At 70.6% G+C, this 56890-nt stretch carries 54 protein-coding genes (1 of these 54 cut by a window edge); 16 read left to right on the forward strand and 38 right to left on the reverse strand.

Going from position 1 to position 56890, the window contains the following annotated elements; genetic code table 11:
- Positions 1-367 precede the first annotated feature (367 nt).
- Positions 368-712, forward strand: a complete 345-nt coding sequence (locus ABZU75_RS12615) for a hypothetical protein (RefSeq protein WP_355552837.1) — start codon at positions 368-370, stop codon at positions 710-712.
- Positions 713-876: 164 nt separating this feature from the next.
- On the opposite strand, the gene ABZU75_RS12620 is transcribed toward ABZU75_RS12615, so the two are convergent.
- The 3 genes from ABZU75_RS12620 to ABZU75_RS12630 form a co-directional block, all read right to left on the reverse strand.
- A complete protein-coding gene (locus ABZU75_RS12620) occupies positions 877-1206 on the reverse strand; it encodes a hypothetical protein (protein ID WP_355552840.1) in 330 nt (109 codons plus the stop codon).
- A 149-nt stretch (positions 1207-1355) separates the two neighbouring features.
- Entirely contained in the window at positions 1356-2012 is a 657-nt protein-coding gene (locus ABZU75_RS12625) for an HNH endonuclease family protein (protein ID WP_355552843.1), read from the reverse strand.
- 231 nt (positions 2013-2243) lie between these two features.
- Positions 2244-3407, reverse strand: a complete 1164-nt coding sequence (locus ABZU75_RS12630; protein WP_355552846.1) for an acyl-CoA dehydrogenase family protein — start codon at positions 3405-3407, stop codon at positions 2244-2246.
- Between the two features lie 163 nt (positions 3408-3570).
- On the opposite strand from ABZU75_RS12630, the gene ABZU75_RS12635 reads away from it, so the two are divergent.
- Positions 3571-4872 carry a UDP-glucose/GDP-mannose dehydrogenase family protein gene (locus ABZU75_RS12635; RefSeq protein WP_350911972.1) on the forward strand — a complete coding sequence of 434 codons (1302 nt, stop codon included), beginning with the start codon at positions 3571-3573 and terminating at the stop codon, positions 4870-4872.
- Positions 4873-5722: 850 nt separating this feature from the next.
- Here the strand turns inward: ABZU75_RS12635 and ABZU75_RS12640 are convergent.
- The 6 genes from ABZU75_RS12640 to ABZU75_RS12665 all read right to left on the reverse strand — a co-directional run bounded on the left by ABZU75_RS12640 (position 5723) and on the right by ABZU75_RS12665 (position 11001).
- Positions 5723-5959: a DUF397 domain-containing protein gene (locus ABZU75_RS12640; RefSeq protein ID WP_350911900.1), complete on the reverse strand. Its 237-nt coding sequence runs from the start codon at positions 5957-5959 to the stop codon at positions 5723-5725.
- Positions 5960-6214: 255 nt separating this feature from the next.
- On the reverse strand, positions 6215-7864 hold the full coding sequence (gene mctP, locus ABZU75_RS12645; RefSeq protein WP_355552850.1) for a monocarboxylate uptake permease MctP: 1650 nt from the start codon (positions 7862-7864) through the stop codon (positions 6215-6217).
- A complete protein-coding gene (locus tag ABZU75_RS12650; protein WP_355552853.1) occupies positions 7861-8154 on the reverse strand; it encodes a DUF3311 domain-containing protein in 294 nt (97 codons plus the stop codon). Before ABZU75_RS12650 ends, mctP begins: the two co-directional genes overlap by 4 nt.
- A 139-nt stretch (positions 8155-8293) precedes the next feature.
- Entirely contained in the window at positions 8294-8479 is a 186-nt protein-coding gene (locus ABZU75_RS12655) for a YbdD/YjiX family protein (protein WP_355552856.1), read from the reverse strand.
- Positions 8476-10653, reverse strand: coding sequence for a carbon starvation CstA family protein (locus ABZU75_RS12660; protein ID WP_355552859.1), 2178 nt, complete (start codon positions 10651-10653; stop codon positions 8476-8478). The genes ABZU75_RS12655 and ABZU75_RS12660 overlap by 4 nt, the downstream gene beginning before the upstream one ends.
- 93 nt (positions 10654-10746) lie before the next feature.
- A complete protein-coding gene (locus tag ABZU75_RS12665; protein WP_355552862.1) occupies positions 10747-11001 on the reverse strand; it encodes a DUF3311 domain-containing protein in 255 nt (84 codons plus the stop codon).
- 151 nt (positions 11002-11152) lie between these two features.
- Here ABZU75_RS12665 and ABZU75_RS12670 point away from each other — a divergent pair, with 151 nt between their 5' ends.
- The 3 genes from ABZU75_RS12670 to ABZU75_RS12680 are packed head-to-tail and all read left to right on the forward strand — an operon-like array spanning position 11153 to position 13610.
- Positions 11153-12697: a sodium:solute symporter gene (locus ABZU75_RS12670; protein WP_355552865.1), complete on the forward strand. Its 1545-nt coding sequence runs from the start codon at positions 11153-11155 to the stop codon at positions 12695-12697.
- Positions 12694-13311 (forward strand): SigE family RNA polymerase sigma factor, encoded by a 618-nt coding sequence (locus ABZU75_RS12675; protein ID WP_355552868.1) that lies wholly within the window; start codon positions 12694-12696, stop codon positions 13309-13311. Before ABZU75_RS12670 ends, ABZU75_RS12675 begins: the two co-directional genes overlap by 4 nt.
- Complete coding sequence (locus ABZU75_RS12680) at positions 13308-13610, forward strand: hypothetical protein (protein WP_355552871.1); 303 nt, start codon at positions 13308-13310, stop codon at positions 13608-13610. The genes ABZU75_RS12675 and ABZU75_RS12680 overlap by 4 nt, the downstream gene beginning before the upstream one ends.
- A gap of 192 nt (positions 13611-13802) precedes the next feature.
- Here ABZU75_RS12680 and ABZU75_RS12685 read toward each other — a convergent pair whose 3' ends face one another.
- The 4 genes from ABZU75_RS12685 to ABZU75_RS12700 form a co-directional block, all read right to left on the reverse strand.
- Positions 13803-13928: a hypothetical protein gene (locus ABZU75_RS12685; protein ID WP_350911882.1), complete on the reverse strand. Its 126-nt coding sequence runs from the start codon at positions 13926-13928 to the stop codon at positions 13803-13805.
- 96 nt (positions 13929-14024) lie between these two features.
- Positions 14025-14528, reverse strand: a complete 504-nt coding sequence (gene purE, locus ABZU75_RS12690) for a 5-(carboxyamino)imidazole ribonucleotide mutase (RefSeq protein WP_350911880.1) — start codon at positions 14526-14528, stop codon at positions 14025-14027.
- A gap of 174 nt (positions 14529-14702) precedes the next feature.
- Complete coding sequence (locus tag ABZU75_RS12695; RefSeq protein ID WP_355552876.1) at positions 14703-15860, reverse strand: 5-(carboxyamino)imidazole ribonucleotide synthase; 1158 nt, start codon at positions 15858-15860, stop codon at positions 14703-14705.
- 192 nt (positions 15861-16052) lie between these two features.
- Positions 16053-16997: a hypothetical protein gene (locus tag ABZU75_RS12700; RefSeq protein WP_355552879.1), complete on the reverse strand. Its 945-nt coding sequence runs from the start codon at positions 16995-16997 to the stop codon at positions 16053-16055.
- Positions 16998-17282: 285 nt separating this feature from the next.
- On the opposite strand from ABZU75_RS12700, the gene ABZU75_RS12705 reads away from it, so the two are divergent.
- Complete coding sequence (locus tag ABZU75_RS12705) at positions 17283-17816, forward strand: GtrA family protein (RefSeq protein WP_355552882.1); 534 nt, start codon at positions 17283-17285, stop codon at positions 17814-17816.
- Between the two features lie 7 nt (positions 17817-17823).
- Here ABZU75_RS12705 and ABZU75_RS12710 read toward each other — a convergent pair whose 3' ends face one another.
- The 9 genes from ABZU75_RS12710 to ABZU75_RS12750 form a co-directional block, all read right to left on the reverse strand.
- On the reverse strand, positions 17824-19101 hold the full coding sequence (locus ABZU75_RS12710) for an ATP-binding protein (RefSeq protein ID WP_355552885.1): 1278 nt from the start codon (positions 19099-19101) through the stop codon (positions 17824-17826).
- A 3-nt stretch (positions 19102-19104) separates the two neighbouring features.
- Positions 19105-19773: a response regulator transcription factor gene (locus tag ABZU75_RS12715; protein ID WP_012888073.1), complete on the reverse strand. Its 669-nt coding sequence runs from the start codon at positions 19771-19773 to the stop codon at positions 19105-19107.
- A 251-nt stretch (positions 19774-20024) separates the two neighbouring features.
- Positions 20025-20507 (reverse strand): bacterioferritin, encoded by a 483-nt coding sequence (gene bfr / locus ABZU75_RS12720; protein WP_350911870.1) that lies wholly within the window; start codon positions 20505-20507, stop codon positions 20025-20027.
- A 15-nt stretch (positions 20508-20522) separates the two neighbouring features.
- The gene (locus tag ABZU75_RS12725) at positions 20523-20744 is read right to left on the reverse strand and encodes a (2Fe-2S)-binding protein (protein ID WP_342666797.1); all 222 of its coding nucleotides are present in this window, start codon (positions 20742-20744) and stop codon (positions 20523-20525) included.
- Between the two features lie 153 nt (positions 20745-20897).
- Positions 20898-21515, reverse strand: coding sequence for an MBL fold metallo-hydrolase (locus ABZU75_RS12730; protein ID WP_355552890.1), 618 nt, complete (start codon positions 21513-21515; stop codon positions 20898-20900).
- Positions 21512-22597, reverse strand: a complete 1086-nt coding sequence (locus ABZU75_RS12735; RefSeq protein ID WP_350911864.1) for an S-(hydroxymethyl)mycothiol dehydrogenase — start codon at positions 22595-22597, stop codon at positions 21512-21514. The genes ABZU75_RS12730 and ABZU75_RS12735 overlap by 4 nt, the downstream gene beginning before the upstream one ends.
- A gap of 83 nt (positions 22598-22680) precedes the next feature.
- A complete protein-coding gene (locus ABZU75_RS12740; protein ID WP_355552893.1) occupies positions 22681-23721 on the reverse strand; it encodes an adenylate/guanylate cyclase domain-containing protein in 1041 nt (346 codons plus the stop codon).
- A gap of 3 nt (positions 23722-23724) precedes the next feature.
- Positions 23725-24243, reverse strand: a complete 519-nt coding sequence (locus ABZU75_RS12745) for a PH domain-containing protein (protein WP_355552896.1) — start codon at positions 24241-24243, stop codon at positions 23725-23727.
- Between the two features lie 33 nt (positions 24244-24276).
- Entirely contained in the window at positions 24277-25101 is an 825-nt protein-coding gene (locus tag ABZU75_RS12750; protein ID WP_355552899.1) for a biotin--[acetyl-CoA-carboxylase] ligase, read from the reverse strand.
- Between the two features lie 153 nt (positions 25102-25254).
- Here ABZU75_RS12750 and fdhD point away from each other — a divergent pair, with 153 nt between their 5' ends.
- On the forward strand, positions 25255-26142 hold the full coding sequence (fdhD, locus tag ABZU75_RS12755) for a formate dehydrogenase accessory sulfurtransferase FdhD (RefSeq protein ID WP_350951695.1): 888 nt from the start codon (positions 25255-25257) through the stop codon (positions 26140-26142).
- 48 nt (positions 26143-26190) lie between these two features.
- Here fdhD and ABZU75_RS12760 read toward each other — a convergent pair whose 3' ends face one another.
- The 3 genes from ABZU75_RS12760 to ABZU75_RS12770 all read right to left on the reverse strand — a co-directional run bounded on the left by ABZU75_RS12760 (position 26191) and on the right by ABZU75_RS12770 (position 31279).
- A complete protein-coding gene (locus ABZU75_RS12760; protein WP_355552903.1) occupies positions 26191-28827 on the reverse strand; it encodes a phosphoenolpyruvate carboxylase in 2637 nt (878 codons plus the stop codon).
- Between the two features lie 65 nt (positions 28828-28892).
- Positions 28893-30521, reverse strand: a complete 1629-nt coding sequence (locus tag ABZU75_RS12765; protein WP_355552906.1) for a hypothetical protein — start codon at positions 30519-30521, stop codon at positions 28893-28895.
- A complete protein-coding gene (locus ABZU75_RS12770) occupies positions 30497-31279 on the reverse strand; it encodes an ABC transporter ATP-binding protein (protein ID WP_355552909.1) in 783 nt (260 codons plus the stop codon). The genes ABZU75_RS12765 and ABZU75_RS12770 overlap by 25 nt, the downstream gene beginning before the upstream one ends.
- A 107-nt stretch (positions 31280-31386) precedes the next feature.
- On the opposite strand from ABZU75_RS12770, the gene ABZU75_RS12775 reads away from it, so the two are divergent.
- The 5 genes from ABZU75_RS12775 to ABZU75_RS12795 all read left to right on the forward strand — a co-directional run bounded on the left by ABZU75_RS12775 (position 31387) and on the right by ABZU75_RS12795 (position 36288).
- Complete coding sequence (locus ABZU75_RS12775) at positions 31387-32991, forward strand: acyl-CoA carboxylase subunit beta (protein ID WP_355552912.1); 1605 nt, start codon at positions 31387-31389, stop codon at positions 32989-32991.
- Positions 32988-33194, forward strand: a complete 207-nt coding sequence (locus tag ABZU75_RS12780; RefSeq protein ID WP_350911848.1) for an acyl-CoA carboxylase subunit epsilon — start codon at positions 32988-32990, stop codon at positions 33192-33194. The genes ABZU75_RS12775 and ABZU75_RS12780 overlap by 4 nt, the downstream gene beginning before the upstream one ends.
- Positions 33195-33295: 101 nt before the next feature.
- On the forward strand, positions 33296-34252 hold the full coding sequence (locus tag ABZU75_RS12785) for an NYN domain-containing protein (protein ID WP_350911846.1): 957 nt from the start codon (positions 33296-33298) through the stop codon (positions 34250-34252).
- A 111-nt stretch (positions 34253-34363) separates the two neighbouring features.
- Entirely contained in the window at positions 34364-35785 is a 1422-nt protein-coding gene (locus ABZU75_RS12790) for an AlkA N-terminal domain-containing protein (RefSeq protein WP_355552917.1), read from the forward strand.
- Positions 35782-36288, forward strand: coding sequence for a methylated-DNA--[protein]-cysteine S-methyltransferase (locus tag ABZU75_RS12795; RefSeq protein ID WP_355552920.1), 507 nt, complete (start codon positions 35782-35784; stop codon positions 36286-36288). Before ABZU75_RS12790 ends, ABZU75_RS12795 begins: the two co-directional genes overlap by 4 nt.
- 176 nt (positions 36289-36464) lie before the next feature.
- On the opposite strand, the gene ABZU75_RS12800 is transcribed toward ABZU75_RS12795, so the two are convergent.
- The 12 genes from ABZU75_RS12800 to ABZU75_RS12855 form a co-directional block, all read right to left on the reverse strand.
- A complete protein-coding gene (locus ABZU75_RS12800) occupies positions 36465-37400 on the reverse strand; it encodes a hypothetical protein (RefSeq protein WP_355552923.1) in 936 nt (311 codons plus the stop codon).
- Positions 37401-37446: 46 nt separating this feature from the next.
- Positions 37447-38127 carry a hypothetical protein gene (locus tag ABZU75_RS12805; protein WP_355552926.1) on the reverse strand — a complete coding sequence of 227 codons (681 nt, stop codon included), beginning with the start codon at positions 38125-38127 and terminating at the stop codon, positions 37447-37449.
- A 182-nt stretch (positions 38128-38309) separates the two neighbouring features.
- The gene (locus ABZU75_RS12810) at positions 38310-41261 is read right to left on the reverse strand and encodes a hypothetical protein (RefSeq protein ID WP_355552929.1); all 2952 of its coding nucleotides are present in this window, start codon (positions 41259-41261) and stop codon (positions 38310-38312) included.
- Between the two features lie 52 nt (positions 41262-41313).
- Positions 41314-41721, reverse strand: coding sequence for a pilus assembly protein TadG-related protein (locus tag ABZU75_RS12815; RefSeq protein ID WP_350951711.1), 408 nt, complete (start codon positions 41719-41721; stop codon positions 41314-41316).
- Between the two features lie 176 nt (positions 41722-41897).
- Complete coding sequence (locus tag ABZU75_RS12820) at positions 41898-42305, reverse strand: TadE/TadG family type IV pilus assembly protein (RefSeq protein ID WP_355552934.1); 408 nt, start codon at positions 42303-42305, stop codon at positions 41898-41900.
- Positions 42302-42682, reverse strand: a complete 381-nt coding sequence (locus tag ABZU75_RS12825) for a TadE family protein (protein ID WP_350911831.1) — start codon at positions 42680-42682, stop codon at positions 42302-42304. Before ABZU75_RS12825 ends, ABZU75_RS12820 begins: the two co-directional genes overlap by 4 nt.
- Positions 42683-42821: 139 nt before the next feature.
- Positions 42822-43070, reverse strand: a complete 249-nt coding sequence (locus tag ABZU75_RS12830) for a hypothetical protein (protein ID WP_350911829.1) — start codon at positions 43068-43070, stop codon at positions 42822-42824.
- Between the two features lie 2 nt (positions 43071-43072).
- Positions 43073-44008 carry a type II secretion system protein gene (locus ABZU75_RS12835; RefSeq protein ID WP_350911827.1) on the reverse strand — a complete coding sequence of 312 codons (936 nt, stop codon included), beginning with the start codon at positions 44006-44008 and terminating at the stop codon, positions 43073-43075.
- Positions 44001-44888, reverse strand: a complete 888-nt coding sequence (locus tag ABZU75_RS12840; RefSeq protein ID WP_355552939.1) for a type II secretion system F family protein — start codon at positions 44886-44888, stop codon at positions 44001-44003. Before ABZU75_RS12840 ends, ABZU75_RS12835 begins: the two co-directional genes overlap by 8 nt.
- Positions 44885-46186, reverse strand: a complete 1302-nt coding sequence (locus tag ABZU75_RS12845) for an ATPase, T2SS/T4P/T4SS family (RefSeq protein ID WP_355552942.1) — start codon at positions 46184-46186, stop codon at positions 44885-44887. Before ABZU75_RS12845 ends, ABZU75_RS12840 begins: the two co-directional genes overlap by 4 nt.
- Positions 46183-46974, reverse strand: coding sequence for a hypothetical protein (locus ABZU75_RS12850; protein ID WP_355552945.1), 792 nt, complete (start codon positions 46972-46974; stop codon positions 46183-46185). Before ABZU75_RS12850 ends, ABZU75_RS12845 begins: the two co-directional genes overlap by 4 nt.
- 1 nt (position 46975) lies before the next feature.
- On the reverse strand, positions 46976-47677 hold the full coding sequence (locus ABZU75_RS12855) for a hypothetical protein (RefSeq protein ID WP_355552948.1): 702 nt from the start codon (positions 47675-47677) through the stop codon (positions 46976-46978).
- Between the two features lie 831 nt (positions 47678-48508).
- Between ABZU75_RS12855 and ABZU75_RS12860 the strand changes: the two genes are divergently transcribed.
- Complete coding sequence (locus tag ABZU75_RS12860) at positions 48509-53074, forward strand: FtsK/SpoIIIE domain-containing protein (protein ID WP_355552951.1); 4566 nt, start codon at positions 48509-48511, stop codon at positions 53072-53074.
- Positions 53075-53121: 47 nt separating this feature from the next.
- On the opposite strand, the gene ABZU75_RS12865 is transcribed toward ABZU75_RS12860, so the two are convergent.
- Positions 53122-53394 carry a WXG100 family type VII secretion target gene (locus tag ABZU75_RS12865; protein ID WP_030907662.1) on the reverse strand — a complete coding sequence of 91 codons (273 nt, stop codon included), beginning with the start codon at positions 53392-53394 and terminating at the stop codon, positions 53122-53124.
- A 173-nt stretch (positions 53395-53567) separates the two neighbouring features.
- On the opposite strand from ABZU75_RS12865, the gene ABZU75_RS12870 reads away from it, so the two are divergent.
- From ABZU75_RS12870 to ABZU75_RS12880, 3 genes are all read left to right on the forward strand, one after another.
- Entirely contained in the window at positions 53568-54290 is a 723-nt protein-coding gene (locus ABZU75_RS12870; protein ID WP_350911817.1) for an SDR family oxidoreductase, read from the forward strand.
- Between the two features lie 90 nt (positions 54291-54380).
- Entirely contained in the window at positions 54381-56135 is a 1755-nt protein-coding gene (locus ABZU75_RS12875) for a biotin carboxylase N-terminal domain-containing protein (RefSeq protein ID WP_355552956.1), read from the forward strand.
- Between the two features lie 288 nt (positions 56136-56423).
- On the forward strand, positions 56424-56890 hold the beginning of the coding sequence (locus ABZU75_RS12880; RefSeq protein ID WP_355552959.1) for a hypothetical protein. 904 nt of this gene lie beyond the right edge of the window; 467 of the gene's 1371 nt are visible here — the first part of the coding sequence; the start codon lies at positions 56424-56426; its stop codon lies beyond the right edge, outside the window.

The following is a 56890-nucleotide window of genomic DNA, read 5'->3' on the forward strand; positions in this document are numbered from 1 at the left end:
TTTGTTGTGTTTGTGGTTTTTTGTGGTGGGCGCTTCGGTTGGGGCCGGGGCGGGGGGTGGGTTTTGGGACATCCCGCCCTTTTCTTTTACTGGGCGGTATGTCACCGCCTCCTCTCGGAACCCCTGCGGAAGGCCTTCAGAAGCCCTTCTGCGGCGCCGAATCCTGACCGTCAGGCAACGCGTGAGGAGGGCACCGCCCAGGTTTTACAGGAGCCCGGGTCTCCACTATCGGCACGGCGTCGACATGGCAGGGTCGATGGGAGATTCGTCGATCGATCACTGCCGATCGGCTGTGGATATGCTGGCCATGTCGGGAAGATCGGCGCCCGATATCCGACAAGCCCTTGCCGTTTACAGGGAGTAACGAATGGCACGCTTGGTGGCCACCGGCTGGACCGGAGCAGTTCTCGCCGCCCTCCTGCTGACCGGTTGCTCCTCGGACCAGTTGGGCGATCGCGGCGGGAAGGAAAACGCGGCGCCTGACAGGGTCGGCGATGTCGATTACATCGAGGTCTTCCGCAACGCCGACAATTTCCCCAACGTCGCCCGGATCTGTGTCGAGGGCCTGGCCTTCGCCGCCACGTCGAGCGGGACACGCGGCGAAAGCGGCGTCGCCAACCCCGCGCTGCTCCGCATACCCGAGTGGGACGCCAAGTGCGCCGAGCACTCGAAAACCCCTCCGTCCCCCAAGGCGACTTCCTCTCCGGGCTGACCCGGGAGCCGTGACTCCCTCGGACGGGATCCCTTTCCCGGCTCGGGCTCGTCGACCAGTCGTGACAGGCACGCTCGCCCGGTCAGGACCCGCTCAGGGGGCGGCCCCCGCCGCTCTCGGCGAGTAAGGACATCCGTGCGGAGTGCCGGCGTTCAAGCGCGGCCCTACGAGGCCTGTTCCTGCCGCTCGTCACCCGTGTCGAAGAAGGTGCTGAGATACTCCTCCGGTTCGAGATCGCTGTCCCGGAGGAGGGAGAAGACCTCCGTGCCCGGCTCGATCACGTCGTCTGGCAGCCGGTACGCCTGCGCCAGCCCCAGATACTCGAACGCGGTACCGGTGGCGTATCTCGCGGCCTCGCGTTCCGCCATGACAATGGCCTCGTCAAACGAACCGGCGCGCCACAGGGTGACCCGTTCCTCGTAGGTGTCGTGTGGCGCCCCCCAGCGGAAAACACATCGAACCGTGTACCAACCGGTGTCAGGCGTCTTGATCACACCGTAATGATGCCGGTTGGCAGTGACCGGAGCACTACCGAGGTGTTCGTGGCCACCGTCTTTCACACACCGCCACTTTCACACACCGCCACGGAAACCAGACGACACTCGCCCTGCTGCCGGGGGCGATTCGTACGCTCCGTGGAGGATCACCGGCAGGTGCGGAGCATGTTGAGCAAGGCCACCTTCTCCTTGCGGGTCACGAAGAGCCGGTAGTGGTGCTTCACGGTGATCCATGAGGTCGCGTACCGGCACCAGTGGGCGCGGCGCTGCGGGCGCCAGCCCTGCGGGCCTCTGCCGCCTTTGGCGATGTTGGCGGAGTGGCTGACGGTGAGCAGTTCGGGGCGGGTCAGGTCGTTGGCGAAGGCGCGCCGCGTGGCCTGGCTCCATCGTTTGGCGCCCGAGCGCCAGGCGTAGGCGAGCGGCACCACGTGGTCGACGTCCACGTACTTCTCGCTCTTCAGCCACTTGCCGTCGTACGGGCTGTACCAGAGCCCCTTGACCGGGTGGCAGGCCGCGTTGCGGCGTACGCTCCGCCCGTCGCGGGCCAGGACCATCTCCCGCGTGCTGCACCTGCCCTTGCGGTGCGCCGATCGGGGCTGGAACCGCTCGCGGCTGTAGCCCCGGATGGACAGGGGCCTGGCGACCTTGAGCTGAGCCAGCATGCGCCGGGCGAGGGTCGCGGCCTCTGCCTGTGATCGCTTGCGCGGTTCGGCCGCCGCCTCCGGGGTGGTGAGGGCGGAGGTGATCGGGATGAGCACGAGGGTGAGTACGGCGACGTGGGTTGCCCGCCTCAGGAAGATCATGACTTTACCTATACCCAACGACAGCCCCGACCCCGGCAGCCGACGCAGCCGTGAGTGGCACCGTCCGGTGGCTCCTCGCCCCGAGCCGGCGGGGCGCCTGCCAGGTCGCCACCGGAAGAGACGGCGGCGATCACGACCGGAGGGGCTCGGCGACTCACGAAACAAGATCTATTAGAGAGACGACAAACCCCACCCCCTCTGCAGGAAGGCGGGGTTCTCGCTGCTCAACGCCTACTTGAGGAGCTGCCGGGCCATCACCAGGCGCTGGATCTGGTTGGTGCCCTCGTAGATCTGGGTGATCTTGGCGTCGCGCATCATGCGCTCGACCGGGTAGTCGCTGGTGTAGCCGTACCCGCCGAGGAGCTGGACCGCGTCGGTGGTGATCTCCATGGCGGCGTCCGAGGCGGCGCACTTGGCCGCGCTGGAGATGAAGGTGAGGTCGGCCTGGGGCTCGCCGTGCATGGCACGCTCGGACTTGGCCGCGGCGACGTAGGTGAGCTGGCGGGCGGCCTCCAGCTTCATGGCCATGTCGGCGACCATGAACTGGACGCCCTGGAAGTCGGCGACGGCCTTGCCGAACTGCTTGCGCTCCTTGATGTAGCCGATCGCGTAGTCCAGCGCGCCCTGGGCGATGCCGAGCGCCTGGGCGGCGATGGTGATGCGGGTGTGGTCCAGGGTGGCCAGGGCGGTCTTGAAGCCGGTGCCGGGGGCGCCGATCATCCGGGAGGCGGGAATCCGCACGTTCTCCAGGATGACCTGGCGGGTCGGGGAGCCCTTGATACCGAGCTTGCGCTCCTTGGCCCCGAAACTGACGCCCTCGTCGGCCTTCTCCACGACGAACGCGGAGATGCCCCTGGCTCCGATGCCCGGCTCGGTGACGGCCATCACCGTGTAGTACTCCGACACCCCGGCGTTGCTGATCCACATCTTGGCGCCGTTGAGCACGTAGTGGTCACCGTCCGCGACCGCGCGGGTCTTCATGGCGGCGGCGTCGCTGCCCGCCTCCGCCTCCGACAGGGCGTACGAGAACATCCCGTCGCCCCGCGCGACCGCCGGAAGATACTGCTGCTTGAGCTCCTCGGAGGCCGACAGCAGCAGCGGGACGGTCCCGAGCTTGTTCACGGCGGGGATCAACGAGGACGAGGCGCAGGCCCGCGCCACCTCCTCGATGACGATGACCGTCGCGAGCGCGTCGGCACCGGCGCCGCCGTACTCCTCGGGAACGTGCACGGCGTGCAGGTCCGCCGCGACGAGCGCCTTGTAGACGTCCGAGGGGAACTCCCCGGTCTCGTCGACCTCCGCGGCACGAGGGGCGATCTTCTCGTTGGCGAGGGCGCGGACCGTCTCGCGGAGCATCTGGTGCTCCTCGGGCAGTGCGTAGAGAGGGTAGCTCATAGGGAAATAGTAGGACGTCCAACAAACACTGGAGCGCTCCACCCCATGTGGTATGTCCTCCCGCGTTTACGCAGGTGGCAAAGTGGAAGTGTCAGATGCCGATACTCTGACGGCAAATAATTGGGCAGAACCGAAAGGAGCACCAGTGGCCTACCGCCTGACGATGGTGGGAACCGGATACCTCGGTGCGACGACGTCCGCCTGCATGGCCGAGCTGGGCTTCGAAGTCCTCAGCCTCGACGTGGACGCGGAGAAGATCGGCCGTCTACAGGCCGGTGACCTGCCCATCTACGAACCGGGCCTGCAAGAGGTGCTGCGGCGCAACCTGGCCAACGGGCGGCTGCGCTTCACCACCTCGTACGAGGAGGCCGCGGCCTTCGGAGACGTGCACTTCCTGTGCCTGGGCACCCCCCAGAAGCCGGGAGAGTACGCGGCGGACGTGTCCTACCTGGACGCCGCGATCGAGTCGCTGGCCCCTCACCTGACGCGCGAGTGCCTGGTCGTCGGCAAGTCCACGGTCCCGGTCGGCACCGCCCAGCGCCTGGCCGACAAGCTGGCGCGGCTGGCCCCCATCGGCGCGGGCGCCGAGCTGGCGTGGAACCCCGAGTTCCTCCGTGAGGGCTTCGCGGTGAAGGACACCCTGCACCCCGACCGGATCGTGCTCGGCGTCGCCTCCGACAGGGCGGAGAAGGTCATGCGGGAGGTGTACGCCTCCATGCTGGAGATGGGCACCCCGATGGTGATCACCGACTACCCCACGGCCGAGCTGGTCAAGGTCGCCGCCAACGCCTTCCTCGCCACGAAGATCTCCTTCATCAACGCGATGGCCGAGGTCTGCGAGGCCGCGCACGCCGACGTCAAGCAACTCTCCCTGGCGCTCTCCTTCGACGACCGCATCGGCGGCAAGTTCCTCAACCCCGGGCTCGGCTTCGGCGGCGGCTGCCTGCCCAAGGACATCCGCGCCTTCATGGCCCGCGCCGGAGAGCTCGGTGCCGACCAGGCGCTGACCTTCCTGCGCGAGGTGGACGCGATCAACATGCGCCGCCGGGCCCGCATGGTCGACCTGGCCCGCGAACTGGCCGGAGGCTCCTTCCACAACTGCACCGTCGCCGTGCTCGGCGCCGCGTTCAAACCCAACTCCGACGACATCCGCGACTCCCCCGCCCTGGACGTCGCCGTCAAGATCAGCGAGCAGGGTGGCCGGGTCACCGTCTACGACCCCGTCGCCCAGGAGAACGCCCGCCGGGCCCACCCCCGGCTCTCCTACGGCGCCTCCGCCCTGGAGGCGGCCAGGGACGCCCATGTGGTGCTGCTGCTGACCGAGTGGCAGGAGTTCATCACCATGGACCCCGAGGAGCTGGGTTCCGTGGTGGCCTCCCGCAAGATCGTCGACGGCCGCAACGCCCTCGACGCCGAGACCTGGCGCGCCTCAGGCTGGCACTACCGCGCCCTCGGCCGCCCCTGACCGCGCCGTTCCTCTTTCAGCCCCTCGCTCGGCCCTCTGGCCGTGACTCGCCGTCACGCCTTCTCCCGCCACGGCCCGCTCCCGCGATGCGCGGAGCGGGTCGTGGCGATGACGGCCGTCTGAATGATCGAACACAACGAGTGCGATCAGCCGGCGAACACCGCGCGAGGCCGGAACGACAGAGGATCTTCGGAGTGGGAGGACGGCACGAACCGTCTTCGAACATGGCGACGGGTTCCCGGTATGTGCCGGAAACCCGTTCGAATGTGCGTTGACCGTTCGGGAGCCTCGTCTATCACCACCAGCCCCAGCGACGCCTGCGCCAGTGGCGGCGACGGAAGCGGCGCCCCCTCCAGCCGAAACCGTATTCGACCCGTCCCCCTACAGGGAAGATCACGTTGAAGCTCATGAGCGCCCCTCTTCATGTCAATCCTCTGAACCTGTCAATAACCATAATATATGCAATATCCACATAAACCCATAAAAACACTTCCAATTTAGTATAAGAATGCTTTTGGCGGACATTGCGTTTTTAAAAACGCGTGACCGATCTCACCTGCGCGACCGGCCCTGCGGACCCGCTTTTCGTGGTCGGGCAGACGTTTCCCCAGGTCACGGTAGGGATTTCGATGACAGGAAGGCGCGGGTCGCATGGCGCCGCGCCCCTCAAGACCGGAAAAAGGAATCGTGCCGGAGGAGCCGGCAGGCTCGACCACACAGACCCAGGAGGCCGGATGGGCCTCCATACGAACATCGGCCGCGCCGGCCAAGAGGAGCACAGCCCCGGCCGCAAGGACCGCCGAACGAAAAGACCCCCGTCTCGGACGGGGGTCTTCCGGGCTTGGCTCCGTCAGTTGTCGAACTCGCCGAGCTTCACACCGCCGACGAAGGCGTCCCACTCCGAACGGGTGAAGAACAGCTTCGGGCCGTCCGGGTTCTTGGAGTCGCGCAGCACGTAGAGGGGACCTGCTCCGGCCTTGTGCCCCTCGTCGAGGTCGTCGATCACGGCCACCTCGACACAGTCTTCACCGGTGTCACCACCCGGAGCCGCCTTGCGCCAGACGGCGTTGCTCAGGTCCGCGTCCATGTGTCCATCACCTTCGTCATGAGGTCGATGCTCGCTCGCGGGGGCGAGGCCTCCGTGCGGAGCTCTTCGAAACGGGTGCAGATCCAGGCGACGTCTCGGGAACGGTCGGTGACATGCCCTTCGACGGCGCGGTCCACATACACAGTATCCGGACCGCCCCGGTAGGTCTCCAGTATCGGCACCGCTCCCAGGTCTCGTACGGAACGGGGCGGCCGGAGGGCCTTCGAACGGGCTGCCGGTGGCCGGGAGTCCTTCTCACCGGATGAGCTCCCGGATGGGTTCGACGCGCGGGTCGTCGATGTCCGCGTGGTAGTCGTCGGCCGAGGTCTGGTCGCGGCCCGCCGGCCGTTTCGCCGCGCGGAACGCGAGAGTGGCGGCCACGCTGACGGCCGCGTTCAGCACGCAGGCGGTCAGGGCGACGTAGCCGAGACGGCCGTCGCCGATGACCGGGATCTCCGCGAGCGATCCGCCGAAGTGCCTGCCGGTTCCGGGGTTGACGATGCCGTACGCGGTGACGGTGCCGTACACCATGCCGAACGCCCAGCCGACGAGCAGCGCTCCGGGGTGGAACCAGCGGGTGTAGAGCCCGACCACGATCGCCGGGAAGGTCTGCAGGATCCAGATTCCGCCGAGGAGCTGGAAGTCCAGCGCGAACTTCCTGTCGAGGAACAGCACGAAGGCCAGCGCTCCGAACTTGACGAGAAGGGAGGCCGCCTTGGAGACGCGCAGCTCGTCCTGGGAACTCGCGTCCGGCCTGATGAACTCGCGATAGACGTTACGGCTGAAGAGGTTGGCGGCGGCGATGGACATGATCGCGGCGGGTACCAGAGCGCTGATGGCTATGGTGGCCAGGGCGATGCCGCTGAACCAGCTCGGGAACAGGTCCACGAAGAGCCGCGGGATCACGAGCTGGGGGTTGGGCTGACCGTCCATGCCGACAGGGCGCGTACCGGCCGCGATCGCGAAGAAGCCGAGCAGCGCGAACAGGCCGAGAACCAGCGTGAAGGCCGGCAGAAGTGCGGCGTTGCGGCGCACGACGTCGCGGCTTCTGGTCGCGAGCACGGTGGTGACCGTGTGCGGATACACCACCAGTGCCATCGCCGACCCAAGAGCCAGCGTGGCGTACGGCCAGAAGCCGCTCGCTCCCGGGATGAAGACCCCGGTGGGTCGCCCCGTCTTCGGATCGGGCGCCGCCATCCTCTCCTGGGCCGAGGCGAAGATCGCCTCAAAGCCGCCCAGCCGCTGGAGCAGGACGACGAACGCGACCGTCACGACGAGGCACAGCAGAAAGGCCTTCAGGATCGCGATGAGCGCGGGTGCCCGGAGCCCGCTGACGTAGGTGAAGGCGGCCAGCACGGTGAAGGCGACGGCGAGAGGCAGGTCGTTGACGAGAGGGTTGCTGCTCCCCAGGCCGAGCACCTCGAACACCGCCTGGATCCCCACCAGCTGCAGCGCGATGTAGGGCAGGGTGGCCAGCAGTCCGGTCAGGGCCACCGCCAGTGCGAGCCCTCTGCTCCGGTAGCGGCCGCGCACGAAGTCGGCGGGAGTGACATAGCCGTGCCGATGGGCCACCGACCACAGACGCGGCATGACAGCGAAGATCAACGGATACACGATGATGGTGTACGGGACGGCGAAGAAGCCGCTGACCGCGCCCGAGGCGAACATCGCCGCCGGTATCGCGATGAACGTGTAGGCCGTGTAGATGTTGCCGCCCAGGAGCAGCCACGAGGAGAGGGTGCCGAAGCCCCGGTCGGCCAGCCCCCACTGGTCCAGCGCGTTCACGGTGCCCGTGATGTGGCGGCCCTTCCTGCCCTGGACCGCGGCGAACCCCATGACCGTGACGATCAGAAAGAAGATCACGAGGATCGTGAGAGCGGTCCAGTCGATGCCGTCTCGGTTCATCGGAGTCCCTCTCCGGGGTCGGCGGGCCGATGCGCGCCGGTCCGCACCGGGCGGGTGGGGGTCGTGTGGAGGTAGGCGCACCAGGTGAGGCCTGAGGACAGGAAAATCCACAGGAACTGGTACCAGTAGAAGAACGGGAGGCCGAACAACCGTGGCTCCGCACCCGCGTAACCTCCGACCCAGAGCAGCGCCGGGAAGGGCATCCACAGCGCCACGGTGCTCAGCTTCGCCCAGGGGCCGGAGGTCCTGGACCTGACCGGCCGGGCCGGCGGTGACGATGGAGCTGCCACGTCGTCTCCTGAAGTGTCGTCGTCTCCCCCGAGGTGAGGACAGGACGCCGGCGCCCTCCCGCCCGCTCGCCTGAGGGTGGTCGGCGAGCGGGCGGAAGGCGCCGGCGGGGATGGCGCGGATACGCTGACGGATCCCGCCTCAGCAGCACCGGATGCCGGGGCTGCTGTCCCGCAGATCGGATCGGCGCCGTTCGAACTCCCGTCGTGAGAGCGGCGGCGAGTGCGGATGGGGTCGGTGCCGGGCCAGGTACCGGTCGTATTCGCCGGAACCGGTGAGTTCGCGGAGGTACCAGCGGGCGAAGCGCAGCAGGGAGGCCGCGGTCATGATCGCTCGCTGTCCGCTCCGCTGTTCCCCGCCCCCACCTCGGCCAGCTCACGCCGCTCCGCCGCGGTGGTGAACAACCCCGCGGGTGCCACGATGCTGGATTCGACATAGGGCGCCTCTGCCATTGGCAGGGGGTTACGGGACAGTATGGCGCGCCGGCATACGACCACGGCGTTGCCGACGACGATGATGACCAGCAGTGCGAACATCGCCGCCAGCACGCCGTCGACGGTGGAGTTGACGACGACCGCCTGCATGTCGCCGAGGTTCTTGGCGGGCGCGATCACCTTCCCCGCGGCCAGTGCGTCGGCGTACCGTTCCCGCTGGGCGAAGAAGCCGATCTTGGGGTCATCGTGGAAGACCTTCTGCCAGCTGGCGGTCATCGTCACCGCCAAGTCCCAGACCAGCGGTATGCCGGTGACCCACGCCCACTTGAGCTTGCCCGACTTGATCAGGATCGTGGTGGCCAGGGTCAGCGCGATGGCGATCAGGAGCTGGTTGGAGAGGCCGAACAGCGGGTAGAGCTGGTTGATGCCGCCCAGCGGGTTGGTGACGCCGGTGTACAGGAAGTAGCCCCAGGCCAGCACGACCGCGGCGCTGGTGCCCCACAGGCCGGGCTTCCAGCTCACCCGCCCGATCGGCTTCCACAGGTTGCCGAGGGAGTCCTGAAGCATGAAGCGGGCGACGCGGGTGCCGGCGTCCACGGTGGTCAGGATGAACAGCGCCTCGAACATGATCGCGAAGTGGTACCAGAACGCCTTGAACGCGGCGCCGCCGAAGATCCCGGACAGGATCTCAGAGATGCCGACGGCGAGGGTGGGGGCACCGCCGGTGCGGGCGATCACGGTCTGCTCCTGGACCGCCGCCGCAGCGGCGCGCAGGTCGTCCGGGGTGATGACGAAGCCCAGCTTCGTGACGGCGGCCGCCGCGCTCTCGGGGGTGGTGCCGAGCAGGGCGACGGGCGAGTTCATCGCGTAGTAGAGGCCGGGTTCGAGCGCGCACGCGGCGATCAGCGCCATGACGGCGACGAACGACTCCATGAGCATCGCACCGTAGCCGACCAGCCGGACCTGCGACTCCTTCTGGATCATCTTCGGGGTGGTGCCGGAGGCGATGAGCGAGTGGAAGCCTGACATCGCGCCGCAGGTGATGGTGATGAACAGGAACGGGAACAGCGACCCGGCGAAGACCGGCCCGGTGCCGCTGAGCGCGAACTTGGTGATCGCCTCGTTCTGCAGGTGCGGCGCCGCGATGACCACGCCGACCGCGAGCAGCCCGATCGTGCCGACCTTCATGAACGTCGACAGGTAGTCGCGCGGCGTCAGCAGCATCCACACCGGCAGGACGGAGGCCAGGAAGCCGTAGACCACCAGGCAGATGACCAGCGTCTGCGGGCTCAGCGTGAAGGCGTCGGCCCAGGCCGAGTTCTGGACCCAGCCGCCGCCCGCGATGGCCAGCAGCAGGAGCACGACCCCGATCACCGTGGTCTCCATGACCCGCCCCGGCCGCAGAACGCGCTGGTAGAAGCCCATGAAAAGGGCGATGGGGATGGTCATCGCGATGGAGAAGGTGCCCCACGGCGAGTGCGCGAGCGCGTTCACCACCACCAGGGAGAGCACCGCGAGCAAGATGATCATGATGGCGAACACCGCGACCAGCGCGGCGGTCCCGCCCACCGGGCCGATCTCCTCGCGCACCATCTGGCCCAGGCTCTTGCCGTCGCGGCGCATCGAGAAGAACAGGGTGACCATGTCCTGGACCGCCCCGGCCACGATGACCCCGACGATGATCCATATGGTCCCCGGCAGGTATCCCATCTGCGCGGCGAGGACCGGGCCCACCAGCGGCCCGGCACCGGCGATGGCGGCGAAGTGGTGGCCGAACAGCACCCGCCGGTCGGTCGGATGGTAGTCGACCCCGTTGTCCAGCCGTTCGGCGGGAGTCGCGCGACGGTCGTCGACGCCGAGCACCCGGCGGGCGATGAACCGGGAGTAGAACCGGTAGGCGATCGCGTACGAACCGAGGGCGGCGGCCACCAGCCAGATCGCCGAGATCTCCTCTCCTTGGGACAGGGCGATGACCCCCCAGGCGACCGCGCCCACCAGGGCGACCGCCGTCCATATGAGGATCTGCTTGGGGGTTGATCTCGATTTCGTGATGCCGTTTTCGGGCATGGCTGATTCTCCTGAACTCAGGGCATGGCAGAACAGCGCGGTACTACGAGGGAAAAGTCGCCCGGAGATCCGAGCGGGGTGACGTGGTCGGTGTTACCGGCGACGCTGGTCGCGGGTGAGATGACGATCGCGAGGCGGGCGTTCCGCGCCACGTCTCAGGACGTAGGCGACGGCCATGAACACCACGCTCCCCGGCACCCAGATGAGCTGGTACCAGAAGAAGAATTTCATTCCGGCCAGATGTGGCGCGTCGTAGGAATACCAGGGCACCCACAGGAGCGCCACGATGGGCAGGGCCAGACAGATACCGGCCGCGAAACGTCGCGCCCGCCGCGTCGGCTTCACCATCGTCGTCCTCCGGAATGTTCCCGCGTTCTTGTTGCAAGGGTTGCTGATGGTTCCGATCTGGTTTACGCAGATTTCGAGGAGATTTCGTGTCAACCAGCCGTGCGGATTACGCAACCTACAAGTACTGCCCGGGCGTAGTGGACGGTGGCCGATGACAGAGCCGATAAGCGCGGTGACGTTCCTCGCCGTGCTCGGCGGCACCTCTCTGCTCGCGGTCGCCGCGCGCTGGTTCCGGCCGTCTCCCGAACTGCCCACCCTGGAGGACTGGGCGCTGGCGCAGCGCCAGTTCGGCACCCCGACGACGTGGTTCCTGCTCGGCGGGACGATATACACGGCCTACACGTTCGCCGCCGTACCGGGCCTGGTGTACGGCACGGGCGCGCTCGGGTTCTTCGCCCTGCAGTACACCGTGATCATGTGCCCGCTGGCGTTCGTGCTGCTCCCCCGGCTCTGGTCGGCGGCGCGCCGGCACGGGTACATCACCCCCGCCGACTTCGTCCGGGGACGCTATGGCTCCCCCGCCCTCGCACTGGTCGTCGCGGCGACCGGCGTGCTGGCGACCATGCCCTACATCGCGCTGCAGCTGGTGGGCATCCGTTCGATCCTGTCCGCCGTCGGGCTGTACCCGAGGGGGGTGCTCGGCGACCTCGCGCTGGTCGCCGTGTTCGCGGTCCTCGCCGTGGCGACCTACCGGCACGGGCTGCGCGCGCCGGCGGTCATCTCGCTGATGAAGGGCGCGGCCGTCTTCTGCTCGATCCTGGCCGTCTCCTTCCTCGTCCTCGACCGGTTCGGCGGGCCCGGGCCGATGTTCGACAGCGCGGAGCGCGCGCTGTCCGGCGGGGAGGCGACCCAGGCGTCGTTGACGCTCGATCCGAGCCAGTTCCCCGTCTACGCCACCCTGGCTCTCGGCTCGGCCCTCGCCCTGCTGATGTATCCCCACGTGCTGACGGCCGCCTTCGCCGCGTCCGGCCCGGACACGCTGCGCCGCGCGGCGGTCGCGCTGCCCCTGTGGACGGCGGTGCTCGGGCTGTTCGCCATGCTCGGCGTCGCGGCGCTCGCGGCCGGCATCCAGCCCCCGTCCACCGGCGCGGAAACCGCCGTCCCCCTGCTCGTCAAGGATCTGATGCCCGCCGCCCTCACCGGTCTGGTCTTCGGTGCTCTCGCCGTGGGCGCGCTCGTACCGGCGGCGGTCATGTCGATCGCGGTGGCGACCTCGTTCGTCCGCAACATCTACGTCGAGTACTTCCATCCGACGGCCACGCCCAAGCACCAGACACGGATCGCCCAGATGGTCTCGCTCAGCACCAAGGTCGGGGCGGTCGTCTTCGTGTTCGGACTGCGCAACCAGGACGCCATCAATCTTCAACTGCTGGGCGGCGTCTGGATCCTGCAGACCTTCCCCGCCGTGGCCCTCGGGGTGTTCACCCGCCGCCTGCATCCCCGGGCGTTACTGGCCGGGTGGATGAGCGGCATGGCCGCGGGCACCCTCCTGGTGGTGCACAGCGGATTCTCGTCGCTGGTACCCCTGGGCGTGGGCGGCCAGGAGGTGCAGGCATACGCCGCGGTGGTCGCCATGACACTGAACCTCGCCGTCGTCGTGACGTTGACCCCGCTCTTCAACCGAGTGGGCAGATCGCACGTTCCGAAGTCGAGCTCTCCGGTCCCCATACCCCCCGAAGCGGAGACGATCACATGACCGGGATCCGGCCACCCGCACCATTACCGACGTTCGTCGAATCCGGCTCCGTATCGGTCGGCACGCCGCCCCCGGCGTGGACGGACGGGCCGTCCGCCGGGGGACCGCCCGCCCCCGGCCCGCCGGACACCGGGCGTGAGGCCGCGCTGACCCAGCTGTTCGAGACGCACTACACCGGCCTGCTCCGGCTGGCCGTGCTGCTCGGCGCCGACGACGCGGAGGACATCGTCGCCGAGGCGTTCTGTCAGCTGCACCGCCGCTGGAACCGGCTGCGCTCGGCCGAGGCCGCCCTGCCGTACCTGCGCTCGGTGGTCTGCAACCTGACCCGCATGAGACTTCGCCACCTGCAGGTCATCCGCAAGCACACGGATTGGACCACGGGCCTGGAACGGTCGGCTGAAAGCGTCGCCCTGCTCCACGACGACCAGAAGGCGCTCACCGAGGCCCTGCAGCGGCTCTCGGCCCGGCAGCGAGAGGCCCTTGTCCTGCGCTACTGGCTCGGTCTACGCGAAAGCGACATAGCCGAGGCCATGAGCATCTCCTGTGGTGCGGTCAAGGCGCACACCAGCCGCGGCATGGCCACTCTCACCAAGATCATGCAGGAGCGACGATGACGACCGGCCCCGCCAGCACCGAGGACCAGCTACGCGAGGTTCTCGACAAACTCGCCAACGGCGTCCAGCCGGCCCCGGACGCCTACCGCCGGGTCCAGGGCGAATGGCGACGGCGCGAGCGCAGACGCCGGCTCATCCTGGTCATCCTCGTGGTGCTCGTCCTCACGATCGCCGACATCGTGGGGCTGTGGGCGCTGAACCAGTACCAGGACCGGTCGCACATCGCCCCCAGGGAGCCCGTCTCGGCCCGATCGCACGCACCGCCCGCCGACGGCCTGCCAGATCTCCCGATACGGTGATCGAAGCCAGGTCCGCGCACTCCCACACGGCCCGGATCCGGGCAGGCGGCGCCTGATGTCCAACCAGGGCGCCCTCCGCCGCGTCCGGCGTGGCGTTCCCCGTCGGCCCATGACACCAAGGGCGGGGAAGGTCACCCCGACGATCTCAGGTTCCCGGCCGGGCGCTCGCGATCCTCGTTGCGGGACGGAGTGCTAATGCGCGGATACGGAGCTGACGCCGGAGTCGGCGGGCCGATGGCTCTCACCGGCGCCGAAGCTGCCGAACACCGCCAGTACGGCCGTCGTGATCCCGAGGAGGGCGCGGATCGCGTTCCTCATGATTCTCAACCTCCAAAGTCTCTGTCGGCCTCCCCCTTCCCGATGAGTCCTCGTATATCCGTGATGTCACCAAGCCATCGGTCAAAGATGGCGATATCAGGCACCGAGCTGGGCGGCCTCGGCGCGGAGCCTGGCACCCTTGGCGTGAGCCTGTTCCTTGAGAGCGAGCTGGAACGCCTCCATCTTCGCCCGTAGTCCCTCGTCGGCGGCGGCGAGGATCCGGACGGCCAGCAGGCCCGCGTTGCGGGCACCGCCGACGGCGACCGTCGCGACCGGGACCCCGGCGGGCATCTGGACTATCGAGAGCAGGGAGTCCATGCCGTCGAGGTATTTCAGCGGGACCGGGACACCGATCACCGGCAGCGGGGTCACCGAGGCGAGCATGCCCGGCAGGTGGGCGGCTCCCCCGGCACCCGCGATGATCACCTTCAGCCCGCGCCCGGCCGCCTGCGCGCCATAGGCGATCATCTCCTCGGGCATCCGGTGCGCGGAGACCACGTCGGCCTCGAACTCCACCCCGAACTCGGCCAGCGCCTCGGCGGCGAGCCTCATCACCGGCCAGTCGGAGTCGCTGCCCATGACGATGCCGACGGTGGTCATGCTCTCTCCTTGCCTCACGGCCCGGGGCCGCGCGCGTTCACTGTGGTTGCGTGGCCCCCGCGGGTGCGGTGGCGCTCCGTGCTGTCGGGGCCGTGACGGTGCGGCGGTGCCCCGGACGGGTGGGCGACCGGCCTGCGGGCTCGGACGCGTTTCCCCCGATGAGGCCCGCTGGGCTCAGGTGTATCTTCCCTCGGTGAGGTAGACGGCGGCGTGCCGGGCGCGCGCACGTACCTCTTCCAGGTCGGTGCCGAGCGCGGTGACATGGCCGATCTTGCGCCCCGGTCGCACCTCCTTGCCGTAGAAGTGAATCTTGATCCCCGGGTCGTGCGCCATCACGTGCTCGTACCGGGAGAAGATGTCGGAGTCGTCACCGCCCAGGAGGTTGGCCATCACCACGACGGGGGCGGCCGGCGCGGGTGAGCCGAGCGGGAGGTCGAGGACCGCGCGCAGGTGCTGCTCGTACTGGGAGGTGCGGGCCCCCTCGATCGTCCAGTGGCCGCTGTTGTGCGGGCGCATGGCCAGCTCGTTGACCACCAGGCCCGAGGAGGTGGCGAACATCTCCACGGCCAGCAGCCCGGTCACGCCCAGTTCCTTGGCGATGTTCAGGGCGATCCGCTGGGCCACCGCGGCCTGCTCGGGATCGAGGCCGGGTGCGGGGGCGAGGACCTCGACGCAGATGCCGTCACGCTGGACGGTCTCCACCACCGGGTAGCTGACGCCCTGGCCGTGCGGCGACCTGGCGACCAGCACGGCGAGCTCCCGCTCGAACGGCACGAACCCCTCGGCCATCAGCGGCACCCCGGAGGCCAGGGGCTCGGCCGCGTCATCCGCGGAGCGGCAGATCCAGACGCCACGCCCGTCGTAACCGCCCCTGATCGCCTTGAGCACCACCGGCCAGCCGTTCTCCGCGGCGAACTCCTCGATGTCGGCGGCCGTCTCGACCCGTCGCCACGGCGGGCACGGGGCGCCGATCCCGGTCAGCCGCTCGCGCATCACCGCCTTGTCCTGGGCGTGTACGAGCGCGTCGGCGCCGGGGTGCACGGCGAAGCCGTCCTCGACCAGGGCACGGATGTGCTCGGTGGGCACGTGCTCGTGGTCGAAGGTGACCGCGTCGCACCCCTTGACGAAGTCGCGCAGGTCCGCCAGGGACCGGTAGTCGCCCAGGCGTACGTCGGCGATCACGCGGGCGGCGCTCTCGTCTGACGAGTTGGCCAGGACTCGAAGCTCGACGCCGAGGGCGATGGCCGCCTGCTGGGTCATCCGGGCCAGCTGGCCCGCTCCGATCACGCCGACGACGGGTCCGATGGGACTGGCCAAGGAAGGGCTGCTCACGGGGGTTAAGTTTACCGGCACGCGGTACGGGGGCGGCTGGTGGGAGGCGCCTGGCCGATCCTGACAGCCGCTCCCGGCGAGGCGGCAGGCCGCCGTGCAGGCGGCCCGCCCGCCAGGAGGCCCCCAGCAGGGTCGTACGAGGGAGGCCGCCGAATCCGTCGGGGCCCCGCCCCCGAGCCCGTTCCGGGGCTCTCAGCCCGTCGTGAGGGTGGCGAGGCCGCGGCGGAGGCCGGCCGTGGTGAGTTTGGCACCCGTGCCGGCGATCTCGGTGGCGACGAGCGCGATCTCGGTCCCGGTCAGCTCGGCCGCCCTGGCACGGCCGGTGAAGCCGCGCAGGTCGGCCTTGCCGTAGATCGGGTGGGCCAGGGAGGATCGGCCGGAACGGGCCCGCTGCCGGTATTCGAGCTCCAGGGCGTGGATGACCAGCGCGCCGCCGTCGGGCAGTCGCAGCGCGCGCTGCGGGCCGACGAGCAGACGGACGTCCGCGGTGAGCCGGTCGGGCCGCACCTTCTGCGGGCGCCTGACCAGCTCGTCGAAGAGGTCGCGTACGGGGTCGTCCTTGGGGAAGGTCACTCCGCTCACCCCCGCGGGGTCGGTCAGGTAGGTCAGATAGCGCTGCGGGACGAGACGGGCCCTGACCCCCATGGCGGGGTCGTCGGTGGGCACCGCCCCCTCGGTCGGCTCTCGGACCTCGCCCCGTATCGGGATGGGGCCCGCGCCCAGCCGCCACTCGCCCCCCTCATGGACGAACAGGAAGTAGGCCGGGTCGGGCTCGCGGGCCAGGGCGACGAACCAGCGGTCGCTGTCGGCCGTGCCGGGCAGGTAGAACTCCGCCTCGGTGTAGGACTTCCTGGCGGGGGCTGGGCGGCCGTTCCGGGTCGCCTCACAGGCACGACCGCCCAGCGCATTCTCCGCCCAGGTGGTGAGCCTGCCGACGGCCGCGCAGTCCCGGTCGCGCCAGGCGTCGTCAAGCTTTCTCAGCAGCGTGAAGGCCTGGATCGCCTCCGCGAGCTCCACCCCGGCGGACGTCTCGCGCGACGGTCCGGCCTCGGGGGCGGCGCCTTGCGCGTCTCTCCGCGCGCCACAACCGGTCATCATCGACAGACCGAGGATCAGAGCGAGGAGTCGGCGGCGCAAGGGTTGATCCCCGGGGTAGTGGCCGTCGCGTACGGCAGTCCGTCAGGACCGATCACGGTTCTCCAACGGCATTCCGTGATCTACCGGATTAGCGTAACGTCGGACGAGCCGATTTAACCGGCGTTATGCGATATTTATTGAAATAGCACTTGATAACGGCTATGTGCACCGGCGGAGCGATGCCGCGCGGACCGTGGCCGAGCACCGGTAACCTGGCTCGACAGTGTTCGAGGTCCTCCAACGTGGCGGATCAGTGGCCGACCCCGAAAGGACCGTGCAGGAAACGTGGAGTTTCTCCGACACGCCTACCGGCGGCTCGCCGAACTGGCGCGAGAACTGGCCAAGTTCGGCACGATCGGTGCGGTCGCCTTCGTGATCGACACGGGCGGCACCAACCTGCTCCGGTTCGGCATCGGCTGGGGGCCGCTCACCTCCAAGGTCATCGCCACGATCATCGCGGCCACCTTCGCCTACCTCGGCAACCGCTACTGGACCTTCAGGCACCGGGAGCAGAGCGGCCTGGCCCGCGAGTACACCCTGTTCTTCATACTCAACGCCATCGGCCTGCTGATCTCGCTGCTGGTGATCGGCTTCGTGACCTACACCCTGGGCCTGGAAGACGCCCTGAGCTACAACATCGCCATGCTCACCGGCACCGCCCTGGGGACCCTGTTCAGGTTCTGGTCGTACAAGAAGTGGGTCTTCCTGCCCGGTGCCGACACGAGTCCGCCGGCGGCGTCGAAGAGCCAGGTCAACGGCCACGTGTACCTGCTGAACAAGAGTTCGGAGGAGAACTCGCCGCCGACCCTGCCTCGCTAGAGCAGGCTCAGGCGGGCCCCCGGACGATCCGGTTCCTGCCCGTGTCGCCCACCGGGCGCAGGAAGAACGCGAACGCCGCGGGACGCGGCCGTATCAGCTCCAGGCGCCCCCCGTCGGCGGCGGCCAGCGCCCTCGCGAGGGGCAGGCCGAGACCCGTACCGCCGGCCCCGCTCACGTTCCGCTCGAAGATCCTCGGGGCAAGGTCGTCTGGTATGCCCTTGCCCTGGTCCGCCACCTCGATCACGATGGACCTGTCCTTGGCGCTGGTGGTCACGGTCACCGTGCCGCCGCCGTGCTCCAGCGAGTTCTCCAGCAGGGTGGAGATCACCTGGCTGATGCCGCCGCCGGTGCCCAGCGCCTGGAGCTCACGCGTACCGGCCAGCCTCAGCTGCCGCCCGACCCTGCGGAACGCCGGGCCCCACTCGATGAACTGCTGGTCGAGCAGCGTGTCGAGTTTGACGCTCTCGGCCTGCGCCTGACGCTGTCGTCTGGCGGTGGCCAGCAACTCGTCGATCACCGCGGTGAGCCGCTCGGCCTGCACGATGGCGGCCTCGCCCTCCTCCTTGACGATCCCCGGTTCGTCCGCGGCGGCGACGATCTCCTCAAGCCTCATGGTCAGGCCGGTGAGCGGGGTGCGGAGCTGGTGGGAGGCGTCGGTCGCGAACTCCCGCTCCCTGGCCAGGAGGTCGGAGATGCGGGTCGCGCTACGGTCGAGCACCTCGGCCACCCGGTCGAGTTCCTGGATGCCGTAGCGGTGCTTGCTCGGCCTCGCGTCACCGGAGCCGAGCCGCTCAGCGATCATCGCAAGGTCGCTGAGCGGTAACGTCAGGCGGCGCGACTGCACGATGGCAAGCCCGACCGCGACCGCGAGAGCAGCCGCGGCGAGCCCCAGGATGAGGAAGAGCCATGCGCGGACCTCACGCTCCACCCCCGTCTTGTCCCGGCTGACCGCGACGTACACGCCGTTCTCCGACTGTGCGTCCGCGGTCATCTTCTGGCTCTCGGGGGGCTCGGTGCCCACCGTTATCACCTGGGGAGGCGTGCCTTTTGCATAGATCTGGATGTAGAGCTGGGAATACTTACGCTCCAGCTGCTGCTCGTCGATGGGCTGATCCTGGATCCGGGCGTACTCGACCTCCCCCAGCAGGCTCTTGGCATGGGAGGTGAGCTGCTGGATCGCCTCCTCCTCGATGAGCCTGTTGACCGCCACGGCGAGGGGAATGCCAAGCAGCAGCACCCCGATGACCGCGACGAGGAGGGTTGAGGAGAGCAGGCGTCGGCGCATTTCCTACTCGCGCTCGAACCTGAAGCCGACCCCTCGAACGGTTGTGATGTATCGGGGCTTGGCGGCGTCGTCACCGAGTTTCCGGCGTAGCCACGAGATGTGCATGTCCAGGGTCTTGGTCGAGCCCCACCAGTTGGTGTCCCACACCTCGCGCATGATCTGCTCGCGGGTGACCACCTTTCCGGCGTCGCGGACCAGGACCCTCAGCAGGTCGAACTCCTTGGTGGTCAGATGCAGCTCCTTGTCGCCCATCCACGCCCGACGGGAGTCGGCGTCGATGCGCACGCCTTGGACCACGGGCGTCTCGGACGTGCCGCGCCGCAGCAGGGCGCGGACGCGCGCCAGCAGCTCGGCGAGGCGGAACGGCTTGGTGACGTAGTCGTCGGCCCCGGCGTCGAGGCCCACCACGGTGTCGACCTCGTCGACGCGGGCGGTGAGGATCAACACCGGAGTTCCATGGCCTTCGGCGCGGATGCGCCTGGCCACCTCCAGGCCGTCCATCTCGGGCAGCCCCAGGTCGAGAACGATCAGGTCGATGCCACCCGACAGAGCCCGCTCCAGAGCCTGCGGGCCGTCAGGGCTCACCTCTACTTGATAACCCTCGCGGCGCAGAGCTCGCGCCAGTGGCTCGGAAATCGAGGTGTCATCCTCGGCGAGTAGTACACAGGTCATGTTGCGATCGTAGGACCTTAGAGGATCGTTTCCCGGGTACAGCGCGCGGTTTGACTCGTCGTTGACCTATCCATTGACCTGGGCAAACACTGATAAATCCCGGATAGTCATCCCGCAACGGCCGAGGGTTTCGGAGTAGGTCTCCCACCTTGGAAGTTCCTCGAAAGCACAGGCGCACCAAAGGATTGACCGGCAAAGCAGAACACGCCCTACCAGAGAGGATCCGGTGGGCGTGTTCTACTTAATTCACCTCAAGACGGTGACGGCGGCTCGGCGTAGCGGGCGAGGTAGAGCTGCTCCCCGAGACTCTCCATCAGACCCAGTTCGGTCTCCAGATAGTCGATGTGGTGCTCCTCGTCCTCAAGGATCTCCTCGAAGATGCGGGCCGAGGTGACATCGCCCTTCTCACGCATCAGGATGATGGCGGGCCTCAGCCGGCTGACCACCTCAAGCTCGACGTCCAGGTCTGCGCGGAGCTGCTCCGCGACGGTCTGGCCGATATGCAGGATGCCCAGCTTCTGGTAGTTGGGCAGTCCTTCAAGGAAGAGGATGCGGTCGGTGAGCTTCTCCGCATGCCGCATCTCGTCCATGGACTCTTCGCGAGTGTATTTCGCGAGCTTGGTGTATCCCCAGTTCTCCTGCATCTTGGCATGCAGGAAGTACTGGTTGATCGCGGTCAGCTCCGCGGTCAACTGCTCGTTGAGCAGCTCGATGATTTTCTTGTCGCCCTGCATGGCGGGCTCCTCGTGCTATGCGGTCGGAATCAGATCCTCAGACCGCTTCAGGATCGCACAGATCTTGCGCACGCAAGAAGCGCAGTCGCCACCGGCACCCGTAGCGTCGCGAATCTGGCGCGCGCTCTTCGCCCCTGCCGAGATGCAGTCGTGCACCTCGTTTTCGGTGACCGCGCGGCAGACGCATACATACACGGGGGTGCGACCTCTCAGGAGCGTACCATAGGTTAGGCACACCTAAAGTAACTCATTTGGTTAGCCTTGCCTACGTGAGCTACGACACACACCCCTAATCTACCCGTCATCGCCACGAAGCCTCCATCCCGCACGGCGCCGGACACGCGAACGCGCCCCGGCGCGGGCCGGGGCGCGTCGCGGCGGACTTGCCGGTCAGTGTCCCCTGGCCAGCCATTCCTCCAGGTGACCGGCCTCCTCGCCGATCGAGGTGGAGTCGCCGTGGCCGGTGTACACGGTCGTCTCCGGCGGCAGGGTCAGCAGCCTCCCCTTGATCGACTCGATGATCGTGTCGAAGGAGGAGAAGGACCTCCCGGTCGCGCCGGGACCACCGTGGAACAGGGTGTCGCCGCTGAAGAGCGCGCCGATCTCCGCCCCGTACAGGCAGACCGCGCCCGGAGCGTGACCCGGCGTGTGCAGCACGGTCAGATCCACACCTCCGGCCGAGATCACCTGACCGTCCTTCAGCGGGGTGTACGGCAGGTCGGCGTAGACCATCTCCCACAGCACCTGGTCGGCCGGGTGGAGCAGGATCGGCGCGCCCACCCGCGTGGCGAGGTCGGCCGCCGCGTCGATGTGGTCGTTGTGCGCGTGGGTGCAGACGATGGCCTTCACCTCGCGGTCACCGACCCGCTCGGCGATCGCGGCGGCGTCGTGCGCGGCGTCGATGACGACCACCTCGTCGGCCGAACCGACGATCCAGACGTTGTTGTCGACCTCCCACGTCCCGCCGTCCAGCGAGAAGGTGCCGGAGGTGACCACCTTGTCGATCACAGGACCACCACCGAGCGCAGCACCTCGCCGCGGTGCATCTTCGCGAATGCGTCCTCGACGTCGCCGAGGCCGATCGTCTCGGAGACGAAGCGGTCGAGGTCGAGCCGCCCCTGCAGGTAGAGATCGATGAGCATGGGGAAGTCGCGGCTGGGCAGGCAATCGCCGTACCAGGAGGACTTCAGCGCGCCGCCGCGGCCGAAGACGTCGAGCAGCGGCAGCTCCAGCGTCATCTCCGGGGTCGGCACCCCGACCAGGACCACGGTCCCGGCCAGGTCACGGGCGTAGAAAGCCTGCTTGTAGGTCTCCGGGCGGCCGACCGCCTCGATGACCACGTCCGCGCCGTTGCCGCCGGTGAGCTCCCTGACCGACTCGACCATGTCCGAGGTGCGGGAGTTGACCGTGTGGGTGGCGCCGAACTCCTTGGCCCACTCCAGCTTGCGGTCGTCCACGTCCACCGCGATGATCTTCGAGGCGCCCGCCAGCCTGGCGCCGAGGATGGCCGCGTCACCGACGCCGCCGCACCCGATGACCGCCACGCTGTCGCCGCGGGTCACCCCGCCGGTGTTGATCGCGGCGCCCAGGCCCGCCATCACGCCGCAGCCGAGCAGCCCGGCCACCTGCGCCGGCGCGGACGCGTCGACCTTGGTGCACTGCCCGGCCGCGACCAGGGTCTTCTCGATGAAGGCGCCGATGCCCAGGGCGGGGCTGAGCGGCGTGCCGTCCTCCAGGGTCATCTTCTGGGTGGCGTTGTGCGTGTTGAAGCAGTACCAGGGACGGCCGCGCAGGCACGCCCGGCAGTTGCCGCAGACGGCCCGCCAGTTCAGGATCACGAAGTCACCGGGCGCCACCTCCGTGACGCCCGCGCCGACGGCCTCGACCACTCCGGCGGCCTCGTGACCGAGCAGGAACGGGAATTCGTCGTTGATGCCGCCCTCGCGATAGTGCAGGTCCGTGTGACAGACACCACAGGCCTGCACCGTCACCACGGCCTCGCCCGGCCCCGGATCGGGCACGATAACGGTCTCCAGCGAGACGGGCTCGCCCTTTCCACGCGCGACCACGCCTTGGACGGTGTACGGCATGTCCTGCACCTCATCTGTTGCGAAACTCACCGAGCCCCACGGGACTCGCTTACCGGTTGGACGGCCTTGGAGAAGCCCCCGCCTCAATCATTACCAGCCCGGCGCAGCACGTACGGCTGCACCACCCCCAGACCCCGGGCAGGCCGCCGCCGGATGCGGCCGACCTCGACGCCCGGCGCGCCCTCCAGCGCCTCGGCCAGCTCGCTGTCGACGACGATGGTGCCGGGGCGGGCGATGGCCGTGAGCCTGGCGGCCAGGTTGACCGTGGTCCCGAAGACATCGCCCATGATCGGCAGCACCGGGCCGTACGCCAGCCCGATCCGCGCGTCGAGCCCGTACCGCTGGATGACGCCGACCAGGTCCAGAGCGATCATGGCCGCAGTCCGCGGGTCGGCCGCCGTGAAGAGCACCTCGTCACCGAGTGTCTTGACCAGCCGCCCCCCGTGCTCGGCGACCACGTCGGAGGCCCGTGCCTCGAAGCCCTCGACCAGCTCGGCCAGGCCCCGCTCGTCCAGCTCGCGGGCGACCCGGGTGAAGGCGACCAGGTCGGCGAAGCCCACCGCGAGGGTGAGCCGGGTCGGCACGATCTCGTCGGTGATGTCGGCGATCGCCAGCAGGCGGGTCCCCGCGGCGGCGAGCTGAGCTCGCCAGACGTGGATCAGGACCTGCTCGAAGTCGGGGAGCAGCCGGCGCGCGGTCTCCATGACCCCCGCCAGGTCCTCGTCGGTGGGACGCCGGCCGGGGTCGAGCATGGCACCGATCATGATCTCGGCCTGCCACTGCGCGAGCCTGGCCGTCGTCTGGCCGAGCGCCCTGGCCATCCGGATGACGGTCCGGTCGTCCAGCAGGCCGCTCTCCATCATCATCCGGACCCGCTTGAGCACCGTCACGTCCGCGTCGGTGAAGGCCACCTCGTCATCGGGGAGCGTGGCGAACCCCAGCGCGCGCCAGATCCGCTCGGTGAGCTCCTGCGGGAGCTCGGCGAGGCTCGCCACCTGGATCCGGGTGTAGCTGGGAGAGGTGCCGACGAACAGGTGCTCGATCTGCTCGGCCGTGGGACGTCCCGCGAAGATCTCCTCCTCTCCGCCCGCGCCTTCCCCCCGGCCCAGGGGGTTACGCCCCACCGGTCACCGCCCGCCGTGTTCCGATGGCTCCCCGTCGATCGCGTCGTCGAGCGCGCGGAACACCTCGGCCCGCACATCCTGGATCCGCGGGATGTCCCGCAGCGTGATCCGGCCATGGTCGCCCGCCGACTCGACGACGAGCGTGCCGCAGCCGAGGACCCTCTCCATCAGGGTCTGGTCGGCGCTGACCGTGTTGACCTTCGCCATCGGGATGTCGTCTATGGATTTGTTCAGCACCCCCGTACTGATGGTGAACCGGTGCGAGGTGAGCACGTACGAGGTGTTCTTCCACCTCAGGTACGGCACGAACGACCACACGGTCAGCAGACCGATGGCGACCACGGCCACCGCGATGCGCGCGTAGGAGTCGTATTCGAAGGCGGGCATGAAGAAAATGGCGGCACCGGACCCCGCGATGATCAGAATCAACGCGAGGAACGGGCCGATGAGGCGCTTCCAGTGCGGGTGGAACGACCGGATTCGCCGCTCCCCCTCCGTCATGTGGTGATCGGGTAGACCCATGGGGCAAATCGTGGCACGCCTGCATGCCCCACGTCATGAGCTGTGCGGACGAACATGCACGACGTCTCCCGCGCTGAGCGCGTGTTCCTGCCCCTTGGAGCTGACGAGCAGGTGGCCGGCGCCGTCGATACCGGTGGCCGTGCCGGTGAGCACCCGCTCGCCCGGCAGCTCCACCCGGACCTCCTGGCCGACCGTGGCGCTGATCGCGAGATAGGCGGCCCGCAGGCCGCACGCCTCGGCGTCGCCGTCCGCCTCCGACCACTCCCGGTAGTGGAGCTCGATCTCCCGCAGCGCCGCCCGCAGGATCGGGTCGCGGTCGACGCAGGCGGCCTTCTCGATGGCCAGCGAGGTGGCGGTCTCCACCGGCAGTTCCTCGGCGCGCACGCTCACGTTGAGCCCGACGCCCACGATCACCGCGTTGTCGATCCGCTCGGCGAGCACCCCGGCGACCTTGCGCCCGCCGATCAGCAGGTCGTTGGGCCACTTGAGCCGGACGTCGACCTCGGCGACCTTCCGCACGGCCGACGCGACCGCGAGGGCGACGAGCAGGGACAGCCAGCTCTGCCTGTCCGGGGGCGGGTCGGGGCGCAGGAGCACCGAGAAGGTCAGGCCGGAGCGCGGCGGAACACTCCAGGCCCTGCCGAGCCTGCCGCGCCCGGCGAACTGGGCCTCCGCGACGACGACGGCTCCCTGCCGCGCACCGTCGCGGACGGCCTGCGCGAGGTCGGCGTTGGTCGATCCGGTCCTGGCGACGACGGCGATGTCGGACCAGAGGCCGCCGGGACGGACCAGCGCGCGGGTGAGCGCCGCCTGGGAGAGCGGCGGACGGTCGAGATCAGTGAAGGGCGAGTCGAGCACTTAGCCATCTTGCCTCCCCTAACGACCCCCTGTTACCGAATTAGGGCAATGACCAGGGAATACTATTAACGAAGTCTGGGTGCGCAGGCGAAGCCCAGCTTTCCGAACGGGGATGAAACCGTTCGGACGGCAGCGAAAAGAGAAAATGACCGCATGAGCAGAGACCTTGACCCGCGGGACGGCATCGAGGTGGAGGCCGTGCGGAGGCCGGGGCCCACCACGCGGGCACGGGTCGGGCAGATGCGCTCGGGGACGCTCCACGAGCGCCGGGACGACCTGGCCACCGAGGAGCCGCTGGAGATCCGGATCCAGGCGGGCGAGGAGCGCCGCACCGTCGCGATCACCATGCGCACCCCGGGGCACGACTTCGAACTGGCCGCCGGGTTCCTGTACGGCGAGGGCGTCGCGGCACCCGCCGACGTGGCGTCCATCGCCTACTGCGCGGACGACGACGTGCCGCCCGAGGCCCGCTACAACACGGTGACCGTGCGGCTGCGCGGCGACGCCCTGCCCGATCTGCCGTCGCTCGACCGGCATTTCATGACGTCGAGCGCGTGCGGCGTCTGCGGCACCGCCAGCCTCGACGCCCTGCGTGGCCGCTGCTCACCGCTGCCCGCCGCCGATGACCCGCTGCGCGTCTCCCCCGAGGTCCTGTACGGCCTTCCTGGCCGGCTGAGGCAGGCCCAGGGGGTCTTCGGCAAGACCGGGGGGCTGCACGCGGCCGGGCTGTTCACCGCGGAAGGCGAGCCGCTCGCGGTCCGCGAGGACGTGGGGCGGCACAACGCGGTGGACAAGCTGGTCGGCTGGGCCATGATGACCGGGAGGCTGCCGCTGGGCGGGCACGTGCTCATGGTCAGCGGGCGGACCAGCTACGAGATCATGCAGAAGGCCCTCACCGCGGGCCTGCCCGTCGTCTGCGCGGTCTCCGCGCCCTCCTCCCTGGCCGTCGACCTGGCCAGGGAGTTCGGCATGACGCTGGTCGGCTTCCTGCGCGAGGAGCGCTTCAACCTCTACGCGGGGGCGCACCGCGTCGGCCGGTGAGCGCCGCCCGCCGACCCGGTGCGGGGCCCGCGGGCGGTGGCGAGAAGATCAGCCCGTGTTCTGCAGACCGGCGGCGACGCCGTTGACCGAGAGCAGCAGCAGCGTGGACAGGCGCTCGCGCTCCTCCTCCGACAGCCCCTCGTCCGCGCGGAGCGTGGACAGGGCGCGGAGCTGCAGGTGGGAGAGCGCGTCGACGTACGGGTCGCGGAGCTGCACCGCGCGGGACAGCACCTTGCGGTCCTCCAGCAGGCGGGTGTGGCCGGTGATCTCCAGGACCAGGCGGCGGGTCAGGTCGTACTCGGCCAGGACCTGCTCGACGAAGTCGTCCCTGGCGCCGAGTGCGAGGTAGCGGGCGGCGATGTCGCGGTCGGTCTTGGCCAGCGACATCTCCACGTTGTCCAGCAGCGAGGCGAACAGCGGCCACTCCCGGTAGGCGGCGCGCAGCTCGTCCAGGCCCGCCTCGGAGATGACCGCCTCCAGGCCGCTGCCCAGGCCGTACCAGCCGGGCAGGTTGACCCTGGTCTGAGCCCAGGCGAAGACCCACGGGATGGCCCGCAGGTCGTCCAGGGACCGGGGCGCGCCGAGGCCGCGCCGGGCCGGACGGGAGCCCAGGCGGAGCGAGCCGATCTCCTCCAGCGGGCTGACCAGGGAGAACCACTCGGGGAAGCCGGGCGCCTCGGTCAGCAGCCGGTACGCCTTCTCCGAGGCGGAGGCGACCTGCTCGGCCACCGCCCGGAAGCGTCCCGCGGCCTCGGCCGTGCGCGCCTCGATGGACGGGGTGGAGGCGAGCAGCACCGCGGAGGTGACCTGCTCCATGTGACGGCGGGCGATGGCGTCGTGGCCGTAGCGGGCGAAGATGACCTCGCCCTGCTCGGTGACCTTGAACCTGCCGCCCACCGACCCCGGGGCCTGCGCGAGCACCGCCCGGTTGGCGGGACCGCCGCCCCGGCCCAGGGCGCCGCCCCGGCCGTGGAAGAGCGTCAGCGGCACGTCGTGCTCGGCCGACCAGGCGGCCAGCGCCTCCTGGGCCTCGTACAGCTTCAGCGTCGCCGCGGCCGGGCCGAGTTCCTTGGCGGAGTCGGAGTAGCCGAGCATGACCTCCAGGCGCCGGTCGTCTGCCAGCCTGGCCTGGACCTCGGGGATCTCCAGCATCCCCGACAGCACGCTGGGGGCGGCCGCCAGGTCGGCGCCCGACTCGAAGAGCGGGACCACGTCGAGCCGGGGGGCCCGCTCGCCCAGCGCGTGCGCGGCCAGCGCGTGCACGGCGGCGATGTCGTCGGCCGAGCGGGTGAAGGAGACGACGTAGCGGGAGCAGGCACTCACCCCGAACCGCTCCTGGATCCAGGCGATCGTACGGATCGTGGCCAGGACCTCCTCGGTCCGCTCGGAGACGCGCCCGGCGGCGATCTCCTCCAGTGCGGCGGCGTGGACCTGCGAGTGCTGGCGGACCTCCAGCTCGGCCAGGTGGAAACCGAACGTCTCCACCTGCCAGATGAGGTGCTGCAGCTCCCCGTACGCCTGCCTCCTCGCTCCGGCCGCGACCAGCGACTCCTGGGTGATCCGCAGATCGCCCAGGAGCTCCTCGGGCGAGCGGTAGGCCAGGTCGAGACCGCGCTGCCTGGTGGCCGCGATGCGGGCGGCGACGAACATCAGCCACTGCCGGTGCGGCTCCTGCGGGGAGCGGGTGGCCATCTCCGAGACCAGGTCGGGGTGGTCGTTCACCGCGGCGGACAGCGCGGCCCGCAGCTCGGGCGAGGCGGGGGCGTAGCCGGCGGCGAGGGTCAGCGAGCGGCCGATCCGGCCGGCGGCGGTCTCCAGGGCGATCAGCACGTGCTCGGCCTGGATGAGCACGGCGTCCCTGGTCACCTTGGCCGTGACGTTCGGGTTGCCGTCGCGGTCGCCGCCGATCCAGCTGCCGTACCTGATGAAGGCGCGGGCCCGGGGCTTCTCGGTGCCGCCGCCCCCGCCGAGCGCGGCGTCCAGGGCGCGGTAGACCTGCGGGACCACCCGGAAGAGGGTCTCGTCGAAGGCCGCCATGGCGGTGCGGACCTCGTCTCGCGGGTCGAGCTTGGTGGATCTGAGCTGGGCGGTCCGCCAGAGCAGGTCGATCTCCTCCAGCAGCCGCCGGCGGGTCTCCGCCCGCTCGGCGGCACCCCGCTCGGGGCTGTTGTACAGGGCGAGCTGGCCGCTGATGCGCTGGATCGCGGTGACCACGGCGCGCCTGCGGGCCTCGGTGGGGTGCGCGGTCAGCACCGGGTGCAGGCGCAACTCCTCGACCAGGCCGGCGACCTTCTCGCCACCGAGTTCCTGGACCGCCTGGGCCAGGGACTCCGGCAGCGGCTCCTCGCCGGTGTCGCGGACCCTGAGCGTGCGGATTCTGAAGTGCTCCTCGGCCAGGTTCGCCAGGTGGAAGTAGCACGTGAACGCGCGGGCGATCTGTACCGCGCGATCGACGGGCCACTCGGCCACCATCGCGGTGATCTCGTCGACCGACACCTGCCTGCGGCGGGCACCGATGACTGCCTTGCGCAGCCGTTCGACGTCGGCGAGCAGGTCATCGCCACCATGCTCGGCGATGACCTGCCCCAGAAGCTCGCCGAGCAGTCGCACGTCCGCGCGCAGCTCGTCGGGCATCTCGGTGACAGCGGAGGAACGCTCTACCTGATGAGACACGGTGGCTGGCATGTTCGTCAGCGTACCCAGTCCGTTTTCTCCGGCGGAGACCGGTCTCACCCATTGGACTAGACCATTCAGGCGGCCTTGGAGATCGCCTGCAGCAGCGCTGGATACCTGGCGAAAGCGGCTTTACCCGCGATTCTCCGGCCGCCGGCGGAGAGCAGCAGTCCGTACGGCACCGCCAGCGCGGCGACCCAGGTGAGGCCGAACAGCACCGGCAGCACGATCGGCAGCACGAGCAGGCCGGTGCCGATCAGCGCGCCGAACGAGGCGACGAAGGCGATGCCGCCCTGCCCCGGAGCCGCACCCGTGAAGGCGTTCAGGCGTTCGGGCACGGTGTAGGGCATCTGCACGCTGGTCAGCGCGCCCACCCCGAGCCCGACCCCGAGGACGCCCCAGGCGGTCAGGGTGGCCGGGACCGCCCAGCCGACGTCTCCGGCCAGCAGGGCCGCGACCAGGGAGAGCACCAGCAGCACCGGCACGCCGATCGTCGCCACGGCCAGGTGCCGCCCCGCGATGTCGGTGCGCCAGTCGCGGTCGGTGCCGTAGGCGACGGCGTTCATCCACAGCGAGCGGCCGTCGATGCCGAAGGCGTTGCACCACTGCATGCTGATCAGCGCCGCGCCGATGCAGGCGGGAGCGACCGCCAGGGCGACCCCGGTCGGACCGCCCTGGCCGTTCAGCGAGAAGGCCATGATGCCCGCGACCGCGACGGCGGCGAACCAGCCGACCCTGCCCCGCGGATCACGGCGGGCGTACCTGAACTCCTTGCCCACGACCGCCGCGAGCGGGCCGTCGGGCAGGACCCTGGCCAGCAGGCCCCGGGAGTTGCGCACCGAGGAGCTCTGGGTGGAGGCGTCAGGGGAGACCAGGGCGCGGCGCAGCGCCGCGATCCACAGCCACCCCACCCCGGTGACCAGGGCGGCGAGCACGACGATCGCCAGAAGGGCCGCCGCTCCTCCGTCGGCGACGGCGTGCGCCGCCATACCTGACGGGGTCCAGCGCAGCACCGAGGCGGTACCGCGCAGCATCGCCCCCGGGTCGGCCGACAGACCGCCGTTGAGCAGCAGGTTGGGCAGCTGTGCCGCCAGCACGACGAAGATCACCGAGACGGCCAGCACGTCGCGGCCCCTGCGGGTGCGCAGCACGCCGGAGAGCGCCGTGGTGACCAGCCGGGAGAGGACGACGCAGAGCGCGAAGTGGAGCAGCACCGCCACCGTGCCCAGGAGCACCCCGCCGGCCCCCGTGGCCAGTCCGGCCACGGCCCCGATCATGACGACCAGCGTGGCGGCCGGCCAGACGCCGGTGATCGAGGCGGCGAACATGCCGGTGGCGAGCTGGCCGGTCCGCAGCGGGAAGAGCGCCAGCCGCGACGGGTCGAGCGTGTCGTCCAGCCCGAACGCGAGCAGCGGCACGACCGCCCAGCCCACCAGGAAGGCGGCGAACAGCACGGTGACGACGTCGCCTGCGACCTCGGCGGACGCGAGACGCAGCGTGGTCATGGCGAAAAAGCCCAGGGCGGCGAAGACGATCGCGGCGATCACCGTGAAGACGAACCCCAGCAGGTGCTGGACGCTGCCGCGCAGGTTGCCGGCGACGAGCCGGAGCTTGAGTCGTACGAACACCGAGGGCCCCACCCGCACGGTCCCGGGCACCGCCCGCTGCCGGTTCGGCGCGCTCATGCCGGGGTCGCGCCCAGCCATGACAGGCCCTCCTGCCCGCTCGCACCGTCACCCCGGGCGCCGACCAGCCCCAGGAACGCCTCGTTGAGGCTGCGGCCCGCCCTGACCTCGTCCAGCGGCCCCTGGGCGACGATCAGCCCGCCGTCCATCACCGAGACCCAGTCGCACAGGCGCTCGACGAGCTCCATGACGTGGCTGGAGAAGACGACGGTCGAGCCGGAGTCGGTGTAGCGCCTGAGCACCTCGACGAGCGTGTTGGCGCTGACCGGGTCGACGCCCTCGAACGGCTCGTCGAGAAAGAGCACACCGGGGTTGTGCAGCAGCGCGGCGGCCAGGCCGATCTTCTTGCGCATACCCGTCGAGTAGTCGACGACGAGTTTGTCCGCCGACTCGGTCAGGCCCATGACCTTCAGCAGCCCCTCCGCCCGCTGCTCCACCTCGGCCCTGGGGATGCCTCGGAGCTGGCCGTTGTAGGACAGCAACTCCCTGCCGGAGAGCCGCTCGAACAGGCGCAGCCCCTCGGGGAGCACACCGATGCGGCTCTTGACCGCGACCTGGTCGCGCCAGACGTCGACACCACCGATGTGGATCGAACCCCCGTCGGGACGCAGCAGGCCGGTGACCATGCTGAGCGTGGTGGTCTTTCCCGCCCCGTTGGGACCGACCAGCCCGGCGAAACTGCCGGCGGGCACCACGAGGTCGACGCCTCCCACGGCCACCTGCTGCCCGAATCTCTTGAACAGCCCCTGCGTTCGCACCGCCTCGATGGCGTCCGGCATGTTCCCCCCTTCCGGGATCACGGCTCCGGCGATCAGCCGACTCATCCGGAAAACGAACGGTCGCCCCCGATAGTTCGCACTGTCAGAGGGCGGTTTACCCTGCTGGCATGAGCGAGCCCTTGAGCGCCGAGACCACGGCCGCCGAACCCGATATCCGTACGACGGCCGGGAAACTGGCCGATCTGGAACGCCGTCTGGACGAGGCCGCCCACGCGGGTTCCGCGCGCGCCATCGAGAAACAGCATGCGAAGGGCAAGATGACCGCCAGGGAGCGGGTCCTCGCCTTCCTGGACGAGGGCAGCTTCGTGGAGTTCGACGAACTCGCCAGGCACCGGTCCACGAGCTTCGGCATGGAGCGCGAGCGTCCGTACGGCGACGGGGTCGTGACCGGATACGGCACCGTCGACGACCGCCCCGTGGCGGTGTTCTCCCAGGACTTCACGGTCTTCGGCGGTTCTCTGGGCGAGGTCTTCGGAGAGAAGATCGTCAAGGTCATGGACCACGCGCTGAAGACCGGCTGCCCGGTGATCGGCATCAACGACTCCGGCGGGGCGCGCATCCAGGAGGGCGTCGTCTCGCTGGGCCTGTACGCCGAGATCTTCAAGCGGAACGTCCACTCCTCGGGAGTGATCCCGCAGATCTCGCTGATCATGGGCCCGTGCGCGGGCGGCGCCGTCTACTCGCCGGCCCTCACCGACTTCGTGCTGATGGTGTCGGAGAAGTCGCACATGTTCATCACCGGCCCCGACGTGATCAAGACGGTCACCGGCGAGGAGGTGACGTTCGAGGAGCTCGGCGGCGCGCACACGCACAACTCCCGCTCGGGTGTCGCCCACTACGAGGCCTCCGACGAGGCCGACTGCCTGGAGTTCGCCAGGGCGCTGCTCTCCTACCTGCCGTCCAACAACATGGACGAGACCCCGGTGTTCGACACCGAGGTGGTGCTGGAGACCACCGACTCCGATCGGGAGCTCGACACGCTGGTCCCCGACTCGGCGAACCAGCCCTACGACATGCACACGGTTCTCGAACACGTCCTGGACGACGGCGAATTCCTTGAGGTGCACGCGCAGTTCGCGCCGAACATCCTGGTGGGTTTCGGCCGGGTCGAAGGGCGCTCCGTGGGGATCGTCGCCAACCAGCCGATGAGTTTCGCGGGCACGCTGGACATCGCGGCCTCGGAGAAGGCCGCGAGATTCGTACGTACATGCGATGCCTTTAACATTCCGGTACTGACATTTGTCGATGTCCCCGGATTCCTTCCCGGCACCGACCAGGAATGGAACGGGATCATCCGCCGCGGCGCCAAGTTGCTCTACGCCTACGCCGAGGCGACGGTGCCGCTGGTCACGGTCATCACCCGCAAGGCGTACGGTGGAGCCTACGACGTCATGGGTTCCAAGCACCTGGGCGCCGACATCAACCTGGCCTGGCCGACCGCGCAGATCGCGGTGATGGGAGCGCAGGGCGCGGTCAACGTCCTCTACCGGCGCGAGCTCGCCTCGGCCGCCGATCCGGACGCCCAGCGGGCCCGGTTCATCGCTGAATACGAGGACACGCTCGCCAACCCGTATCTCGCGGCCGAACGTGGGTATGTGGACGCGGTGATCCGCCCCTCCGACACCCGAGTCCAGATCATCAAGGCGCTCAGGACCCTGCGCAACAAGCGCGCGACCCTGCCGCCGAAGAAGCATGGGAACATCCCGCTGTGAGACACCTGAAGATCATTAAAGGGGATGCGACCCCCGAGGAGATCGCCGCGGTGGTGATCGCTATCTCTGCGCACACCGCGGCCGCGACTTCGGGCCCGAAAGCCCTGCAGACGCCAAAATCCTGGAGCAATCACTCACATGGCATGCGAAAACATCTTCCTACCGGACAAGGTGCGTGGAGATCGAGCGCACTGCCGAGATAGATCCTCAGAACGGGGTGTCAACTTGCACGAGAGTTGGGACCATCTAAGAAATGGGCGCATATAGTCAGCCGATCAGCTAATTACGAGGCCTGGAGGACGACATGACCATCCTGGACCTCACGTCACACCCCATCGCCGCGAAGTACGCCGTCCTGGTCGACGTCGGGTACCTGTACGCCGCGGCGGGAGAGGTGCTTCTGAGTGCCAAGGAGCGCAAGGAGTACCGGGTCGCGGCGGACGAACTGATCCAGGCGTTGCAGAAGCACGCGGAGGAGCGAATCCACGGCGAGCTGCTGAGGATCTACTGGTACGACGCCGCCCGCGACCGGGTGCCGACCGTCGACCAGCGGGTCATCGCGCAGCTCCCCTGGGTCAAGGTCCGCCTGGGCAACCTCAACGCGAGGGGCCAGCAGAAGGGCGTGGACGCGCAGATCAGGAGCGACCTGGAGGCGCTGGCCAGGCACCACGCGGTGAGCGACACCATACTGCTGGCCGGGGACGAGGACATGGTCCCCGCCGTCGAGGCCGCCCAGGCCTACGGGGTGCGGATCCACCTGTGGGGGGTGGAGCCGCCGTACGGCACCAACCAGGCCGAGCGCCTGGTCTGGGAGTCCGACACCGTCGAGATCATCAGTGCCGACTTCCTGCGCTCCTTCTTCAGCCGGGCCCCCGCGCCGGTCCCGGTGCCGGCCGCCCCGAGCGCCCCCTCCCCCGCCCAGGTCTTCGCCGGGCGCACCGCCGCCGCCACCGCCACCGCCAAGCCCAAGGCCCCCGCGGGCCAGGTCACCAAGCTGGGCCCGAGCCGCCCGCGCGTCGAGGAGGTCGGTGAGCACGTGGCCCAGAAGTGGATCCTCACCCGCGGCCGCGACAACATCCGCGACCTGCTCCCGGGGCCGATCCTGCCCACGGTCATCGACACCGAGCTGCTCATCGAGGCGGAGAAGGAGCTGGGCCACTCCCTCCGCCCCTACCCCGAGGCACGCGTCTGGCTACGCGACGGATTCTGGGCCCGCGTCTATCGGGAGTTCGAGATCGGGGTCGGCGTCTCCTCCAAGTGACGCGCCCGCGAGGCACGCCTCAGCGGATCACCGTCCTCCCCGCGACGACCGCCACGACCATGTCCGATTCCCGCCAGCCGTACGGGGTGGGCTGCGAGTAGCGTCATCAGCATGTCCGTGAGAGAGCTCGACTTCGACGCCTGTTACCGCGCGGTGGCCGCGAGGGACGCCCGGTTCGACGGGCGCTTCTACACGGCGGTCACCTCCACCCGTATCTACTGCCGGCCGATCTGCCCGGCACGCACCCCTGCCAGCCGCAACGTGCGGTTCTACCGCCACGCGGCCTCCGCCGAGGCGGCCGGGTTCCGGCCGTGCAAGCGGTGCCGGCCCGAGCTGAGCCCCGGCGATCCCGGCTGGGACCACCGGGGCGACCTGGTCGGCAGGGCGCTCCGGCTGATCGACGAGGGTGTGGCGGACGACGGCGGGATGGCCCGGCTGGCCGGGCGGCTGCACATCACCGGGCGGCACCTGCACCGGCTGTTCACCACGGAGATCGGCGTGGGACCGCTGGCCGTGGCCAGGACCAAGCGCCTGCTGCTGGCCAAGCAACTGCTGACCGAGACCGGGCTGCCGATCGTCGACGTGGCGTTCGCGTCGGGTTTCGGCAGCGTCCGGCAGTTCAACGCGACCATGAAGGACAGCTACGGGTTCACCCCGGGCGAGCTGCGGGCGACCACGCGATGCAGCGCCGACGTCTCGGGCGACGCGCTGACCCTGCGGCTACACCGCAGGGAGCCGTACGACGCCGCGGCCCTGATGCGGTTCCTGGCCGCGCGGGCGATCCCCGGTCTGGAGCACGCGGACGGCACGTCCTACCGCCGCGCCGTCCCCGGTGGCACGGTCACCCTGACCCCCGAGGTGGACCACGTCCGGCTGGACGTGAGCGTCGACGACACCAGCCACCTGGCCAGGATCGTCGCCCGCTGCCGCCGCCTCCTCGACCTCGACGCGGACCCCGAGGCCATCTCCGCCGCCCTTGGCGAGACCTCGCTGGAACCGCTCGTCGCCGCCCGTCCCGGGCTGCGGGTGCCCGGCGCGTGGGACGGCTTCGAGGTGGCCGTCCGCGCCGTGATCGGCCAGCAGATCTCCGTCGCGGGTGCCCGCACCATCCTCGGGCGCGTCACCGCCCGAGCCGGGCGCCCGCAGCCCGGAACAAGCGTCGACGAGGGGTTGACCCACCTGTTCCCGACCGCGGCCGAGCTCCACGAGGCTGATCTGGGCGGGCTGGGCCTGACCGGGCGGCGGGTGGCCACGCTGAAGGCGCTCGCCGCCAGGGTGGCGGACGGCGAGATCGACCTGGACGGGGCACAGCAGCCCGCCCAGGCGGTGGCCGGGCTGCTTGAGGTCCCCGGGATCGGGCCGTGGACCTCGGGTTACATCGCGTTGCGGGCGCTGCGCGACCCGGACGCCTGGCCTGGCGGAGACCTCGGCCTACGGCGGGCCATGGCCTGCCTGGGCATCCCGGAAGACCACATCGAGCGGTGGCGTCCATGGCGGGCGTACGCCGCACTGCATCTTTGGAGTTCCGAATGATAGAAGCACAGGTACTCACCACCCCGGCCGGTCCGCTGGCGCTGCTCGCCCGCGAGGGCGTCCTGGTCGCGGCGGGCTTCACCGACACCCCGGACGAGATGTTCGCGCGGCTCTCCCCCGGCCTCCGGTCGGAGGGCCTGGACCTGACCGCCGACCTGGGCCACCCGGCGCGTGCCGTACGCGACTACCTGGACGGCGACCTGAAGGCCCTCGACTCCGTGGCGCTGGAACAGCCGGGCACCCCCAAGCGGCAGCGGCTGCTCACCGCCCTGCGTGAGGTCCCGCCGGGCGTCACGATCAGCTACGCCGAGCTCGCCGAGCGGGCGGGCCTGCCGAGGACGGCGGCCAGGGCGGCCGGGAGCGCGTGCGCGCAGAACCTGATCGCGCCGTTCGTCCCCTGCCACCGCATCCTGCCGTCCACCGGCGGGTTCGGCGGCTACTACTACGGCACGCCGGTCAAGCGGTGGCTGCTCATCCACGAGAAGGCGATCGCCGGCGAGTGACGCCGGCCGTCTTCGACCATGAGGCGCGCCCAGCTCGGTCAGCGGGGCGTCACGGTGCGGCATGAGGGCCTCCGGCGGATGTGAATCCTGGTCGACTCACACCACGTCACGAGGCCCTCGCCCATTTCGAGATCATTCGACCGGGCCGCCATCACCGACGTCCACGGGTGGTACACCTATCCGGTCTTCCTGACGGTGCTCTGCACCTCGCCCACCGGGACGTCGCGGGTGACCCCGACCTCGACCGGGTCGTAGGCGAAGGGCACCACGTCGTCCTCGATCTCGATGGGCCAGACCGAGGTGACCGTCAGCACGTAGGCGTCACGCGGCTGGTCGACCGAGGCCCGCAGGTAGCGCACGCCGCAGGTGAACGCGGCGCCCTTCGCGTACGGCTTGCCGCCGGGGCCGCACTCCTCCTTGACCTCCGCCCGGTCGGCGGTGGTGCCCGCGTCGATCCGGATGTCCTCAAGGGTGGCGGTCACGGTGGCGCTCATCACCCCGGGCAGCGTCGCCGTCACGGACCTGGTGGTCTCGCCGATGCCGCTCAGCCAGACCCAGGTCGGCAGGTTGACGTAGCTCTTGGCGTCCGGATTGAGCTCGATCTTCGGCTCGGGCACGGTCAGCGCGGCGCGGGCGATCTCGACGAGTTCGGCGATGGTGATCCCGGCGGGCGGCGTGGTGTTCGGGGGCGCGAACACGTAGGGCTCGCCCAGCGCGGCCACGCACGCCAGCCCGTTCGGATCGGCGGAGTTGTAGGCGCGCTGCCACCAGGTGCCCTCCTGGCCGATCCGGGCCTCGAACGGCTCCAGCGCCTCCTTCCGCCTCTCCCACTCCTGCCCGGGGAGGGCGTCGGGAAGGGCGTCTCGCTGCGAGTCCAGCATGTCGGCGGCGTTGCCCCGGGGCTCGTACCAGCAGGGGCGCTTGATCCGATATCCGTCGTTCTTCCCGCTGAGCCCGGTGCCCGTGACGACGATCCGGGAGTCCTTGAGGGTGACCCCGGCCTTGTTGCCGTGCTGGAAGCCCTCACCGGTCGCTCCCCCGGTGCCGGGAGGGTCGGACGGCACAGCGGGGGAGAACAGCAGCAATCCCGCGAGGATCACTTTTCCGATCATCGAACACCTCCGGTGTGGGGACCGGGTCCCGGCCGCGGGGAGAGAGTCATCTGAGGCAGCCCTTCGCGCGCTCGTCGGGGAGCTTCGCGTGGCGGAAGAGCCTGATACGCCAGCCCCCGTCGGCGGCCCGCCCCATCGCGGCGGACTGGAGGAAGGGCTTCCTGGTCCAGTCGGGCTGCCTGGCGACGGGCTTGCCGGTGGAGGAGTCGAGGAGGCGCATCTTCGACTCGTCGACGCAGACGTCCAGCTGCGCCCCCCGGTCGTCGCCCGAGCCGCTGACCGCGCTGACGTTCAGGGCGTACAGCCGGGCGGTCCCCCGCACCGACCTGCGCTCGTCGAGAAACGCCCCCACCCAGGAGGACGCGTCGTCGACCGCGTCGTACTCGACCACGTCGAGGTAGCCGGTGTCACGGCCCTCGCTCACGACCGCCCTGAAGGCTCCGGCGAAGTAGTCGCGGAGAACCTCGATCATCGCGGTCGTGTCGGCGTCGGGCGCGGCGGGCCACTCGACCACCACCCGCACTCCCGGCGCGACCCCGACCTTCTCCTCTCGCGGCGCGGCCGACCGCGCCGAGTCCTGCGGGGAGGGCCGCGCGGGAACTCGCGAGGAGGTCTCGACGGGAGAGGTGTCCGAAAGATCGACGGGAGTGAACGGCTGAGCCTCCGACGGGGTACAGGCCGCCGACAGGAGCATGACCAGCGCGATCACCACACGCACACCGATCACGCTAGGAGCGTCCGCCCGCCGGAACCACCGATATGCACGATTCGGCATGGCTCCCCTGCCGCCCTCGCCCCGCATCCGGCGGCCCACCGCGCCGCCGCTCCCGTGGTGGGTCTCCGGCAGGGCATCCGCCGCGCCGCGACCCCGCGTGACCCCCGGCGCGCGGACCGGGCCCGCCGGGCCCGTCATGCCGTCGGGGCCGAGCGCATCCGCCACGAGGGCAGCAGCTCGTCGATGAGGGCCTCGGTCTCCGGTGCCATCCCACCGCCGTAGGGGTGGGAGGCGGCCCGCCGGTGCAGGGCGTCGGCCACGGCACGCAGGCGGACGGGGTCGTCGGTGAGATGCGTGGCCCGCAGCAGGTCGCGCCAGAGCCCCTCGTCATCGGCGGCCAGCAGCAGCCCGGCCCGCACCGCCGCCACCGCCTGGTCGGTCTCACCGCGGGCCAGCCGTACCTCGCAGAGCCGGTGCGCGGCGTCCGCGACACCCGCGGTCACGTTGTACTCCAGGTCGTCGGCTGCCAGCCAGGCGTAGCGGCCACGCGGGCGGCCGTTCAGCAGCGGACCCCGTACCAGGCCCAGTGCCCGATCGAGGAGCTCGGGACGCCCGCCGGGGTTGGCGTGCGACTGCCGGACGAGGTCGCGGAAGAGCATCCAGTCGGTGCGCACCTCGGGGCCGAGCCGCAGGCGCCCCGAGGTGTCGGCGTAGAGGTTGGGCCGCCCCTGGCTGTCGGCGCCCAGCCACGCGACGACCCTGGCGATCGTGGCGTCCCTGACGACCGCCTGCACGCCACGTGGCCAGAGGATGCCGCCGAGCACGACGGGGTGCACGCCGCCGGGGTGCGTCGCCAGGTAGACGACGAGCTCGACCGCGATCACGGCTCGCCCCTCCTCCATCGGCGAGGGACCGACGACCTCGGCGGGGCCGAGGATCCGCACCTCGACCGAGGGTGTCTGGGTGACCGGTTCCGGCTCATCGGCGAGCGGCTCGCCCTCCAGCCGTTCGGTCGCCAGGAACAGATCGATCAATGCCCGGTACTGCCGCCGTGGCAGCAGCTGCGCGGCCACGTCGAACCCGAGCGCGTCCACCCTGGCGCGGCCCTCCTCGGTGATCGTCCAGTTCCAGGTGGCGTGCGGCACGTCGCCCGCGATGACGTACCCGGCGGCGGTCCTGACGCCCTTCCTGGCGAGCAGCGCCAGGCGGCGGCCTTCCTCCTCGGTGGGGGCGATCGCGGACAACAGGTAGTGCGGGGTGCAGACCGGGTCGGCGGCGCGTCCGTGGATCCTGCCGGTGAGCACCTCGCCTCGGTTACCGCCGTCTTTGCCCGACGCCTCCAGCTCGGGCAGGATCTCCGCCAGGCTGCCCACGTACCTGATCCGGTCGGAGGCGATCACGGTCAGCTCCTCGCCGAAGCCGACCAGCGTGACGCGCATCCGGTCCGACCAGCGGTTGGTCGCCAGCTCCACGGCGAGCGCCGCCAGAGCGGCGGTGGCCTGCGCGCCCCCGATGCTGATCGGACCGTGGGCGGCCTCCAGGTCGACGAGCACCCGGCCCTCACCGCTGGAACCGAGCGAGACCAGCCCCGGGTACGGCGCGGGCGCGTCGGCGAGTGCCTGCTCGTCGAGCATCCGGCCCTCGTGCGCGGGAAGCCGCCAGACCTGGCCTCCGTCGTGGGCACTCCAGGGCGCGGGCGCGTCGGGGTCCGGCGGATGGATCCACAGGTCGAGGGTCTGCGGTGACAGGTGGGCCGCGTAGACCGTGGGCGGGACGCGGTTCTGGGCGGCGAGGGACCTGCCCAGCAGCCGGAGCCCGACGTCGAGCATCCGGCTGCCCGGGGCGTCCGCGCCGAGCCTGAGCGCCAGCTCGGCCTGGGCGGCGTCGTCCCTCGGCCGGGTGATCCGGCGCCCGAACGCCCGGTGCCAGAGCTGCCGCCTGCGCCTGCGGCCGAGCGCCACCAGCAGCCCGGCCGCGGCCAGCGAGGCCCCGGCCAGGTAGTCGAGCATCTCCAGCCCGGTGTGCTGCCCGTTCTCCGCGGGCCCCGCCACCGCCGCTCCCGGGTCCGCCGCGCCGGGATCCTGCCGCCCGGGCGCGGCGGTGGCGGGCGCGGCGGTGGCCGCCGTGTCCGGACCGCGCTCGGCGGTTGCCTTGGGGACGGGCACCTGGCGCGGGTCGTGCGAGGCGCCGCGCTCGGCGGCGGTGTCGGGACGGTGCCCGGCCACCTCGTGGCGCCCGTCCTGTCCCCGGCCGGTCTCCCGCGCCTGGCCCGCGCCCTCGCCGGGAGTGGAGATCTCGGGTGCGGGCTCCGCCGGGAGGTCCGCACCGCCCGGGGTGAAGGTCTGGGTACGGCCGTCCAGCTCGGCGGGCTTGCCGGGGTGGTCCTTGAGGGTGTCGTCGCGCGGCTGGGACGCCGGGACGATGTGCACGTTGCGCGCGTCGTCCGGCATGTCCAGCACCCAGCCTGGCCTGATCAGGTCGGCCATCCGCAGGCGGCTGCCGTCCGGCTGCTCCCTGTGCTGGTTGAGCCGGTAGATCTCCGGATACCGCCGCCCGTCACCGAGGCACTTCTCCGCGATCTCCCACAGGCTCTCGTGGTGGCGGCCGTGCGGCGGCTGCACCACGTAGACCTTCTTGGCCTTCTGCACCGGCGCCAGCTCCACCCGCTCGGCGCCGGCCGGGGCCGACGCCGCCGACAGCCCGGTCGAGACGATGGCGGAGGTCGCGGGCGGCAGGCTGGTCAGCTTCGCGATCGGCAGGGCCACCGCCGAGACGGTGAACAGCAGCATGGCCGCCGAGACCAGCCGGTTGGCGAACATCTGGGTGCCCCCGGAGAACGGCACCCGGGCCGGCATCCCGACCCGGCGCACTCCGGCGTAGATCTCGACCAGCACGCAGACCACCATCTGCAGCCAGGCGAGCCAGACCAGCAGCACGAGGATCGCGACGATCGTGCTCGTGCCCACCTGGCTGGTCAGCAGGTCGAGGTCGCGCAGCTCCGGCGGGAGCGGCGGCCCGGCCAGCCGGAACAGGGCGTAGGGGACCCCCGCGATGAGCGCGACCAGGACGGCCAGCGCGCCGAGGCCCGCCAGCAGGTCTCCCGGTGTGCGCCTGTCCTTGATACGCACGGGCTGTCGCGTGGGCATTCGTCTCCCTCCCCGTCCAGATTCGTCGTCGGTCAACCGGTGGGCCAGCGATTCACGGCAATTGGTCTGCCCCGATGTCCGGCCCCGCCGCGGCCAGGGCCTCCATGTCCGAGCCGGGGAAACCGAACGCGGCCAGGAAGAACGCCTTCCAGGTGACGGAGACGTTCACGGTGACCTCGGCCTGGGCGCCGCCGAGCGCGCACTGGGTGAGCTGGACGTCGCCGGCGCCGTGCGCCGAGACGATCTCCTCGGCCTTCGCGCAGACCTCCCCCTCTCCCAGCAGCCGGGCCTGGCCGGTGGCGCGCAGGTGCTCGACGTCGATCTGGTCCGCGGCGGCCCTGGCGGCCTGCTCGGCGATGTCGGCGGCCCGCAGCCGGGCGTTGATGGCGGCCCCGCCGTCCACGAGCAGCCCGGCCAGCAGGAACACCACCACCGAGAAGATCACCGTGAAGATCGACATCGACCCTCGCTCGCCGTGGCGTCCTCTCCCGGCACCCGAACCCACCGGACACCCGGACGTCCGGCATGCCACGGGCGGGGGTACCCGGCGACACGGAGCGGGGAAGTGCCCGGACGCGCGGCGGGCTGGCGTTGGACGGGCGAGTCTCCGGCGCCGCGCGAGTGGGTCCACGAGCTTCACTCAACCCTCCGGAACTGCTCCAGCGGGACCACCGAGTCGCCCTTCATCTCCTTGGCGGCGCCGAAGCCGAGGAACTCCAGATCCAGGGAGCAGGTCACCTGGGCGTGGACCCGGCCGCCCTCCTTCCAGTCCGTACCGGCCAGGCTGACCTCGGGTTCGCACTCGCCCGACAGCGCGGCGCGGGCCACCTCGGCCGCGGCGTCCTCGGCGTCGGCCAGCGTGCGCTCGACGGAGGCGGCCCTGGCGGCGTCCCTGGCGGCACCGTTGACCTCGCCCTGGGCCTCCACCACCCTTCCCGCGCCGACCAGGAACAGCAGGAAGAGCAGGAAGACCGGGGCCAGCAACACCGTCTCGGCGCTGAGCGACCCTCGATCGTCCCCGGCCGCGGGAATCCGCCGGCTCACTCGCATCCTTCGCTTCCGTCGTCGGGCCGGAAACACTCGATGGGACCGCCGAAGCGCGCGGTGACCGTGAACGTGGTGGAGGGCAGCAACGGGACGACCTGGACCGCCGAGGCGGTCACCTCGACCCCCCGCTGGTCGCCCTCCGCCCAGGCGGTGACCGTGGCGCCCTCCAGGAGCTTCGGGCCGACGGTCCGGATCACCTCCTGGGCGCGGGACTCGGCGTCCTGCTGCCAGGACTCGGTGTCGACCCGGGCCAGCCGCGCCCCCTCCCTGGCCGCGGCGTCGGCGATCTGGCGCCCGTGGAACCAGAGGGCGGACTGCACGATGAGCAGGATGACGACCAGCACCACCGGCATGATGATCGCCAACTCGATCACGGTGGCGCCGCGTTCACCGCCCCGGCCTCGTCGGCGCGCGGCCGAACGCGCACCGCGTCCCGTGGCGCCGCGTTCACCGCTCCGGCTGCCGTCCCGGCCGGGCTTGGCCCCCCCGTTCCCGGGGCGGCCCCGCTCACGGTCACGGGTCTCCAAGGTCGCCGCCCCCGCCCCCGCCGCCCCCGCCGCCGAACTGACTGGAGATCTCCGCCTGCTTCCCCTCGACGAGGGTCTTGATGAGCGTGGCGAGGCCGAGCGCCACCCCGGCGATGATGGCCGTGATGATGACCCATTCGACGGCGGAGGCCCCCCGGGTGGGGGCGTTGCGCGCCCTGGTGATCCGGACGCTCAGAACGGCGGTCGCGTAAGTGATCCACGGATGGCTCAGCATGGTCAGGACCCCAACATCTTCATAGCGGCCGGAAAACTTAGAAAGATCACGAAACCCGCGCAGAGCAGGAGCTGGGCGACGAGCATCGACTGGGAGCGCTCGCCCGCCTGCCCCTCGATCTCGGCCAGCTCGCGGCGGCGCATGGTCGCGGCACGGGCGGTGAGGGACGAGCGGACCTTGGCGCCGTCGTCGGCGACCAGGCCGAGCGCCGCGGACAGGTCGCGCAACTCGTCGACGTTGATCTCGTCACCGAGCTGGCCGAGGGCCTGCCAGGGGGTGATGCCGACGATCCTGGCGTTGCCGAGCGCCTCGCGGATACGGGACATCGCCCAGTTGGCGCCTTCCTCGTCGGGGCCGGGACTGCCCACCGAGACCGCCATCATCAGCGCCTCGGGCACCCCGCGCCCGCCCGCCAGGTTCATCGCGACGAGGTCCAGGAAGGAGCCGACGACGTGCCGGAAGTCGCGGCGCATCCGCGCGGCGTCCCGCTTGACCTGCAGGTCCGGCAGGACGAAGAAGACCCCGGCGACCACGAGTGCCGCCCAGAGCGGGACGGTGAGGGAGACGCCCCAGTCCATCAGCACCAGCCAGCCGACCAGCAGCGGGAAGGCCAGCAGCCCGGAGACCGCCAGCAGCACCTTGGTGGCCAGGAAGCCCTCGAACGACCTGCCGAGCAGCGCCAGGTCGGCCCTGGCGGAGCGCGCCTCCCAGCCCCTGGCCGCGTAGAAGCGGGCCATCCGCTCCCCCAGGCCGCGCCGGAAGACGCTGACCTCCTCGTCGGGCAGGATGAGCCGGGCGCGAGGCGCGTCGGTGCCCTCGCGGGCCGCGTCGAGCGCCAGCAGCCGCGTCACCAGCCCTGGGCGGGCCGGGAACAGCGCCCGGAACAGCAGGAACAGGCCCATCCCGAGCACGGAGCCCGCCAGCAGCGCCTCAGTCATCGGACACCTCACCCCCGGAGGGCAGGCCCAGCAGGCGGGCGGGTTTGTCGAAGCGGGCCAGGCGGCGCATCCAGGCGAACCCCGCGCCGAACAGCCCGGCGACCACCACGAGCACGGCCTGGCCGAGCGCGTTGTCGTACTCCTCGACGTAGGAGGGGTTGAACACCACGAGCATGACGGCGAAGGCGATGGCCGTACCGACCACGATCTGCACGCTCCGCCGGGTGGAGCGGCGCTCGGCCTCGACCCGGCGGCGCATGTCGAGCTCCTCGCGGGCGGAGACGGCCAGCGCGCCGAGCACGTCACGCAGGCCGGGACCGCGCAGCTTGGAGTTGAGGATGAGGGCGGCCACGACCAGGTCGGCCGAGGGGTCGTCGAGCTCGTCGGCGAAGCGCCTGAGCGCGTCGGGCAGCGCCATCCTGGTGTGCAGGCGGTCGACCATCGACCGCAGGTGCGGGCGGAGCGTGGGGGCCGCCGCCCGGATCGAGGACGGGATCGCCTGCTCCAGCCCGGCCGCCCCGGCGATGGTGTCGCGGAGCGACTCGGTCCAGGCGGCCAGGGCCTCCAGCCTGCGCATCGCGGTCCGCTCCTCGGCGGCTCCGCCGGACAGGCCCCGCCAGGCCAGGGCGAGGAGCACGGCTCCGACCGCCATGACCGGCCACCCGGTCACCACGAGCACGACCACCCCGACGATGACCCCCACCGCGGTACGGGTGGACAGGGCGCGGACGAACTCGCGCCTGCCCGCCTTCCTGCCGGGGGACGACGGGCGGGGGCGCACCCCGTACAGCGCGACGACGAGCAGGAACAGCCCCGCGCCGATCGCGATGCCGGCCAGCAGCACCAGCGGGTCGAACAGGCCCGGAGGCAGGGAGGTCATGTCCAGCCTCCCGGGTCATAGCCGAAGTGGGCGAGCTCCTCCAGGCACGACAGCGGCGCGTGCGGCACGACCCGGCCGTCGGGCGTCATGGCGAACACCTCCGAGGAGAGCACCCTGCCGTCCACTCCGGCTACCTCGCGCACGCTCGACACGAAGCGCCGCAGCCTGCCTCCCACCGCGTAGTCGTTGCGCTTCTCGATGAACACCACGAAGTCGATCGCGCCCGCGATGAGCATGTGGGTGGCCTCGATCGGCAGGCGCTCCGTGGCCTGGAGCGCGTAGGTCGCGATGCGGTTGAAGACCTCCATCGAGGAGTTGGCGTGAATCGTCGACAGCGAGCCGTCGTTGCCCTGGGTCATCGCGTTGAGCATGGTGACGATCTCGTCGCCGAGGACCTCTCCGACGATCACCCTGGACGGGTTCATGCGCAGGGAGCGGCGGACCAGTTCCGCCATGGTGATCTCGCCCTGGCCCTCGGAATTGGGCAGCCGCTGCTCGAAGGCGACCACGTTGGGATGGAGTTCCGGGAATTGGTCGAGGCCGAGTTCGAGGGCGCGCTCGACGGTGATGAGCCGCTCGGTGGGCGGAATCTCATTGGCCAGGGCGCGCAGCAGTGTCGTTTTCCCGGCGTTGGTCGAACCGGAAATCATGATGTTCTTCCTGGCCGCCACCGCCGCCGCCAGAAAACGCCCCAACTCCGGGGTCAGGCTGCCGTTTCCCACCAGGTCGCTGAGAAAGACCTTGCCCAGCCGGGAGCGGCGGATGGAGATGGACGGGCGGACCGTCACGTCCATCACGGCCGAGAGCCGGGAGCCGTCGGGAAGGCGCAGGTCGAGCTGGGGGTTGGCGGTGTCGAACGGCCTGCTGGACAGGCCGCTGTAGGCGGCGAGGATCTGGACCAGCTCGACCAGTTCCTCGTCGGACTCGGCCACGGGCTCACGCATGATCTCCTGGCCGTCGGCGTAGCCGACGAACACCCGGTCGCAGCCGTTGATGTCGATGTTCTCGACCTCGGGGTCGTCCAGCAGGGGTTGGAGGCGGCCGACGCCGAACAGGGCCGCGTGGATCCCCGCGGCCAGCGCCTCCTCCTCCTCGGCGGTGGGCGGGGTCCTGCCGACGCCGATCTCGCCGCGGGCGAACTCCTCCAGGATCTGGGCGATCAGCGCGCGGGCGAACTGGCGCTCGTCCTCACCGGTCATCGGCTGCAGGCCGCTGGCCTGGTCCAGGCGGCGCTGGTGGGCCAGCCTGTCTCCGACGTCCTGCCGGAAGCGCTTCACCAGCGTGTGGTCGATGGTCACGGTCTGGCTCCGCTCGACGGCTCGACGGGCACGCCCATGACCGGCTCGGGAGCGCTGACCTGTGCGGCGAGGCGGCCGCCCAGCTCCCGGGCGGTGCGGATCAGCAGGGAGCGGTCCAGGCGCCCGCCCCACTGGCCGCGCAGCAGTTCCGCGCCCTTGGGGTCGTGCGCGAGCCCGCTCACGAAGGCGAGGTTCCTGCCGGTGCCCACGACGATCCGGCGGACCTCCTCGATCATCGTGCGGTACTGCCGGGGGTCGGCGATCACGACCACGCCCACCTGCGGCTCGCGAGGCATGATCTGCAGGCGTTCCCGCAGGTGGGCGACGTGGTCCAGGCTCGCCCTGGTGAACAGCACCACCAGCGAGGCCTCCGCGGTCAGCTCGGCCAGCTGGGGGTGGCCGCCGAGGCGTCCGCAGTCGGCCAGCACGTCGGCGCCGGGCATCGTGGCCAGTGCCCGGCCGAGCGGACCCCAGAGCCAGGTCAGCCCGGCCGCCTGTTCGCCGTGGGTCAGCCCCGCCAGTATGTCCAGACCACCGATGATCTTCTGGGTGTGCTCGTGGATCTGTTCCGGGTGCAGGCCGCGCCGGGCCGTGGCCCCCAGGGTGAGCAGGCCCCTGGCCGGGTTGAGCACGCCGCCGTCGGCCGCGGGCAGGCGGTAGGCGAGATCTCCGCCCGCCGGGTCGCACTCGGCGAGCAGCACCGGGCGCGGCCAGATCGCGCCGAGCGCGGTGGCCGCCGTGGTCACTCCGGGCGCGCCCTTGTCCGCGGCCAGCACGATGAGCGCCACGTCAGCGTGCTCCCGGCAGCTCGGCGAGCGCGATCTCACCGGTGGAGGCGTACGCGACGACCTCCGGTGAGATGGAACTGTCCACGATGATGGTGACCAGGCCGTTCGCACCGCTCCTGCCGGGCGTGCCGATCTGGTGGACCAGGGCGCTCTGCGCCAGTACCCGCCGCTCCTGGCCGCCGCCGCCGCCCCTGCTCGGCACGTAGACGACCTGGACCCGGTCTCCGCGCTCCAGGGTGCCCGGTGACTGGCCGGGTTTGAGGGCGAGACCGACCTGGGCCTTGCCGGGGCCCAGCTCCCTGCTGGCGGAGACCACCATCTCGCGGGTCAGGAGCGTTCCGGGGATGAGGGTGACGCGGGCGAAGTTCTCCGCGACGCGGGCGCGCTGGGACCAGGCCACGTAGCCGATGCCGGTGTCGGCGATCTGGACCTCCTTGAGCATCGCCTCGGTGAACTGCTGGCCGGCGCCGATCTGCTGGGAGACGGCGATCGCCGAGACGCGGTCGCCGCTGCGCAGGACGAGCAGGGTGGTGGCGAGGGCGCCGCCCAGGATGAGGAGGACGGCGAGGGCGGCGAGGGCTGGTTTGCGCTCGCGTGGGGGCACGGGAAGCTTGCGCGACGCCGGCCCGGACAGGGTGCCCGCCGACGACTGGCGCTCGGCGTTCACCGGGACACGGCCCGTTGGCTTCTCACTGGTCCTCATGGGTAGGGGGACTCCCAGAGTGATCATAAATATGGGGACTACTGGTCGAATTTACGCCATTATGCGCACCATGCCGACGGGCTGCCGGACAAAAACCAGAACCCATGCTCGTTTGATAGGAACACGTCTGTCAACGCCGCTTCAGAAGAAAGTGGCGGTTTCGCTAGATGACGGGACACTTATCTGGGTGATAAGGACGGTAATTAACTCTTGCACCAATCGTCCCAGCATTTACCTCCATCATTACGGCGCCCCACCTCCTCCTTCACTCCATCGCTCACGGGATGTGCGCCCTCCTTAACCCTGAACCCGTTCAAAATGTGGCACCCTGGAGAGATGGCCACATCATCCGGGCGTGACGCCTCGGGCGGGGGACGGGTCAGGCTCCTTTTCCGCTCGGCGGCCGGGCGAATGCGCCGTCGCGGGGTCGAACGCCTCACCGCCGCCCCCGCGACGGAGCGAATGATCGAGGGGCTGCACCGCGCGGCCGTCGGGCTGGCCGAGGTGACCTCCGAGGTCAGCGCGTACGCCGGGCTGCTCGAGGAGAAGATGGGCGAGCTTCGGGCCCGGACCGCGGCCCGCCGTTCCGCCGGTTCTCCGAACAGGTTTTCCACAGCTCCATACCGCGGGCAGGCTGGCCCCCAGGAGGCGATAAATCACCAAATATCCCCATAAAGCGGTATAAACGGCCGCCGCCTACGGAGAGTTATCCACAGGCTGGGATGTTTTCCACATACCGGGTCGCGAGCCATGAGATTGCCGCGAACACCCTCTCGGACCCCGTTTCCACTCTGTACGGTGGATCCGGGGCCTGACCCGAGGAGAGCGTCGATGCGGATCATGCTCACCGTGCTCAGCGAGCACGCCGACCGCGATGTCGTGGTCGAGGGCGACGAGACGACCACGGTGGCACGGCTCGCGGAGTCACTCGCGGGCCAGGGCGGCGAACGTCCGAGCAACGTAGTGCGGCTGACACGCAGCAAGGCCCCGTACGGGCTGGGCCGCGACTCGGCCGGGGCCGAGCCCCCGGCGCTCTGGCTGGACGGCCGCCCCCTCGACCCCGCCGCCCCCGCGCTCGGCCTGCTCCGCGACGGCGACCTGGTCACCCTCGACCGCTCGCTCGCCATGGCCACCCTCGCCGAGGAGCCCGGCGGGATCGTGGAGATCCGGGTGGTCGGCGGGCCCGCCGCCGGGTCGGTGCACCGCCTCAGCCTGGGCGTGCACACCATCGGCTCCGACCCCGCCTGCTCGGTGGCCGTGTCCGACCCCCGGCTGTCCGCGCTGGCCGCCGTGGTGCGGCTCACCCCGGACGCCATCACCGTGGAGCCGGGGGACCCGGGGGACCCGGGGGACAGGGCCGGGGCCCTGCTCGACCGCGAGCGGCTGGAAGGTCCGCTGCCCTGGCCCGAGCACGCCCTGCTGAGCTGCGGCGGCAGCGTGCTGACCCTCAAGGCGGTGGAGCCGCCCGACGCGCACCTGGACGCGCAGCCGGACGGCGGCCTGGCCTACAACCGGCCGCCCAGGTTCCGCCCGCCGGGCGGCGCGCGGCGTTTCGAGGTCCCGGCCGAGCCCAGACGGGCCGAGACCATGCGGCTGCAACTGCTGACCGCGTTCCTGCCCGCGGCGCTGGGGTTCGGCATGGCCTGGGCGCTCCAGACGTGGTACTTCCTGCTGTTCGCGCTCATGACACCGCTGATCATGATCGGCCAGTGGTGGAGCGACCGGCGGCACGGCCGCAAGAAGTACCGCCTGCAGCTCAAGGAGTACCGGGAGCGGCTGAAGGTCTTCGAGGCGGCCGTGGAGCGCGCCCGTGCCGACGACGAGACCGCCCGCCGCGCCGCCGCGCCCGACCCCGCCGAGGTGCTGCTCACCGTGACGGGCCCCCGGCGGCGGCTCTGGGAGCGGCGCGACCACGACCCCGACGCGCTGCGGCTCCGGGTCGGCCTCGCCGACCTCCCCGCCGACCTGGAGTTCACCCCCGAGCGCTCCGCCCCGGCCGACACCCCGATGCCCGCCCCGCCCACCTGCCAGGCGGTGCCGGTGGCACTTGCCATGCGCCGCCTGGGCGTCACCGGTCTGACCGGGCCCAGGGAGACGACGGCCGGGCTGGCGCGCTGGCTGGTCGGCCAGGCCGCCGCCCTGCACAGCCCGCGCGACCTGGCGATCGTCGTGCTCTCCGCGCACGGTGACGGCGAGGAGCGCTGGAGCTGGGTACGGTGGCTGCCGCACTGCGCCCCGCGCGGCGGCGAGGACTGCGTGGCCCTGGTCGGCGCCGACCCCGAGGCCGCGGCCCGCAGGGTGAGCGAGCTGGCCGCGCTGATCGACGAGCGCCTCGGCGACGACGCCGCCGCGGGGCCCGCGGCCAGGCTCGGCCGCGTACCGGCCGGCTGGGGCGATCTGGGGGGTGGCGGGTCCGAGCAACCGTACGCCGCCCCCGTCTACGACGAGCGCCCCTACGACGTGCTGGTGGTGCTCGACGGCGCGCAGGTGCTGCGCGCGCTGCCGGGCATGCCCCAGGTGCTGCGCCAGGGACCCCGCGCGGGCGTCTACACCCTGGCGGTGGACGGCGACCAGCGGCTGCTGCCCGAGGAGTGCGCCACCGTCGCCGCCATGCAGGCCGACGGCACCGTGCGGCTGCGCGGCGGCGGTCTGGACGACCTCGGCGAGATCCTGGCCGACCAGGTGACGGCCGCCTGGTGTGACCGGCTGGCCCGCTCGCTGGCGCCGATCCGCGACGTCAGCCGCGACGACGCCGGCCTCGCCCTGCCGGGCTCCGCGCGGCTGCTCGACCTGCTGGAGCTGCCCTCCGTCTCCGGTGCGGCCCTGGCCGAGCGCTGGGGCCGGGCGACCGAGGCCGTGGTGGGGGTGGGCCCCGAGGGACCTTTCTCGGTCGACCTGCGCAGGGACGGACCGCACGCGCTCATCGCGGGCACCACCGGCGCGGGCAAGTCGGAGCTGCTGCAGACCCTGATCTGCTCGCTGGCGGTGGCCAACAGGCCGGACGAGATGACGTTCGTGCTGATCGACTACAAGGGCGGCGCCGCGTTCAAGGAGTGCGTGCGGCTGCCGCACACGGTGGGCATGGTCAGCGACCTCGACGGCCACCTGACCCAGCGGGCCCTGGCCTCACTGGCCGCCGAGATCCGCCGCCGTGAGCGCCTGCTGCTGGCCGTGGGAGCGAAGGACATCGAGGACTACCACGAGCTGCGCGACGCCCGCACGGCCCGCGCCTCCCGTGACCTGCTCGTCGCCGGAGGCGGCGCGCCGGTCAGGCCGCTGCGCGGGCGCGCCGAGCCTCCGGCCCCGCTGCCCCGGCTGGTGCTGGTCATCGACGAGTTCGCGGCCATGGTCAGCGAGCTGCCCGACTTCATGACCGGACTGGTCGACATCGCCAGGCGGGGGCGCTCGCTCGGCATCCACCTCATCCTCGCCACCCAGCGCCCCGGCGGGGTGGTGACCGCCGACATCCAGGCCAACACGTCCCTGCGGATCGCGCTGCGGGTCACCGAGTCCACCGAGTCCACCGACGTCATCGACCGTCCGGACGCCTCGTACATCCCCAAGTCCGCTCCCGGCCGGTGTTATGTGAAGTCGGGCGCGGGCTCGGCGACGGCGGTGCAGACCGCGCGGATCGGCGGACGGAGCCCCGGCGTCTCGGGCGGCGAGGCCAGGGTGCGGGTGACGGAGGTCGGCTGGCAGGCTCTGGGACGCCCCAGGCCGGCGCGCGCGGGGGTCGAGGGAGGCCACGTCACCGACCTGTCCGTACTCACCGACGCCCTCGTCGAGGCGGCCCGCGTCGCCGGAGTCGCGGAGCAGCCGAGCCCCTGGCTCGAACCGCTCCCCGAGCTCATGGTCGTCCCCGGCCTCGCCACACCGTCCACCGGTCTGCCCTACCGGGCGGGGGCCGAGGAGGTGCCGCCGCTGGCCTTCGGGGTCACCGACATGCCCTGGGCGCAGGACCGGCGGGCACTGGCGCTCGACCTCGCGGGAGGGGGGCATCTGCTTGTCGCGGGCGCCTCGCGGAGCGGGCGGTCCACGGCGCTGCGCACGCTCGCGGGGGCGATCGCCGGCCAGACCTCCCCCGACGACGTGCACGTGCACGCGATCGACTGCGGCTCGGGGGCGCTGCTGCCCCTGATGGCGATGCCGCACTGCGGTGCCGTGGTGACGCGCGACCAGCTCGACCGGGTGGAGCGGCTGCTGGCCCGGCTCCGCGCGGAGGTGGGGCGGCGCCAGCAACTCCTCGCCGAGGCCGGGTACGCCTCGCTGGCCGAGCTGCGCGCCGGCACGGACGGCCCCCGGCTGCCGTGGCTGGTCCTGATGCTCGACCGGTGGGAGGGATTCGTCGCCGCGTTCGAGGGCTACGACTACGGGCGGCTGATCGATTCGCTAATGCAGCTGCTGCGGGAGGGACCCGCGGTCGGGCTGCGGGCCGTGGTGACCGGTGACAGGTCCGTGCTGCTCGGGCAGATCTCCACGGTCTTCGACGACCGGCTGATCCTGCGGCTGGCCGACCCGTCCGACTACGGCCTGGCCGGGCTGCCGGTCAAGGACCTGCCCACGGCCCTCGCGCCGGGCCGCGCGCTGTCTGTCGGCGAGTACGGTACGACCGAGAGCCAGATCGCGCTGCTCTGCGACGACCCCTCGGGACCGGCGCAGGTCGCCGCGCTCCAGGCGCTGGCCCGGTCGGCACCGGAGATCACCGCCGACCCGCCGATGCGGGTGGACGCGCTGCCGATGCGCGTCACCGCGGCGCAGGTCCTGGATCTGGTGCCCTCCTTCCGGCCGCCGTCGCCGCTGTGGGCGCTGTTCGGCGCCGGGGGCGACTCGCTGGCCCCGCTCGGCGTCGACCTGCTCGCCCACGGCCCCGGCGCGGTCGTCGCGGGGCCGCCCAGGTCCGGCAGGTCCACGGCACTGCTGACCGCCACCCACTCCCTGCTCACCCAGGGCACCCCCACGGTCCTGGTGACTCCCCGGCGCAGCCCACTGTGCACGCTGGTGGACACCCCGGGCGTGCTGGCCGTGCTGGACGCGAACGGTGACCTGCACGAGGCCGTCGCGGGGCAGGACCGCTACGTCGTGATCGTCGACGACGCCGAGCTGATCTCCCCGGACTCCCCCCTGGGCACCGCGCTCGAACAGGTGCTCCGGAGCGGCAGGGACGGCGAGCACGGCATGATCATCGGCGGTACCACGGGCGACCTGACCACCGCCTACCGAGGTTTCGCGGCCGAGACCCGCAAGGGGCGCACCGGCCTGCTGCTCTCGGTCCAGAGCCCCGCCGACGGCGATCTGTTCACGGTCCGGCTGCCCCGCGGCGCGGTCGGCGGCCCCCCGGGGCGCGGCCTGCTGGTGACCCTGGGCTCGGTGACCCCCATTCAGGCCGCCGTCACCTGAAAATGCCCCGGTCTTTCCAGAACCGGGGCATTTCGGCGGGCCGTTTCCTATCGCGTGGCGGACTCGATATTGCCGCGGTAGGTGTTGATCACCCGAGAAGCCTCGCCGAGCTCCTCGGACATGCGCTGGAAAGCGGCGCGGTAGTTCTGCCAGGCCTCGCTGAAACGCTGGGCGCCGGGCCCCGTCCAGGCGGTTCCGACCTTCGCCGCCTCCCTGTCAAGGGCGGCAACGGTGGCTCTGACCTGGTCGGCCTGCTGGGTGAACTGGGTGGCCATCTGCTGCATTTCCGCGGGGTTGCCGCCGAGCAAGTTCTGGCTCATGCCAGTCTCCTTCGGATCGGTGTCGGGGGTTGGTCACCAAACGAAATCACGATAGGCGTACGGATCACAGGGGTATCCGGGATATACCGAGCGGCTATGGACGTTCCCTTCTCCACTGAGAGGCTAACGTTCTCCATTGTCTTGATTTTTAGTGATTCAAGGAGATATGGGCAGTGCGTGAGATTGTGGTGACGGGCGGAGGCACCGGGATCGGCTACGCCATCGCGACGGCGTTCGCCGCGCAGGGCGACCGGGTGACCGTCACCGGGCGGCGCGAGCAGGTGCTCAAGGAGGCGGCCGACCGGCTGGGCGTCTCGTACGTGGCGTTCAACGCGGCCAACCCGGTGGCGGTGGGCGAGGCGCTGGAACGGCTGCCCGCGCGGGTGGACGTGCTGGTCAACAACGCGGGCGGGAACACCAACCTGGATCGCGTGCCGTCCGGCGACGACCTGATGGACGTGGCGGAGGGCTGGTGGGCCAACCTCAACGCCAACCTGATGTCGGCCGTGCTGGTCACCAGCGCGCTCATCCCGCGCCTCGCCGAGGGCGGCCGGATCATCACGATCGGTTCCATCGCGGCCAGGGGCACCGGCTCCGGGTCCTACGGCGCGGCCAAGGCGGCCGTGGAGGCGTGGACCGCCGACCTGGCCGCCGAGCTGGGGCCGCGGGGCGTCACCGCCAACGTGGTCTCCCCCGGTCTGATCGTGGACACCGAGTTCTTCCGGGGCCGTCTCACCTCAGAGGGGGTGCGCCGCAGGGTCGAGGGCACCAGAAACGGCAGGGCCGGGACTCCGGACGACGTCGCCGAGACCGTGAGGTTCGTCGCCTCCGCTGAGGCACGCCACGTGACCGGGCAGGTTCTGCATGTCAACGGCGGCGCGTACCTGGGCAGGTAGGACCCCCCTCGGCTTCGCCATCAAGCGCCGCTTACACTCCGTTGGAGGCCCGCCAGCCCCCTGTTCGCACGCCTGAAGGGAACGACGTCGGTGCATAAGGTCTTGATCGCCAACCGTGGTGAGATCGCGGTGCGAATCGCCCGCGCGTGCAAGGACGCCGGGTTGGCCAGCGTCGCCGTCTACTCCGACCAGGACCTGGACGCACTCCATGTCCGGGTCGCGGACGAGGCGCACGCCCTTGGTGGCCAGACGCCCGCGGAAACCTACCTCGACATCACCAAGCTGCTGCGGGTCGCCGCGGAGACCGGGGCGGACGCCGTACACCCCGGCTACGGCTTCCTGGCCGAGAACGCCGACTTCGCCCAGGCGGTCATCGACGCCGGCCTGACCTGGATCGGCCCGCCGCCGGCCGCGATCACCGCGCTCGGCGACAAGGTGCAGGCCCGCCACATCGCGCAGAAGGTCGGCGCGCCGCTCGTGGCCGGCACCAAGGATCCGGTCTCCGGGAGCGAGGAGGTCGTCGCCTTCGCCGCCGAGCACGGCCTGCCGATCGCGATCAAGGCCGCCTACGGAGGCGGCGGGCGCGGGCTGAAGGTGGCGCGCACCGCGGAGGAGATCCCCGAACTGTACGACAGCGCGGTCCGCGAGGCGGTCACCGCGTTCGGCAGGGGCGAGTGCTTCGTCGAGCGCTACCTGGACCGTCCCCGGCACGTGGAGACCCAGTGCCTGGCCGACACCCACGGCAACGTGGTCGTGGTGTCCACCCGTGACTGCTCGCTGCAGCGCCGCCACCAGAAGCTGGTCGAGGAGGCACCCGCCCCCTTCCTGACCCCCGAGCAGCTCGACCTGCTCTACACCAGTTCCAAGGCGATCCTGCGCGAGGCGGGCTACGTCGGGGCCGGCACCTGCGAGTTCCTGGTGGGCCAGGACGGCACGATCTCCTTCCTGGAGGTCAACACCCGGCTGCAGGTCGAGCACCCGGTGACCGAGGAGGTCGCCGGCGTCGACCTGGTACGGGAGATGTTCCGCATCGCCGACGGCGAGGAGCTGGGCTACGGCGACCCGGTGCTGCGCGGCCACTCGATCGAGTTCCGGATCAACGCCGAGGACGCCGGGCGCGGCTTCCTGCCCGCCCCCGGCACGATCACGCGGATGAGCGCCCCCTCCGGCCCCGGGGTGCGCCTGGACGCCGGCTACGAGGCCGGCATGACCGTCCCGCAGTCCTTCGACTCCCTGGTCGCCAAGCTGATCGTGACCGGAGCCAGCAGGGCACAGGCCCTGGAGCGCTCGCGCCGGGCGCTGGCCGAGTTCGAGATCGACGGCATGCCGACCGTGCTGCCCTTCCACCGTGCCGTGGTGGCCGATCCCGCGTTCACCGGCGAGCCGTTCTCGGTGCACACCCGATGGATCGAGACCGAGTTCGACAACACGATCGCACCGCACGTAGGAGAGCACGGCGCGGCCGAGGAGCCGGGCGAGCGGCAGCGGATCACCGTCGAGGTGGCCGGCAAGCGGCTGGAGGTGGTGCTCCCCGCGGGGTTCGCCGCCGGGAACCCCGGCTCGGGCGGCGCGGCGTCGAAGGCGCCGCGCCGGGGCGGCGGCGGGGTGGCCAAGAAGGCCGCGAGCGGCGACTCGCTGGTCAGCCCGATGCAGGGCACGATCGTCAAGGTCGTCGCCGCCGACGGCGACACCGTCGCGGCCGGTGACACGATCGTCGTGCTGGAGGCGATGAAGATGGAGCAGCCGCTCGCCGCGCACAAGGCCGGCACCATCACCGGACTGGCGGCACAGGTCGGCCAGACCGTCACCTCGGGCGCCACGATCTGCGAGATCAAGGACGTCTGAGGTCCCGCCCGGCGCGGTGTCCGCCCACGTTCACCGGCTTCGGCATGCCGTCCCGGTCGCCCCGGAGATCCGGCGGGGATCCATGGACATCGCGCCGGGGCCAGGCTCCGGAGCCCCGGCCACCCTCGCTGGAGCTTTCGCGTGCGCCGGTCCACGCGGGCCGTGGCGCGACGATCACACACCGGATGCCCCGGTAGACGCCTGACGCGGTTCGGAAAAGGATACGGTCGGGATGTAGGAACTCTGACGTCCACTCATTCGTCTTCAGGACGAAGGAGGCTTTCTGCCGTGACCACGATTAGAACCGCGCCAGGCCGTTTCGGTGCCATGCTCATGGCACTGCTCGCCGGGCTGCTGGCCGTTTTCATGCTCGCCCCGGCGGCCCACGCCGCGGCGCCAGACCCCAGCGCGATCGCCTCGGAGCTGAAGGACGGGGATCACTTCTACGCCGATCCCGCGGCGGGCCTGCCCGCCAACGCCGTCGACGCCATGCGCGGCGCGGCCGAAAAGACTTCCTCCGTCTACGTGGCGATGCTCCCCGAGAACTCGATCACCAGCCAGTCCCAGGCGAGGACCCTGCTGAGCTCGCTCCTGAAGAGCGTCGGCCCCAAGTCGACGGTCCTGGTGATGAGCGGCAGGACCCCGTTCGGCGTCACGAACATCAAGGGCGTCGACATCGACGAGCTGCTCGGACGGGCCAAGACCAACAGCCCGACCGACAGCGTGATCAACTTCACCAAGCTGGCGGACGACGC

The sequence above is a fragment of the Streptosporangium sp. NPDC005286 genome (assembly GCF_040607515.1).
Lineage (GTDB): Bacteria > Actinomycetota > Actinomycetes > Streptosporangiales > Streptosporangiaceae > Streptosporangium.

Excerpts from the sequence above, each read along its gene's own strand:
- ABZU75_RS12615 (WP_355552837.1), top strand. The coding sequence starts at position 368 with ATGGCACGCTTGGTGGCCACCGGCTGGACCGGAGCAGTTCTCGCCGCC.
- ABZU75_RS12625 (WP_355552843.1), bottom strand. The coding sequence starts at position 2,012 with ATGATCTTCCTGAGGCGGGCAACCCACGTCGCCGTACTCACCCTCGTG.
- ABZU75_RS12630 (WP_355552846.1), bottom strand. The coding sequence starts at position 3,407 with ATGAGCTACCCTCTCTACGCACTGCCCGAGGAGCACCAGATGCTCCGC.
- ABZU75_RS12635 (WP_350911972.1), top strand. The coding sequence starts at position 3,571 with ATGGTGGGAACCGGATACCTCGGTGCGACGACGTCCGCCTGCATGGCC.
- ABZU75_RS12640 (WP_350911900.1), bottom strand. The coding sequence starts at position 5,959 with ATGGACGCGGACCTGAGCAACGCCGTCTGGCGCAAGGCGGCTCCGGGT.
- mctP (WP_355552850.1), bottom strand. The coding sequence starts at position 7,864 with ATGAACCGAGACGGCATCGACTGGACCGCTCTCACGATCCTCGTGATC.
- ABZU75_RS12655 (WP_355552856.1), bottom strand. The coding sequence starts at position 8,479 with ATGACCGCGGCCTCCCTGCTGCGCTTCGCCCGCTGGTACCTCCGCGAA.
- ABZU75_RS12660 (WP_355552859.1), bottom strand. The coding sequence starts at position 10,653 with ATGCCCGAAAACGGCATCACGAAATCGAGATCAACCCCCAAGCAGATC.
- ABZU75_RS12665 (WP_355552862.1), bottom strand. The coding sequence starts at position 11,001 with ATGGTGAAGCCGACGCGGCGGGCGCGACGTTTCGCGGCCGGTATCTGT.
- ABZU75_RS12670 (WP_355552865.1), top strand. The coding sequence starts at position 11,153 with ATGACAGAGCCGATAAGCGCGGTGACGTTCCTCGCCGTGCTCGGCGGC.
- ABZU75_RS12675 (WP_355552868.1), top strand. The coding sequence starts at position 12,694 with ATGACCGGGATCCGGCCACCCGCACCATTACCGACGTTCGTCGAATCC.
- ABZU75_RS12680 (WP_355552871.1), top strand. The coding sequence starts at position 13,308 with ATGACGACCGGCCCCGCCAGCACCGAGGACCAGCTACGCGAGGTTCTC.
- ABZU75_RS12685 (WP_350911882.1), bottom strand. The coding sequence starts at position 13,928 with ATGAGGAACGCGATCCGCGCCCTCCTCGGGATCACGACGGCCGTACTG.
- purE (WP_350911880.1), bottom strand. The coding sequence starts at position 14,528 with ATGACCACCGTCGGCATCGTCATGGGCAGCGACTCCGACTGGCCGGTG.
- ABZU75_RS12710 (WP_355552885.1), bottom strand. The coding sequence starts at position 19,101 with ATGCGCCGACGCCTGCTCTCCTCAACCCTCCTCGTCGCGGTCATCGGG.
- ABZU75_RS12715 (WP_012888073.1), bottom strand. The coding sequence starts at position 19,773 with ATGACCTGTGTACTACTCGCCGAGGATGACACCTCGATTTCCGAGCCA.
- bfr (WP_350911870.1), bottom strand. The coding sequence starts at position 20,507 with ATGCAGGGCGACAAGAAAATCATCGAGCTGCTCAACGAGCAGTTGACC.
- ABZU75_RS12735 (WP_350911864.1), bottom strand. The coding sequence starts at position 22,597 with ATGCCGTACACCGTCCAAGGCGTGGTCGCGCGTGGAAAGGGCGAGCCC.
- ABZU75_RS12745 (WP_355552896.1), bottom strand. The coding sequence starts at position 24,243 with ATGGGTCTACCCGATCACCACATGACGGAGGGGGAGCGGCGAATCCGG.
- fdhD (WP_350951695.1), top strand. The coding sequence starts at position 25,255 with ATGAGCAGAGACCTTGACCCGCGGGACGGCATCGAGGTGGAGGCCGTG.
- ABZU75_RS12760 (WP_355552903.1), bottom strand. The coding sequence starts at position 28,827 with ATGCCAGCCACCGTGTCTCATCAGGTAGAGCGTTCCTCCGCTGTCACC.
- ABZU75_RS12765 (WP_355552906.1), bottom strand. The coding sequence starts at position 30,521 with ATGGCTGGGCGCGACCCCGGCATGAGCGCGCCGAACCGGCAGCGGGCG.
- ABZU75_RS12770 (WP_355552909.1), bottom strand. The coding sequence starts at position 31,279 with ATGCCGGACGCCATCGAGGCGGTGCGAACGCAGGGGCTGTTCAAGAGA.
- ABZU75_RS12775 (WP_355552912.1), top strand. The coding sequence starts at position 31,387 with ATGAGCGAGCCCTTGAGCGCCGAGACCACGGCCGCCGAACCCGATATC.
- ABZU75_RS12785 (WP_350911846.1), top strand. The coding sequence starts at position 33,296 with ATGACCATCCTGGACCTCACGTCACACCCCATCGCCGCGAAGTACGCC.
- ABZU75_RS12790 (WP_355552917.1), top strand. The coding sequence starts at position 34,364 with ATGTCCGTGAGAGAGCTCGACTTCGACGCCTGTTACCGCGCGGTGGCC.
- ABZU75_RS12795 (WP_355552920.1), top strand. The coding sequence starts at position 35,782 with ATGATAGAAGCACAGGTACTCACCACCCCGGCCGGTCCGCTGGCGCTG.
- ABZU75_RS12800 (WP_355552923.1), bottom strand. The coding sequence starts at position 37,400 with ATGATCGGAAAAGTGATCCTCGCGGGATTGCTGCTGTTCTCCCCCGCT.
- ABZU75_RS12810 (WP_355552929.1), bottom strand. The coding sequence starts at position 41,261 with ATGCCCACGCGACAGCCCGTGCGTATCAAGGACAGGCGCACACCGGGA.
- ABZU75_RS12815 (WP_350951711.1), bottom strand. The coding sequence starts at position 41,721 with ATGTCGATCTTCACGGTGATCTTCTCGGTGGTGGTGTTCCTGCTGGCC.
- ABZU75_RS12830 (WP_350911829.1), bottom strand. The coding sequence starts at position 43,070 with ATGCTGAGCCATCCGTGGATCACTTACGCGACCGCCGTTCTGAGCGTC.
- ABZU75_RS12835 (WP_350911827.1), bottom strand. The coding sequence starts at position 44,008 with ATGACTGAGGCGCTGCTGGCGGGCTCCGTGCTCGGGATGGGCCTGTTC.
- ABZU75_RS12840 (WP_355552939.1), bottom strand. The coding sequence starts at position 44,888 with ATGACCTCCCTGCCTCCGGGCCTGTTCGACCCGCTGGTGCTGCTGGCC.
- ABZU75_RS12855 (WP_355552948.1), bottom strand. The coding sequence starts at position 47,677 with ATGAGGACCAGTGAGAAGCCAACGGGCCGTGTCCCGGTGAACGCCGAG.
- ABZU75_RS12860 (WP_355552951.1), top strand. The coding sequence starts at position 48,509 with ATGCGGATCATGCTCACCGTGCTCAGCGAGCACGCCGACCGCGATGTC.
- ABZU75_RS12865 (WP_030907662.1), bottom strand. The coding sequence starts at position 53,394 with ATGAGCCAGAACTTGCTCGGCGGCAACCCCGCGGAAATGCAGCAGATG.